Consider the following 52,290-nt stretch of genomic DNA (forward strand, 5'->3'; position numbering starts at 1 on the left):
ACCGCTTCGACGCACCTCCTGCAACAAACAGAAGCGGACATCTGATGTGCTACAAAAACCGGACAACTTGAAAAGCTACCGACAGTCAGTAGATAGCCAAAAGCGCATCTGGTCCAAGCAGTGAGACGATTTTGCAACAATCGCGGGTTGTGCGCTGCCTCTGTTCAGGTTGCCGGGATACGGTCGAAGCGCATATAGCGGCCGTCGGTGGAAGGCCTGAAGCCGAGCTTCTCGTAAACCGCATGGGCGTCGTTGGTCGACAGGCTCCAATGCGTGACCGTCTTGACGTCCGGGTGGTCGATAAGCGCCTGGACAAGCCGGGTTCCGATGCCTTGTCCGCGATACCCGGTCCAGACAATTATGTCGGCGAGATAGGCAAATACCGTACGGTCGGTGATCGCCCGGCCGAAGCCGACCTGATTGCCGCCGACATAGGCGCCGACGCACAGTGAGTTGGCAAAAGCGCGGCGGTGCAGTTCATCGCTGCGGCCGCTGCCCCAATAGCTCTCCTTCAAAATGTCGGACGTCGCCCGGAAGTCGATCCGCGACGGGTCGAAGCTGATTTCAAGGTTGGCCATGGCTAAACTGTTAAACAGGCCAATCGCCTACCCGCCATCCCTGAACCGGTTGGTGATGGGATAACGGCGGTCGCGGCCAAAGTTCTTCCTGGTGATCTTCACGCCGGGCGCCGCCTGCCGGCGCTTGTATTCTGCGACGTAAAGCAGGTGCTCGACGCGCGTCACCGTCGCCCGGTCATGGCCGCGCGCGACGATGTCGTCGACACCCATCTCGTTTTCGATCAGGCACTCCAATATGTCGTCGAGCACCGGATAGGGCGGCAGCGAATCCTGGTCCGTCTGGTTCTCTCGCAGTTCCGCCGAGGGCGCCTTGTCGATGATGTTGGTCGAGATCACCTCGCCGGACGGACCGAGCGCACCCGGCGGCACATGCGCGTTGCGCCAGCGCGACAGCGCATAGACCTGCATCTTGTAGAGGTCCTTGATCGGATTGAAGCCGCCATTCATGTCGCCATAGAGCGTCGCGTAGCCGACCGACATCTCGCTTTTGTTGCCGGTGGTGACCACCATCGAGCCGAACTTGTTGGAAATCGCCATCAGAATGGTGCCGCGGGCCCGGCTCTGCAGGTTTTCCTCGGTGATGCCTTCCTTGGTGCCCTCGAAAAGCTGTGTCAACGTGTGCAGGAAACCCTCGACCGGCTCGAAGATCGGCACGATGTCGTAGCGGCAGCCGAGCGCGCGGGCGCAGTCCTCGGCATCCTTGAGCGAGTCCTTCGAAGTGTAGCGGTAAGGCATCATCACGGCGCGCAGCCGTTCCTCGCCCAGCGCATCGACGGCAAGTGCCGCGCAGATCGCCGAATCGATGCCGCCGGAAAGGCCGAGCACGACATTCTTGAAGCCGTTCTTGTTGACGTAATCGCGCAGGCCCAACATGCAGGCGCGGTAGTCGGCCTCCTCCTTCTCCGGGATTTTCGACATCGGTCCGTCAGAGCAGACCCAGATGTCGTTCTTTCGCTTCCAGGTGGTGACGTTGACCGTCTCCTCGAACTGGCTCATCTGGAAGGCCAGCGTCTTGTCAGAACCTATGGCAAACGATGCGCCATCGAAAACCAGCTCGTCCTGGCCGCCAAGCTGGTTGGCATAGATAATCGGCAGTCCGCATTCGATGACCTGGCGGATGACGATCTGGTGGCGGACGTCGACCTTGCCGCGGTAATAGGGCGAGCCGTTCGGGACCAGCAGGATTTCCGCGCCGCTTTCGGCCAGCGTCTCGCAGACGGCAACCTCGCCCCAGATATCTTCGCAGATCGGCACTCCCACGCGCACGCCGCGGAAATTGACCGGCCCCTGGATCTCGGGGCCGGCCTGGAAGACGCGCTTCTCGTCGAACTCACCGTAATTCGGCAGATCGAGCTTGTAGCGTTCGGCAAGGATCTTGCCGCCATCGGCAAAGATGATCGAATTGTGCGTGCCGGTGTTGCGCTTCAACGGCGTGCCGATGACGAAACCCGGGCCGCCGTCGGCGGTATCGCCGGCGAAATCCTCCGCCGCCCGCTCGCAGGCCTTCAGGAATGCCGGCTTCAGCACCAGATCCTCAGGCGGATAGCCGGCAAGGAAAAGCTCGGTAAACAGCACGAGGTCGGCGCCTTGGCGGGCGGCATCCGCCCTCGCCTCGCGTGCCTTGGCAAGATTGCCGGCGACGTCGCCGACCGTCGGATTGAGCTGGGCGACGGCGATGCGCAATATGTCTGGAGCGGTCTTGTCTGTCATGCCCGTGGGTTTAGCGCGGCAAAATTCGTCGAGCAATGGCGTTCGTTTGGACCAAACAGTCGATCCTATTCGCCCATATATTCGCGCAAGGCTTCCGGCGGATGGTTCTCGCCGATCGACATTGCCAGAATGCGCGAAATGTGCCGGCGCGGCAGCCCGGTTTCCGCCGCCCAGGCGTTTATCTGCACTTGGATCCTGCCCAAATCCTTCTTCGACGTCGGGCTCTCCGCAATGTCGAGCCCCGCGTCGCGCAGTGCGGCCGCCATGTCGGCCGAGACAACAAAAGCGTCCCACTCCAGCCAGCGCAGAAAATACTGGCCGGTATTGCCGCCGAGCCGGCTGCCATGCTTGCCGAGATAGGCCATCAACCCGACCTGGTCATCCGCCGGCCAATTGGCGAGGAATGTGCCGAAGCTGCCATGCTCCTTCGACACGCGCTCGACGAAGGCTGCGTTGTCGCGTACGGATTTGATCTTCTGCGGATTGCGCACGATGCGCTTGTCGGCGGTGAGATCGTGCCAGAAATCGTCAGGTTGGAACAACAGCCGCCTCGGCTCGAAGCCGAGAAATGCCTCTTCGAAGCCCGGCCATTTCTGCTCGATGACACGCCAGACGAAACCGGCGGCAAAGACCCGCTCAGCCATAGTCGACAAGATGCGATCGTCCGCAATCTTTGCCACCGCGGCATTGTCAGGCATTGGACCCAGCAGCGACGTAAGGGCTGCCTCACCGCCTTTGCGTTTCGCTGCACGGGAGCGAATTTTCTGAAAATCCACCATTGTTTCCTGACCCCATCGCGTCAATCTACCACTTCCCGTATGAGCCGGCAGCTTCTACCTCATCGCTGACGATGGAGGCGACGATGAACAAAACGATCGAGGACCTGGCAAGCCGCTGGCTGAAGCGAAAGCCGGACGGCCTCAGCGCGCTCGAAAGCCGGGTACTGCAATCTACGCTCGAGCGCACCACGATCTCCAAGGACACCAACAAGGCCGTCGCCTTTCATCAGACGTTTGGAGATCGCCTTGCCGACACTATCGCCCGGATCGGCGGCTCGTGGTCCTTCATCCTGGCATTCATTGGCTTCCTGATCCTGTGGACGGCAGGCAATGTCTGGCTCTTGTCGCGCGCCGCCTTCGATCCCTATCCCTTCATCTTCCTCAATCTCGTGCTTTCCATGGTTGCCGCCCTGCAGGCGCCAGTGATCATGATGGCGCAGAACCGCCAGACGGAGCGCGATCGAATCGACGCCGCCCACGACTATGAGGTTAATCTCAAGGCCGAGATCGAGATCATGGCGTTACACGAAAAGCTCGACGAACTGCGCCACAGCCAGATCATCGGCATGCGAGACGAGATCGCCCGGCTGGCCGAGCAGGTGAAGCGCATCGACGACATTCTGTCGAAGCAGCGAACGTCTTCATGACGGAAGCCATCCATCGTCTCATTGAGCAATATGGGTTGGTCGCAGTTTTTCTGGGCTGCGTGGCCGAGGGCGAAAGCGCCGCCATCCTTGGCGGTTTCTTCGCGCATCAGCATGTTTTCGTCCTGTGGCAGGCGTTTCTCGCAGCCGCGCTCGGCGCCTTCGGTGGCGACACGTTCTTCTTCATCTTGGGGCGAGCTTCGCCGACCATAAATTCGTGATCAGGCTCCGTGCCCGGCCGGGCTTCAGCCACGCCTATCGCCTCGTCACCTCTCATCCCAACATCTTCGTGCTGTCGAACCGCTACATCTATAGCCTGCGCCTGGTCGGTGGTATCGCGGCCGGGCTGTCCGGCATCGCCGCGGCGCGTTTCGCCATCCTCAACGCCATCTCATCGGTGGTCTGGGCGGCGCTGTTCTGCACGGTCGGTTATGTGTTCGGGCTGGGCGCCGAGCGCATCGTCGGCCAGGCGCTGGCTCGCCACGAGCGGTTGCTGATCGCTCTGGCAATCGGCCTCGTTGTGGCTATCCTCGGCTGGCTGGCGTCGCACTTCCTCGCCAAGAAGGAGCTTCGCAAGGGAAGCTGATCGTCAATCTATGCCGAGCGCACGGTCACCCTTTTCCAGGATCAGCGGGATGATCAGGTCTTCCTCGTCGGCAAGATGCCTGGTCAGCATGGCGATCAGCCGGCTGTTCTCGTCGGCATAGGCATCGGCGGCGAAACGCTGTTTGTCTTCGCTCTCCTGAAGCGTGCGGATGAAGGCATTTGCCGCCTCGGCATTGCGCTCCAGTCCCTCATGGATTGTGTGGTGATCGGCATCGAGAATCTCGAAACCGCGCTTCAGACGGGTCTCGGCCCTGGCGAAGACCGGGAAATAATGATGGTCCTCGACATTGTGATGGCCGTCGAGATTGCCGAGGAAATGGTTGAGGCGCGGCGCGAACCAGCGCGCGAATTCCGGCGCGTTCAGCCTACCTTCTCGATAATCGCCGATACCATTGGTGAGCATGCCGCCAAGCTCGCGGAACATATCGTGCCGCTGCAGCCACATATTGGCCACGCCGTGGATGTTGGCATGCGCCTGCCAGATCTCGCGCGGATATTTTTCGGCCAGCCAGCGCAGATCGTCCGGCAGGCCCTCACGTTCGAGCAGCAGAAATCCGGCGGTATCGGTCATGTCGGTTCCCTCAATTGACCGGCATGTAGTGTTTGAAACGTCAGATCGGTACCCCGAGGATCCGCTCGACGATGGCGACGCCCCAGACGCCTGCAGCGATTACCACCGAAATAAGCACCGCCAGCGAACCGCAATCCTTGGCCAGTTGGATATCGATGTTGAATTCGCGGCTGAACGCGTCGCATGCCGCCTCGATGCCGGTGTTCAGCACCTCGATCATGATCATGAGCAGCACCGCGCCGATCAGCAACGCATAGCCGCGCCACGATTCCGAAAGGAACCAGCCGAGCGGCAAGGCAAGCACGAGCAGTGTCAGCTCCAGCTGGAAGGCCTCCTCGCTGGCCGCCAGTTTGCGAAACGCCCGCACCGAATTGTAAAAAGCGTCGATCAGCCGCTGCATGCCAAAACCCTTCGGAATCACCGGCAGGGGATTAGCGCAATGGCTGGACCAAGGGAATAAGGCGACCCCTTCAAAAATCAGTCGCCTGCCACCTTGATCGACGGTGTCGACTTCTCGAACTGCGGCAGCCCGTCATCGATGGCGTAATAATCGCCCTTGTCGCCGACGAAGATATGGCATTCTCCTTGAAGCCCGGTTGGCGCGTCGAACAGCCCTGCCATGACCGAAACATAGCCGCCATCGCTCGGCTTCCAGAACAGCAGAGAGCCGCATGTCTTGCAGAAGCCGCGCCTGGCGAACGAAGAGGCCTCGTACCAGGTGATGCTCTCCGCGCCGGTGATTGTGATGTCGCGGTCGGCAACGTTGGCCGCCGCATAAAAATGCCCGCTCTGCTTCCGGCACTGCGAGCAATGGCAGTAGATGACACCGCGTAGCGGTCCTCGTGTCTGGAACCGCACTGCCCCGCACAAGCATGATCCGCTGTGACTGTCAGCCATGTCGGCCTCCCGATGCAATTGCCATCGCCTGGCAGGATTCCAGTTTTGCGCGCGTTAGGCGCGAGCAAATGCGACACCGGCGGGATTGAATACAAAAAGCGCCGGTTTTCGCCCGGCGCTTCTTCAATGACATCAAAGTTCAGATCGTATCAGCCGTTGACGGCCTGCTTGTGCTGGACCGGATGGGTCTTCTTGAGCAGATCGGAGACCAGGAACGCCAACTCGATCGCCTGGTCAGCGTTGAGGCGCGGATCGCAATGGGTGTGGTAGCGATCCTGCAGCTCTTCGGCGGTGATGGCGCGGGCGCCACCGGTGCATTCCGTGACGTTCTTGCCGGTCATCTCGACATGGATGCCGCCCGGATGCGTGCCTTCGGCGCGATGCACCTCGAAGAAGGTCTGCACCTCCTTCAGGATGCGGTCGAACGGCCGTGTCTTGTAGCCGGCGGCCTCGATGGTGTTGCCATGCATCGGGTCGGACGACCACACCACGCTGCGGCCTTCCTTCTGCACCGCGCGCACCAGCTTCGGCAGGTGGTCAGCAACCTTGTCGGAACCGAAACGCGCGATCAGCGTCAGCCGGCCGGGCTCGTTCTCCGGATTGAGCAGATCGATGAGCTGCAAGAGGCCATCCGGCGTCAGCGACGGGCCACATTTCAGGCCGAGCGGGTTCTTGATGCCACGGCAGTATTCGACATGGGCATGGTCGGGCTGGCGCGTTCGATCGCCGATCCAGATCATGTGGCCGGAGGTGGCGTACCAGTCGCCGGAAGTCGAATCGACGCGAGTCAGCGCCTCTTCATAACCGAGCAGCAGCGCCTCATGACTGGTATAGAAGTCGGTCTCGCGCAGCGCGTAATTGGTCTCCGAGGTGATGCCGACGGCCTTCATGAAGTCCATCGTCTCGGTGATGCGGTTGGCGAGCGACTCGTATTTCTCCCCCTGCGGGCTGTCGGACACGAAGCCAAGCATCCATTGATGCACGTTCTCCAGGCTGGCATAGCCACCTTGGGCGAAGGCACGCAAAAGGTTGAGCGTCGCCGCCGACTGGCGGTACGCCATCTCCTGTCTTGCAGGATCGGGAATGCGCGACTTGGCGTCGAATTCGATGCCGTTAATGATGTCGCCGCGATAGCTCGGCAGCGTCACGCCGCCCTTGGTCTCATTGTCGGACGAGCGCGGCTTGGCGAACTGGCCGGCGACACGGCCGACCTTCACCACCGGCTGGGCGCCGGCGAAGGTCAGCACCACCGACATCTGCAAGAAGACGCGGAAGAAGTCGCGGATATTGTCGGCGCCATGCTCGGCGAAGCTCTCGGCGCAATCGCCGCCCTGCAGAAGGAATGCGTCACCGGCAGCGACGGCTGCAAGCTGCTTCTTCAGCTTGCGTGCCTCACCTGCAAAAACCAACGGCGGAAACGTGGCAAGCTGGGCTTCCGTGTTCCTCAGCGCGGCAAGGTCCGGATAGGCTGGAACCTGCTGGATCGGCTTAGCTCTCCACGAATTCGGCGACCATTTCGTCATCGAAGCACCTAACGCTCTTTCACACGGACGCCATCGCCCGCCAATCCGCCCCATATGGGGTCGCGGCTCCATACACGAAGCCGATTTCCTATTCTAGACCGGAAGTGGTCGCGTGGCGAATGAGCACGGCACTGCGAAAGTGCCGGTGCGGCTGTGCCCAGAGCACCAGCGACGCGCTGCTACGCCGCCTTCTCCACCAGCCGCGCCAGCTGCGTCATGACAACCGCTGAGCCAGCCAGCCGCTTCTCGGGCGTCGCCCAGTCACGGCTGAAGACGACGCTCTGGTCGGGTCGGATCTTGGCCAGCGAGCCCTGTTCGCCGATGAGCTTGACCAGCCCGACCGGATTGGGGAATTCCCGCTTGCGGAAATGGATGACGACGCCTTTCGGCCCGGCGTCGAGCTTCTCCACGTTGGCCTTGCGGCAAAGCGCCTTGATGAAGACGATCTTCAACAGATGCTTTACCTCTTCCGGCAGCGGCCCGAACCGGTCGATCAGCTCGGCGCCGAAAGCATCGATCTCTTCCGTATTTTCGAGATCGCCAAGACGGCGATAGAGCGCCAGCCTGAGCTGCAGATCCGGGACGTAGCTTTCCGGGATCATCACCGCCGTGCCGACGGCGATCTGCGGCGACCAGCCGCCGTCCTGCACCTCGCCGGAATCCTTCACTTCGGCCACCGCCTCCTCCAGCATCTGCTGGTAGAGCTCGAAGCCGACCTCCTTGATGTGGCCCGACTGCTCTTCGCCAAGCAGATTGCCGGCGCCGCGGATATCGAGGTCGTGGCTGGCCAGTTGGAAACCGGCGCCGAGCGTGTCGAGCGACTGCAGCACTTTCAGCCGACGCTCGGCTGTATCGGTGAGCTTGCGGTTGGCGGGCAGCGTGAACAGCGCATAGGCGCGCACCTTCGAACGGCCGACGCGGCCACGCAACTGATAGAGCTGCGACAGGCCGAACATGTCGGCGCGATGCACAATCAGCGTGTTGGCAGTCGGAATATCGAGGCCAGATTCGACGATGGTGGTCGACAAAAGCACATCGTACTGGCCGTCATAAAAGGCATTCATGATATCGTCGAGCTCGCCGGGCGGCATCTGGCCATGGGCCACCGCCACTTTCAGCTCAGGTACAGATTCGCGCAGAAAATCATGGATTTCCGCGAGATCGCTGATGCGCGGTACGACGTAGAAGGAATGGCCGCCGCGGTAGCGTTCTCTGAGCAGCGTCTCGCGGATGACCAGCGGATCGAAGGGCGAGATGAAGGTGCGCACCGCCAGGCGGTCGACCGGCGGCGTAGCGATCAGCGACAACTCGCGCACGCCGGTCAAGGCAAGCTGCAGAGTGCGTGGGATCGGCGTCGCCGACAAAGTCAGAACGTGGACGTCGGTCTTCAGATCCTTCAGCCGCTCCTTGTGCTTGACGCCGAAATGCTGCTCCTCGTCGATGATCAGCAGACCAAGATTCTTGAACGAGATCGAGGAGCCGAGCAGTGCATGCGTGCCGACGACGATGTCGATCTGGCCTTCGGCGATGCCCTTCTTGGTCTCCGCCAATTCCCTGGCGCCGACCAGCCGCGAGGCCTGTGCGACGCGGATCGGCAGGCCGGAGAAGCGCTGCGAGAAAGTCTTGAAATGCTGGCGCGACAACAATGTCGTCGGCACCACTATGGCCACCTGAAAGCCTTCCATCGCCCCAATGAAGGCGGCGCGAAGTGCAACTTCGGTCTTGCCGAAGCCGACGTCACCGCAGATCAGCCGGTCCATCGGCTTTCCGGCGCCTAGATCATCCATGACTGAATCGATCGCGGTCTGCTGATCATCGGTCTCCTCATAGGGAAAACGCGCTGCAAACTCGCCATAGAGGCCTTCCGCCGGCACCAGCGCCGGTGCTGCCCGCATTTGCCGCTCGGCGGCAATGCGGATCAGCTGCCCGGCCATGTCGAGCAGGCGTTTCTTCAGCCGCGCCTTGCGCGATTGCCAGGCGCCACCGCCAAGCTTGTCGAGCGTCGCCTCGGCCGAATCCGAGCCATAGCGCGACAGCAGCTCGATGTTTTCCACCGGCAAGAATAGCCGATCGTCGCCGGCATAGTGGATCTCAAGGCAATCGTGCGGCGCACCAACCGCCTCGATGGTACGCAACCCGATGAAACGGCCAATGCCATGGTCGGCATGGACGACGATATCGCCTGACGACAAGGCCGAAGCCTCGGCGATGAAGTCGGACGCACGCTTCTTGCGCTTCGAGCGCCGGATCAGCCGGTCGCCGAGAATGTCCTGCTCGGCGACGACGACCAGTTTCTCTGTCTCGAAGCCGGATTCGAGCGGCAGCACGGCCAGTCCCGCCTGCCCCGGCTCAAGCTTTTCGGCTTCGGCAAGCGTCGCCACCGGCTTCAGATTGCCAAGGTGATGCTCGACCAGGATCTGGCCGAGCCGGTCGAGCGAACCTTCAGTCCAGCCGGCGACGACGACACGGCGGCGTCCAGCGCGCTCGCCGGAAATGTGTTTGACGACGACGTCGAAAACGTTGGCGTTAGGATCGGCGCGTTCCTCGACGAAGCTGCGGCCGTGGCGCGAGCCGGCATGGAACACCTTTTTCGCGCCGGCATCGGGCGCGTCGAAGGCCGTGAAATCTATCGCCTCGCGCGGGCCAAGCGAGGCAATCAGGTTCTCGGGCGACAGATAGAGCAGATCCGGCGGCACCGGCTTGTAGGGCACCGCGTCCTTCAAGGCGCCGTCGGCCTGCTTCTTGCGCGCTTCGTAGTGGTCGAGGATCAGAGTGTGGCGCTCGGCCAGTGCCTCATGCGCCAGATGGTCGAAAACCACAGGCGCATCCGGCAGGTAATCGAAGACGGTTTCCAGCCGCTCATAGAAGAACGGCAGCCAGTGCTCCATGCCGGCAAACCGCCTGCCCTCGCTGACCGCCGCATAGAGCCCATCGTCGCGGGAGGGCGCGCCAAAGGCTTCGATGTAGGCGCGGCGGAAGCGGCTGATGGTTTCCGGCGTCAGCGCCACCTCGCTCATCGCCTGCAGCGCCATCGATTTGCGTTGGCCGATGGTGCGCTGGGTTGCGGTGTCGAAGACGCGGATCGATTCCAGCGTATCGCCGAAGAAATCGAGGCGCAGTGCCTCCGTCCAGCCGGGCGCGAAGAGATCGAGAATGCCGCCGCGCACCGCAAATTCGCCGATGCCGCGCACCGTCGGCACTCGCTCGAAGCCGGAATTCTCCAGCCGCGACACCAGCACGTTCATGTCTATCTGGTTGCCGGGTTTGGCGTGGAAGGTCTGCGCCTCGACGAGTTCAGCCGGCGGAATGCGTTGCAACAGCGCATTCGCAGTGGTGAGGACGACGGCGCGGTGCGGCTTCTTCGCCAGCGCAATCATTGCGGCCAGTGCATCGAGCCGCCTTGCGGCGGCATCGGCGCCGGGCGAGACGCGGTCGTAAGGCAGGCAGTCCCAGGCCGGCAGTTCCAGCACCGGCAGGCCCGGCGCCGCAAAGGCAAGCGCCTCGACGATCGCCGGCAGACGCTGGCCGTCGCGCGCCACGAACAGCACTGGCTTGTCAGGAGCGATCTCATGCGCAGCCTGCACCAGGGCAAAGGCTTCGTAGCCGTCGGCGACGCCATCGACGATGAACTGGCCGGCGCGGCCTTTCGGCAGACCGATCGTAGGGATAAGGCTCATGGCTACACGTTGTTCAGAAGGTCATCTCCCGGCGCGAAGCCAGGATTTTTTGCAGGACGGCACAGTCGATATCCGCCGGAACCGGGCGTTCGCCAGTGACGAGAGGCAGGAATTCGGTGTCGGGAATGTCGAGGAGCCTCTCATATTGGTCGATTTCGTCGCCGGTCAAGGCGCCGATCTCGGCGTCGGCGAAGCTGCCGAGTATAAGGTCCATCTCGCGCATGCCGCGGTGCCACGAACGAAACAGAAGCTTGCGGCGGCGGGCATCGAGCCCCTCGCTTGATCGTTTCGTTCCGGTCATCTTGCAACATCCTTGCCCAGGCGGCGCATATAGCGTGGATAGAAGGCGGTGTCAGCCTTGCGCTACAGTCGCCGCAACATAAGCTGACATCATGCGTCCCTCCCTCCTCGATCCGCTGTTTGTCCCGATCACCTCGCTTGCCGGGGTCGGGCCAAAAGTTGGCGCCCTGATCGAAAAAGTCGTAGCAGCCGACCTCGGCCACCGGGCCGCGCGCGCCGGGGATCTCTTGTTCGTGCTGCCGCATACCGTCATCGATCGCCGCAACCGGCCTGGCATCGCCGGCTCGGCGGAAGGCGCCATCGTTACGCTCGGCGTCCGCATCGACCGCCACCAGCCGCCGCCGCGCGGCAACAGGTCGGTACCCTACCGGGTCTACGCCCATGACGACACCGGCGAAATCGCGCTGACCTTCTTCCATGCCCATGCCGCCTATCTCGAAAAGGCGATGCCCGTAGGCGAGCATGTCGTCGTCTCCGGCCGCATGGAATGGTTCAACGGCCGCCCGACCATGGTTCACCCCGACCATATCGCACTTGCCGGCGACGCGGAAAACCTGCCGCTGGTCGAGCCGGTCTATCCGCTGACCGCCGGGCTCTCGGGCAAGGTGCTGCGCCGGGCCATCGGCCAGGCGCTGGCCCGCCTGCCGGTGCTGCCCGAATGGCAGGACGGTGAGTTCCGGCGCCGCCATGCCTTTCCTGCTTTCAGCGATGCGCTCAACCGCATCCACAATCCTGCCGACCCGATCGACGTCTCTGTCGACGGCGCAGCGTGGCGGCGCCTTGCCTATGACGAGTTCTTGGCCGGCCAGGTATCGCTGGCGCTGGTGCGGGCCAAGGTCCGCCGATTATCTGGCCGGCCACTCGTCGGCGACGGCCGCATAGTCGAACAACTGCGCGTGGCACTCCCCTATTCGCTGACCATGTCGCAGGAAATGGCGCTTGCCGAAATCAACGCCGATCTCGGTGACCCCGAACGCATGCTGCGCCTTTTGCAGGGCGATGTCGGCTCCGGCAAGACGGTGGTCGCGCTGCTTGCCATGGCGCGTGCCGTCGAAGCCGGCGGCCAGGCGGCATTGATGGCGCCGACCGAAATCCTGGCGCGCCAGCATCTGGCAACGATTGCGCCGTTGGCGGAACGGGCCGGCCTGCGTGTCGCCGTCCTCACAGGTCGCGAAAAGGGCCGCGAGCGTGCCGACACGCTGACCGGGCTGGCCAATGGTGACATCGACATCGTCGTCGGCACCCATGCGCTGTTCCAGGAAACGGTGACGTTCCGTGACCTCGTGTTCGCCGTCGTCGACGAGCAGCACCGTTTCGGTGTCCACCAGCGCCTTGCGATCACCGCCAAGGGCGACGCGCCCGACATGCTGGTGATGACGGCAACGCCGATACCGCGGACGCTGGTGCTGACTGCATTCGGCGACATGGATGTGTCGAAGCTGACGGAAAAGCCGGCCGGCCGCCAGCCGATCCGCACCGTCACCTTGCCGCTTGAACGGCTCGACGAACTGATCGGACGCATGCTCGACGCCGTCGCCGATGGCCAGAAAATCTACTGGATCTGTCCGCTGGTCGAGGAATCCGAGGAGATCAAGCTGATGTCGGCCGAGGACCGTTTTGCCTCGCTGGAGCCGCTGTTCGGCGACCGCATCGGCCTGGTGCACGGCCGCATGAAAGGCACCGACAAAGACGAGGCGATGCGCGCCTTCAAGCAGGGTGACACCCGTATCCTGATCGCCACCACAGTGATCGAGGTCGGCGTCGATGTGCCTGATGCGACAATCATGGTTATCGAGCATGCCGAGCGTTTTGGCCTTACCCAGTTGCACCAATTGCGCGGCCGGGTCGGGCGTGGCGACAAGCCTTCATCGTGCGTGCTGCTCTACAAGGATCCGCTCGGCGAGACGGCAAAACGCCGTTTGTCGGTAATGCGCGAGACCGAGGACGGCTTCCGTATCGCCGAAGAGGATCTGAAGCTGCGCGGCGAAGGCGAGTTGCTCGGCACCCGCCAGTCCGGCACGCCGGGCTTCCAGGTGGCGCGCATCGAGACGCATGCCGACCTGCTCGAGGCCGCTCGCGACGATGCGCGGCTGATCCTGTCGCGCGATCCGGAATTGCAGTCCGAACGCGGCACGGCGCTGCGCCTGTTGCTCTATCTGTTCGGCCGCGACGAGGCCGTGCGGCTCCTGCGTGCCGGCTGAGGCATCGTGTCGAGCGGAGGATTGGCAAGCGCGCCGTGGATCTGCTCGCCGTTCACCGTCACCATTTTGACCGCCGGCGCCACCAAGCCGGCGGACACGATCAGCTTGGCTCCGTCCTCGATTGTCATGTCGAGCAGCACAATGTCGGATTTCGGCACATACATCAGAAAGCCCGTCGTCGGGTTGGGCGTACATGGCATGAATACGGCAATCAGCGGATCGCCTTCCCGGTCGAGCTTCTGGTTGATCTCGGTTTCCTTCTCGCTGGCGACGAAGACCAGCGACCAGACCCCTTTGCGCGGATATTCGACCAACCCGACCTGGCGGAACATGTCGCCCTTGTTCGACAGCACGGTCTCGAAAATCTGCTTCAGCGAACGGTAGATGCCGCGCACCAGCGGCATGCGGCCAAGCAGGCGCTCGCCGAAGTTGACGATGGCGCGGCCAACGATATTGGCGGTCATAAAGCCGATGAAGGTGATGAGGATCAAGGCAACGATCAGCCCAAAACCCGGCACTGGAAACGGCAGGTAGGTGTCCGGATTGTAGCGTACCGGAATGTAGGGTTTCACCCAGGAATCGACCCAGCCGATCAGCGACCAGGCAATGTAGGCAGTAATCGCCAGCGGCGCGCAAACGACGAAGCCGGTCAGGAAATAGTTTCTCAGCCGGGTCATGCCTGAGGTCTTGAGAGCATCCGACATGGTTCACCGCAGCGTGTGTTTGCAGCGCGACACTACTGAACCCCAAGGCGCTTTGGAATGGCGAAGTTTTTAAAAGATCAACTATGCCGCGGCTTCCAGCGGTTCGATCTTCTCGAGCTCCGGCGCGAGTTTCTTCGCCTCGGTTTCAAGTTCATAAGCCTGCTGAAAATTCATCCAGAATTCCGGCGTGGTGTTGAAGAACCTGGCGAGGCGAAGCGCGGTATCAGGAGTCAGGCCGATCTCTTCCTTGGCAATGCGTTCGATACGGGTACGAGGAAGATTGAGCTTCTTCGCCAGCGCACCGGCACTCATACCGAGCGGGACGAGATATTCCTCGCGCAGGAACTCTCCGGGGTGAATTGGACGAACGAACTTGAGCATGGTTCAGAGACCTCAAGGGTTTAGGGCAAGTGCCCGCTCAATGGTAGTCGACGATCTCCACCTCTTCGGCGCCAGCGTTGGTCCATTTGAAGCAGATACGCCATTGGTCGTTGATACGAATTGAATGCTGCCCAGCTCTGCTCCCTTTCAGGGCTTCAAGGCGATTTCCGGGTGGCGATCGAAGGTCGTTCAATTGTGCGGCGTTTTCGATCGCTCGAAGACGACGTTCGCCACGGGCAACCAGATCCGGTGGAAAACCTTTCGGTGCCTTCCCCTCGGCAACCGCTTCCACCGCTTTGCCTTTGAACGAAACGATCAACTTCTGCCCTCGTCTTGTATCATACATTGATACAAGAGAGGGTGCAAGAAATATGTATCAATAACTGATACTAAATTGTCGTTTGGACCCTATCGGTAGCCGTTTGGAACCGATCATTCCACCGTTACCGATTTCGCCAGATTGCGCGGCTGGTCGACGTCCGTGCCCATGAACACGGCGGTGAAGTAGGCGAGCATCTGGATCGGCAGCGCGTAGATGATCGGCGAGATGATTTCCGGCACGTCCGGCAAAACGATCGTCTCCATCGTCTTCACCGTAGCGTGTGCGGCGCCCTTGCTGTCGGTGATCAGGATGATCTTGCCGCCGCGTGCCGCGACCTCCTGCATGTTCGACACGGTCTTTTCGAAGATGCGGTCATGCGGCGCGATGACGATGACGGGCATGTTCTCGTCGATCAGCGCGATCGGGCCGTGCTTCAACTCGCCGGCGGCATAGCCTTCGGCGTGGATATAGGAAATTTCCTTGAGCTTCAGCGCGCCTTCCATGGCCAGCGGAAAATTGGTGTCGCGGCCGAGATAAAGCACGTTTTTGTAGTGCGAAAGGTCGCGCGCGATCTTTTCGATCTGCCCGTCGAGCTTCAGCACCTGGTTCGCATAACGCGGCGCTTCCGACAGCTCGCGTATCAGCGTTTTCTCCTGCTCCTGCGAAATCGTTCCGCGCGCCACGCCAGCCCGGACCGCCAGCGAGGCCAGCACGGAAAGCTGGCAGGTGAACGCCTTGGTCGAAGCGACGCCGATCTCCGGGCCGGCCAATGTCGGCAGGATGACGTCGGATTCGCGCGCCATGGTCGATTCGCGCACATTGACGACCGCGCCGATCTTCATGCCGGCCTTGCGGCAGTAGCGCAGCGACGCCAGCGTGTCGGCGGTCTCACCCGATTGCGAGATGAAGAAAGCGGCATCGTTCTTCGACAGCGGCATCTCGCGATAGCGGAACTCCGAAGCGACATCGATGTCGACCGGCAGCCGCGCATAGCGCTCGAACCAGTATTTGCTGATCAGCCCGGCGAGATAGGCGGTGCCGCAGGCCGAGATCGCCAGCCGGTCGATCTTGGCGAAATCGAACGGCAGGTCGAGCGGCTTCGAGACGCCGCTGACGAAATCAACATAATGCGCCAGCGTGTGCGAGATCACTTCCGGCTGCTCATGGATTTCCTTTTCCATGAAATGGCGGCGGTTGCCTTTGTCGACCATGAAGCTCGTGCTGAGCGACTGTTGGCGTTTGCGGTCGACCTTGTTGCCGCCCATGTCGAAGATATCGACCTCGTTGCGGCGCACCACCGCCCAGTCGCCGTCTTCCAGATAGGTGATCGAATTGGTGAAAGGGGCAAGCGCAATGGCGTCGGAGCCAAGGAACATCTGGCCGTCGCCATGACCGACCGCGAGCGGCGGGCCGTTGCGCGCGCCGACGATCAGATCCTCGTCGCCCTTGAACATGATGGCGAGCGCAAAGGCGCCTTCCAGCCGCTTCAGCGCCTTGTGCGCCGCCTCAACCGGCTTCAGCCCCTTGGCCAGTTCGCGCGCCACCAGATGAGCGACGACTTCGGTATCGGTCTGCGAGGCGAAACTGTAGCCGTCGCGCATCAGCTCGTCGCGCAATTCGGCGAAATTCTCGATGATCCCGTTATGGACGATGGCGACGCCGTCGGAAAAATGCGGATGCGCATTGCTCTCGTTCGGAACGCCATGTGTGGCCCAGCGCGTGTGGCCGATGCCGATCATGCCGTCGAGCGGTTCGTCCTTCAGCCGGCGCTCGAGATTGACCAGCTTGCCCTCGGCGCGGCGGCGGTCAAGCCTGCCGTGCTCGATCGTGGCGACGCCGGCCGAGTCATAGCCGCGATATTCGAGCCTTTTCAGCGCATCGACGATAAGCGGCGCAACCGGCGAGTTACCGACAATTCCAACGATACCGCACATGGCGCTTGCCCCCGATTCCGACCTCAAACCCGGCGCTATTTAGAGACTGCCGGGCTGCCGCGAAAAATCACATTCCATTTCGTCCGGTATCAGCCGGACTATCCTGCACAGATGCACCATGACAGGGCGCACTTGCAATCCGGTTACTGCAATTGCTCAGTTTCTCCGCTTATGTATCCTATCTCGGCTCAACGGCTCCAGAAATCAGTCAAAGACATGATGCGGCTATGAACGAACGAATTGACACGGTGACGCTTTGGCGTCCGGTTGGGCCCCGCGAACTGGAGTTGATCCAGGGGGCAGGGATGCGCGCCTTTCCTCCTCGACTTGCCGATCAGCCGATCTTCTATCCGGTCACCAGCGAGGCCTATGCCACCCAGATCGCCCGAGACTGGAATGTGCCCGCGAGCGGATCAGGTTTCGTGACGCGTTTCGAGGTGCGTCGTAGCTTTCTGGACCGTTACAGCGTCCAGCATGCCGGCAGCCGGGCGCATCTGGAATACTGGATCCCGGCCGAAGACCTGTCGGCCTTCAACGATGCAATCGTCGGCGAAATCCAGCTTGTCGCCGAGTTCCGCTAGTCTACCCTTTTTTGCGGGCCGCCGCGGCCTGAGAAAAACGCTCTCGCAACTCCTTGCCCTTGCCGGATAGAGTCCGCTGGCGGGCGCGGCCGAAGGCCAGCGCATCGTCGGGTACGCTTTCGGTGATGACGCTGCCCGAGGCGATGTAGCCGCCCTTGCCGATCGACACCGGCGCCACCAGCGAGGAGTTCGAGCCGATGAAGGCACCTTCGCCGATATCGGTGAAGAATTTCGAATAGCCGTCATAATTGCAGGTGATGGTGCCGGCGCCGATATTGGCACCGGCGCCGATGCGGGCATCGCCGATATAGGTCAGATGGTTGACCTTCGCGCCCTCCTCGACGATCGCCTGCTTTACCTCGCAGAAATTGCCGACCTTGGCCTTGGTTCTCAGATCGGCCCCGGGCCGCAGCCGCGCGAACGGCCCGACATCGCAATTCGACGCGATGGTGGCGCCTTCGATATGGCTGAAGGCATGGATCTTGGCACCCGTCGCGATTTTCACGCCCGGTCCGAACCAGACATTGGGCTCGACGATCGTGTCGGCACCGATCTCGGTATCGTGCGAGAAGAACACGGTTTCGGGCGCGATCAGCGTAACGCCAGAAAGCATCGCCTCGCGCCGGCGGCGCTGCTGCCAGATACCTTCCGCCTGGGCAAGCTCGGCACGGTTGTTGATGCCGAGCGCGTTCTCGAAACTGGCTTCGGTGGCTACGACATCAAGTCCCTGCGCAGCGGCGATCTCGACGATGTCGGTGAGATAATACTCGCCCTTGGCGTTCTTGCTGCCGACTTGATCGAGCAGCTTCAGCGCGTGCCTGCCGGCGACCGCCATCAGCCCGCCATTGCAGAAGGTGATTTTCTTCTCCTCGTCCGAGCAGTCCTTCTCCTCGCGGATGGCCACGAGCTTGCCGGCCTTTTCGATAAGCCGGCCGTAGCCCGAAGGATTTTCCGTACGGAAGCCGACCACGACGACGGCCGCACCTTCCGCCAGCTTCAGCCGCGCCGCCGCGAGCGCTTCCGGATCGATCAACGGCGTGTCACCAAACATCACCAAGATGTCGTCATAACCTCTTGATATTGCTGCGCGTGCGGCAAGCACGGCGTGCGCGGTGCCGAGACGTTTTTCCTGAACGAAAGCCTCGGCCTTCGGCGCAAACTTGAGTGCGGCCTTGCGCATCTCATCGGCGCCGTGGCCGATCACCAGCGCCAACTCGCCGCTGCCGGCGGCTTCGGCCGCCTTGACGACATGGGCAACCATCGGCAGGCCGGCGATTGTGTGCAGCACTTTCGGCACTGCACTCTTCATGCGCGTGCCTTCGCCGGCGGCGAGGATGATGGACAGGCAGGATCTCTGGCTCATGGGGACAGCAACCGTTGAAAGGGGTCTGGAATCGAAGCGTTAGTAGCACCGGCGCCATGCTGCACCAATGCGGTTAAATTCCGGTGAGACGGTGGAACCTCCAACCCGCGACACGCTCAAGCCGATCGGCTCAGGCGGCTTCCGCCTCGTTGCGTGATGCGAAACTGGAGGCTCGGCCACGGCCGTATTGCCGTGGCGAACAGTTCATGACCCGCTTGAAGGCTGTGCTGAAGGCGCTTTCGGATTCGTAGCCGAGCGAAAGCGCTATGACGGCGACGGGATCGCTGGAATTCGTCAGCCGGTCGCCGGCCAGCAGCATTCGCCACCGCGTCAAATAGTCCATCGGCGACGCGCCAACCGTCTCCTTGAATCTGAGCGCAAAGGTCGATCGCGACATGCCGGCCCGTTCCGCCAGTTCCTGTAACGTCCAGCCATGCGCCGGATCGTCATGCATGGCGCTGATCGCCGCGCCGATCTGTTTGTCCGCGAGGGCAAAGAGCCAGCCGATGCCGCCTTTCAATCCTTCCGAAAGATGCAGCCGCAGCGCCTGAACCAGCATCATGTGGGCGAGGTGCTGGATCACCAGAAAGCCGCCCGGCTGTGACTCGCGCAGCTCCTGCATCATCCGCTCCACCGACCAGCGCAGCGCCGACTGGTCCGACTCTTTGCGGATATGCACAATGGCTGGCAGCATCCGCAACAGGATGCCGGCATGATTGCCGCCAAGCGCGAAGCGGCTGCTGACCAGAAAGAAATCACCGCCGCCATTGTGGGTCACGACACCGCCGGCCCGCGCTGGCGGAAAAATCTTGACGGCTTCAACAGGCGACAAGCTCATGTCGCTTGCAAGGCGGAAAGGCCGTCCACTCGGCAGCAGGAAGCAGTCGCCCGTCTCAAGGCGCACTGCGTCGGCAACGCCCTCCACTAATAGCCAGCACCGGCCGGAGATCACCGCTCCGGTCTTGATGCTTTGCTGCTGGTCGGGGAACTGGATCGACCATTCACCACCAGCATCGAAACCGGCCGACATATAGTTTCGCGGCTTCAGCAGCGAGAGCACATCTGAAAGGGGATCCACAGGTCATTCCGGACGATTGCGAAGATAATACGGACTTTACCGCATAGATCGTATTTTCTCAAGCGCCTATCACGACACAACTGTGCCGCGAAAATGGTCGTGGTCAGAAACGAACAAGGAGAAGTCGTGATGCGTGTTTTCGTTACCGGAGCGACCGGATTCGTCGGTTCTGCCGTCGTTCAAGAACTCATCGGCGCCGGCCATCAGGTGCTCGGCCTCGCCCGCTCGGCGGCGTCGGCCAAGTCGCTTGCAGCCACCGGAGCCGAGGTGCATCGAGGTGACCTCGAAGACCTCGAAAGCCTCAGCAGGGGCGCAGCGGCAGCTGATGGAGTGATCCATACCGGCTTCAACCACGACTTCTCGAAATTCGCGCAAAATTGCGAGATGGACCGGCGCGCCATCGAGGCCTTGGGCGGTGCACTCGAAGGCTCCGAGCGGCCCCTGCTCGTCACCTCCGGAACCGCGCTCCAGGCGCGGGGCCGTATCGCGACCGAGGAAGATGCGCCTGTCCCCTCTTCCGCTTCGTATCCCCGGGCCTCCGAAGCGACAGCCGCCGCGCTGGCGGCACGCGGCGTGCGCGCGTCGGTTGTGCGCCTTCCTCCGTCGGTCCATGGCCAAGGCGACCACGCCTTCGTTCCTATTCTCATCGACCTCGCTCGCAAGAAGGGCGTGTCGGCCTATATCGGCGAAGGGCTCAATCGCTGGCCTGCCGTGCATCGGTTCGATGCCGCCCGCGTTTACCGGCTTGCGCTCGAGCATGGAGCCGATGGCGGGCGATATCACGCGATCGCCGAAGAAGGCGTGCCGTTCAAGGACATCGCCGGCGTGATCGGCCGGCGCCTGAACGTGCCGGTCGTCGCCAAGTCCGCGGAAGAAGCCGCCGATCATTTTGGCTGGTTCGCGATGTTCGCGGCGATGGATGTCCCGACCTCGAGCGAGCGGACTCGCGCGCTGCTGGGGTGGGCGCCGAGCGGACCCGGGCTCATCGCCGATATCGACCAGCCGGGCTATTTCGAAGGTGAATGGACCGCGTAGCTGCGGTGCCCTGCGCCGCAGCTACGGCCTCGCGCTTCGGCCGGGCGGCAAACCTATCCCAATTGCCCCAGCACCGGAAAATTCTCGAGCAACCAATAGGACACCGCCTGCACGCCGCCGGTCAGGAAAAACACGCCGGCGACCACCAGCAACGCGCCGATGGCCTTTTCGACGCGGCCGAGATGGACGCGGAATTTCCCGAGAAAGCGCATGAAGGCGCCTGAAAACAGCGCCGCAACGAGGAAGGGAATACCGAGGCCGAGCGAATAGGCGGCAAGCAGCAGCGCGCCCTCGCCCACCGTCTCGCGGCCGCCGGCAAGCGTCAGGATCGGCCCCAGCACCGGGCCGATACAGGGCGTCCAGCCAAAGGCGAAGGCCAGGCCCATTACGTAAGCGGCGATCAGGCTGGCCGGCTTGCCTTGTGACTGGAAGCGCGCCTCGCGTGAAAGCAAAGGGATGCGCAGTACGCCGAGGAAATTCAGCCCCATCAGGATGATCAGCACGCCGGCCGCCATTGCCAGCGGCTCCTGCCAGACCCGCAGCAGATGGCCGATGGTCGAGGCACCGGCGCCGAGCGCGACGAAGACGGTCGAGAAGCCGAGCACGAAGGCGATGGAGGAATTAACCAGCGCGCCTCGCGCACCGGCCTTTGCCGTAATGCCGGCCTCGCCGCGAAAATCGTCGACCGACACGCCGGCCATATAGCACAGGTAAGGCGGCACCAGCGGCAGCACGCAGGGGGACAGGAAGGAAATCGCTCCCGCCCCGATCGCACTGACATAGCCGACGTCCAATGCCATTTCCGTCTCCCGATGACTGCGCAGCCATATAGCCGCGACGGCGGTCGTCCGCCAATCACCATCGCGTGGCCCCATCACATTGGGTAGCAAGTCGACGCCCGCCCGGGAAGAAAGGGCAGCCAGGCAGCGTTGATCAAACGAAGCTGCGTTGTTCCGCGCGCTTTTCGAATGATCCAGGGAGAAGTCCATGAAAACGATCCCAATTGGCATGGCCGCGCTTTTGCTCGGCACTGCCGCATCCTTCGCCGCCGAGGCGTGGAAGGAAGCGGAGGTCGGCGGCACCAAGATCTACACCGACGCCAGCGGCATGACGCTCTACACCTACGACAAGGACGAGGCGGGCAAGTCGAACTGCTACGACAAATGCGCCGCCAATTGGCCGCCGCTGAAGGCTGACGCCAACGCCAAGGCCGAGGGCGAGTGGACGATCGTCGACCGCACCGACGGCACCAGGATGTGGGCCTACGAAGGTAAGCCGCTCTACACGTTCATCAAGGACAAGAAGACCGGCGACGTGACCGGCGAGGGTGTCGGCGGCGTCTGGCACATCGCCAAGGCCGACTAGGCCTTGAGCTTCTGATCGGCTGTAACAGGCGGTAACACGGTTGGTCGCTGGGAACTCGACCCAACCGCCCTGGCGGCCAGCTTTTCAGCACGGTACTTCCTTGCGACTGTCCGAGCAAAATGCCGGGCTACCGATTGCGCGCTTCACAGCATCTGTTCAAGCAGGGCTGGCGCGTGCTCGATGTTTCTCTTATATCCGCGGGAGAGTTTGTCCCGTTCTCCAGGATCAATTGCCGGGCTTGTCCAGTGATAGGCTGGCCATTTCCCTTATCCAGGATTGCGGAAAATCGCATGGCGCCGTTAGGTTGCACATTCGGTACAGGGCCGCATTTTGACTGCTTGGCCTTGACCGGATGCAAAAGCGCGGCCATGTGAGCGACACATTGAACGAGATTTCGTCGCGCGCAGCGGAATTCTTCTGCCGCATCACAACTGATATGAGACCGTATGGACGTCGTCGTCGTCGAATCGCCGGCCAAGGCGAAGACAATCAACAAATATCTCGGCAAGAACTACAAGGTTCTGGCCTCGTTCGGCCATGTCCGCGATCTGCCGGCCAAGGATGGCTCGGTGCGTCCGGATGAGGACTTTGCCATGTCCTGGGCCGTCGACACCGCGTCTGGAAAGCGTCTCGCCGATATTGCCAAGGCGGTCAAGGACGCCGACGGGCTGATCCTCGCCACCGATCCGGACCGCGAGGGCGAAGCGATCTCCTGGCATGTCCTGGAAGTGCTGAAGCAAAAGCGCGCGTTGAAGGACAAGCCGGTCAGCCGCGTCGTCTTCAACGCCATCACCAAGGCGTCCGTGCTGGAGGCGATGGCCAATCCGCGCCAGATCGACGCGCCGCTGGTCGATGCCTATCTCGCCCGCCGCGCGCTCGACTATCTGGTCGGCTTCACGCTGTCGCCCGTGCTGTGGCGCAAGCTGCCCGGCGCCCGCTCCGCCGGCCGCGTCCAGTCGGTGGCGCTGCGTCTGGTCTGCGACCGCGAATCCGAGATCGAGCGCTTCATCCGCGAGGAATACTGGCAGGTCGCCGCCATTCTCGGTACGCCGCGCAAGGAAAATTTCGAGGCGCGGCTGACCGCCTTCGAGCGCAAGAAGCTGCAAAAGCTCGACATTTCCAACAAGGCGCAGGCCGACGACATCAAAGCGATGCTCGAAGGCGCCAGCTTCAAGGCGGCGTCTGTCGAAGCGAAGCCGACCAAGCGCAATCCCGGGCCGCCCTTCACCACCTCGACGCTGCAGCAGGCAGCCTCATCGGGTCTCGGCTTTTCGGCCAATCGCACCATGCAGGTGGCGCAGCGGCTCTATGAGGGCATGGAGATCGGCGGTGAGACCACCGGCCTGATCACCTATATGCGGACCGATGGCGTGCAGATGGCACCGGAGGCGATCTCTGCCGCACGCGATGCGATTGCCAAGGAATTCGGCCCTAAATACCTGCCTGAAAAGCCGCGCTACTATTCCGCCAAGGCCAAGAATGCCCAGGAGGCGCACGAAGCGATCCGTCCGACCGATTTCATGCGCACGGCGGCTTCCGTCAAGCAGTATCTCGACGCCGACCAGGCGCGGCTTTACGAGATGATCTGGAAACGCGCCATCGCCAGCCAGATGCAGCCGGCCGAGATAGAGCGCACCACGGTCGAGATAGAGGCAGTCAACGGCCCGCGCACCGCCGAGCTTCGCGCTGTAGGCTCGGTTGTTCGCTTCGACGGCTTCCTTGCCGCTTACATCGAGCAGAAGGAAGAAGATTCGGAAGACGAGGAAAGCCGCCGCCTGCCCGAGATCCGTGCCGGCGAGCAGCTCACACGCGAGGCGATCAACGCCACCCAGCACACCACCGAGCCGCCGCCGCGTTATTCGGAAGCTTCGCTGATCAAGAAGCTGGAAGAGTTGGGCATCGGCCGGCCGTCGACTTATACGGCGATCCTGAAGACGCTCGAGGATCGTGACTATGTCACCATCGACAAGCGCAAGCTGGTGCCGCAGGCAAAGGGCCGGCTATTGTCGGCCTTCCTCGAAAGCTTCTTCGAGCGTTATGTCGAGTACGACTTCACCGCTTCGCTGGAGGAAAAGCTCGACGAGATTTCCGACGGCAAGCTCGCATGGAAGGACGTGCTGCGCGATTTCTGGAAGGATTTTTCCGGCGCCGTCGCCGACATCAAGGAGTTGCGCGTCACCGACGTCCTCGATGCATTGAACGAGGAACTGGCGCCGCTGGTCTTTCCCGCGCGCGAAGACGGTTCGAACCCGCGTATCTGTCCGAAATGCGGCACCGGCAACCTGTCGCTGAAGCTCGGCAAGTTTGGCGCCTTCGTCGGCTGTTCGAACTATCCCGAATGCTCCTTCACCCGCCAGCTCGGCGACGCCGCCAATCCCAATGGCGAGAACGGCGGTGGTGAAGACGGCACCAAAGTGCTCGGCAAGGACCCCTATACCGCCGAGGAGATCACGCTGCGCAATGGCCGGTTCGGCCCCTATATCCAGCGCGGCGACGGCAAGGATGCCAAGCGTTCCAGTCTGCCCAAGGGCTGGACGGTCGATTCGATCGATCACGAAAAGGCGCTCGCCTTGTTGTCGCTGCCGCGCGACGTCGGCAAGCATCCGGAATCCGGCAAGATGATTTCGGCCGGGCTGGGGCGCTACGGGCCGTTCGTGCTGCATGACGGCACCTACGCCAATCTCGACAGCATCGAGGACGTGTTCTCGATCGGCCTCAATCGCGCCGTCTCGGTGATCGCCGAGAAGCAATTGAAGGGCAAAGGCGGCCGCAATGGCGGCACAGCCGCTGCGCTCAAGGAACTGGGCGAGCATCCTGCCGGCGGCGGCAAGATAGTCGTGCGCGACGGCAAATACGGGCCTTATGTGAATTTCGGCAAGGTCAATGCGACGCTGCCGAAGGGCAAGGATCCGCAATCGGTGACGATCGAGGATGCGGTGGCGCTCATTGCGGAAAAGGAAGCCAAGGGCGGCAACGGCGCCAGGAAGCCCTTCCGCAAAGCGGCCGCGCCTGCGAAGAAACCGGCTGCGGCCAAAAAACCGGCGGCCAGGAAAAAGGGATAGGACGGATTGGCGCGCAAAGTCTCCGGAAGAAGCCACGGCGATCTGCGCACCGCCGATACCCGTGCCAAGGTCAGGGACAATTACCGGCCTTCACGCGACGAGATACTGCGTTACATCGCCGAAAATCCGGACCGCGCCGGAAAACGCGACATCGCCAAGGCGTTTGCGCTACGCGGCGAAGACCGTATCTGGCTGAAGGACGTCTTGCGCGACCTGCAGGATGAAGGCCTGCTGACCAAGGAGCGCAAGCGGCTTGCCCGTGTCGGCGCCCTGCCCCACGTCGCGGTGCTCGACATCTTCGGCCGTGACGCCGACGGTGTGCTGCTGGCGCACCCGACCGAAGCGATCGGCAATGGCGAACCTCCGGTCATAGCGATCCGCGTGTCGCGCGGCGGCAATGGCCCGACGCCGGGCATCGGCGACCGCGTGCTGGCCAAGACCTTTCCGACCGACGATCCGGCAGGCCCGGCCTATACCGGCCGGGTGATGAAGATATTCGAGAAGCGCACCGATGCGGTTCTCGGCGTTTTCCGTGTGCTGAAGGACGGCACGTTCCGCATCGAGCCGGTGGAAAGGCGTCAGCCGGAGCTGGTCGTCGACAAGGAATTCCAGAACGGCGCCAAGAACGGCGACCTGGTCGAGGTCGAGCCGGCGCGGGCCTCGCGCTACGGGCTGCCGCGAGCCAAGGTTCTGGCGGTGTTGGGGTCGCTGACCAGCGAAAAGGCGGTCTCGATGATCGCCATCCACGCACACGACATTCCGCATATTTTCCCCGCCGACGTTATCGCCGAGGCGGAGGCGGTCAAGCCGGCGACGCTTGCCGACCGCGAGGATTGGCGCGAGCTGCCGCTGCTCACCATCGATCCGGCCGACGCCAAGGATCATGACGACGCGGTGTTCGCTATGCCCGACACCGACGAGAAGAACGCCGGCGGCGTGGTTGTCACCGTCGCCATTGCGGATGTCGCTGCATACGTGCGCTATGCCACGGCGCTCGATCGCGAAGCGCTGAAGCGCGGCAATTCGGTCTATTTCCCCGACCGCGTCGTGCCGATGCTGCCGGAGCGCATCTCGAACGACCTCTGTTCACTGCGCGAAGGCCAGGATCGTCCGGCGATAGCGGTGCGGATGACTTTCTCGGCCGATGGCCACAAACTCAGACACTCCTTCCATCGCGTCATGATGAAGTCGGCGGCGAAACTCGCCTATCAGCAGGCGCAAGCGGCGATCGACGGCGCACCGGATGACACGACTGGCCCGATCCTCGATACGGTGCTGAAGCCGCTATGGGACGCCTACGCGATCCTGAAGCGCGGCCGCGACACGCGCCAGCCGCTTGAGCTCGATCTGCCCGAGCGCAAGATCCTGCTCAAGCAGGACGGCACCGTCGACAAGGTCGTCGTGCCGGAGCGGCTCGACGCGCACAAGCTGATCGAAGAGTTCATGATCCAGGCCAATGTCGCCGCCGCCGAGACACTCGAGGCGAAGCGCCAGGCGCTGGTCTACCGCATCCACGATGCGCCCTCGCTCGCCAAGCAGGAATCGTTGCGTGAATTCCTGCAGACGCTCGGCATGTCGCTGGCGCGCGGCGCGCAAATGCGGCCGAACCAGTTCAACGGCATCCTCGCTCGCGTGCGCGGCGCCGACAATGAGGGGCTGGTCAACGAAGTGGTGCTGCGCTCGCAGAGCCAGGCCGAATATTCGCCCGCCAATATCGGCCATTTCGGCCTCAACCTGAAGCGCTACGCGCATTTCACCTCGCCGATCCGCAGATATGCCGACCTGATCGTGCATCGCGGGCTGATTGCCGCACTCGGCCTTGGTCCGGGGGGCCTGACGCAGGACGAGGCGGAGCGGCTGGAAGAGGTCTCGGCGCTGATTTCGGCGACCGAGCGGCGCGCGATGGCCGCCGAGCGCGACACGGTCGACCGGCTGATCGCCGCCTATCTCGCCGAGCGCATCGACGACCGTTTCGACGCCCGCATCTCAGGCGTCACCAAATCGGGCCTGTTTGTCCAATTGCCGCAGTATGGCGCGGATGGCTTCATTCCGGTTTCAACCCTGGGCGGCGACTACTATATATACGACGAAACTGCTCGATCGCTTTTCGGAGAACGCACCGGCAAGGGCTATCAGCTTGCTGATCGCGTCGAGGTTCGCCTGATCGAGGTGGCGCCGATGGCCGGCGCGATGCGTTTCGAGATGCTGACCGAGCCAAAGCCGCTGCCCGGCTCCAAACGGTCGTTCCACAAGGCCAAAGGCCGCGCCCGGGCGTCGCAATCGCGTCCAGGCTCGCGCGGCAGGAGACGGTAATGCCAACAGAACTGCAGGTGGAAGAACGGATTTTCGGCGGCGAACATCACTCGGGCCGGACCGCCCGGCCGCTATGGACGGCAATGAAGCGCGGCATGCTCGGCCGCTGCCCGCATTGCGGCGAGGGCAAGCTGTTTCGCGCCTTCGTCAAGACCGTCGACAAATGCGATCATTGCGGCGAGGAACTTCACCACCATCGCGCCGACGACCTGCCGGCCTATCTTGTGGTGGTCATTGTCGGCCACATCGTGCTCGGCGCCTTCATGGGTGTCGAAGCGACCTCGACGCTGTCGACCTGGCAGCACATCGCCATCTGGGTGCCATTGACCATCATTCTCGCCGTCGTCCTGCTGCAGCCAGTCAAGGGCGCTGTCATCGGCCTGCAATGGGCATTTCATATGCACGGCTTTGGCGGTGAAGAAGATCTGATCGAGTCGCATCCCGAGGCTTGAAACCGAGGCTGGCGCAATCGGCATGGCTGGACGCCACTTCCGCATCGGAGAAGATTCCGCTAGGTCGAGCGCATGGACGTTATGACCAAGGCGGAAATCGACAAGGTTGAGCGGATCGCGCTCGATGCCAAGCCTATACGCCCGCGCGACGCCGCGACGCTGATCCTGCTCGACCGCAAGGGCGACGAATTCCTGGTGCTGATGGGCCGGCGCCACGCCCGTCATGCCTTCATGCCGGGAAAATTCGTGTTTCCCGGCGGCCGCACAGATCCGGCCGACAGCCGCATCCCGATAGCCACCGCACTTCATCCCGAGGAAGAAGCGAGATTGACCGCTGGCATCGGCCGCACCAGCCCGGCTCGCGCCCGCGCCATTGCCTTGTCGGCAATCCGCGAAGCCTATGAGGAGGCCGGCCTGCTGATCGGTCAAAAAGGCGTGTTCGCAACCGCCAGGCGCGACTGGCAGGGCTTTGTCGAACACGGCGTCATCCCATCACTGCAAGCGCTGCGCTTCGTCGCACGCGCCATCACCCCGCCCAACCGGGTGCGCCGCTTCGATACGCGCTTTCTCGCCGCATGGCGCGACGATGTCGCCGTGCAACTGCCGGATGGCGGTCCGACCGACGAGTTGGAAGACGTCGTTTGGCTGCCGCTGGCCAAGGCCCGGCAAGCCGATATTCCAGACATCACGCGCACGGTCCTGGAGGAGCTGGAAACCCGGCTCGCCCGGGATCCGCTGCTGAGCCCCGGCGGTCCCGTGCCGTTCTACCGGCTTGTCCGCAATCGCTTCGTCCGCGAAATTCTCTAGAGCAGCCAGGCATTCCATGACAGTCGATATCCAGCCGCAGGGCAAGGAACGCGTACACTGGCTGCCGATGGTCGCGGCGATCTCGTCGATCAGCGTCGTCGGCATTGCCATCGGCCTTGGCATGCCGCTGCTCAGCGTGATCCTGGAAACGCGTGGCCATTCCGCGTCGATGATCGGTCTCAACACCGCGGTCGCCGGCCTCGCCTCTATCGCCGGCGCGCCGCTCGCCACTCCGCTTGCCATGCGGTTCGGGGTCGCCTGGACGATGCTTGCCATGATTGCGGCCGGAGCGCTGGCCTTTGTCGGTTTCCATTTCGCGCCAGCTTTCTGGATGTGGTTTCCGCTGCGCGTGCTGCTGCATATCGCGCTGACGGTGCTGTTCATCCTGTCGGAATTCTGGATCAGCACCTCGGCGCCGCCACACCGGCGCGGACTGGTCCTCGGCATCTATGCCACCGTGCTGTCTCTCGGCTTTGCCGCCGGGCCTTGGCTGTTCGCCCATCTCGGCAGCAGTGGCTTCCTGCCCTTCGGCGTTACCATCGCCTTGGTTACGCTCGCTGCCATACCGGTCCTGGCGGCACGCAACGAGAGCCCGACGATCGTCTCGGACGGCGAAACCAGCAATTTCCTGCGTTACATCTGGCTGGTGCCGACGGCAACCGCCGCCGTGCTGGTGTTCGGCGCGGTCGAGACCGGCGGCTTTGCACTGTTCCCGGTCTACGGTAGCCGCATCGGCTACTCAGAGGCGGACGCCGCCCTTTTGCTCACCATGATCGGGCTTGGCAATGTGCTGTTGCAGATCCCGATCGGCATGATCAGCGACCGCGTCAGCGACCGCCGCTATCTGCTGATGGCCTGTGCCACTGTCGGGCTTGCCGGCACGGTCTTCATGCCGTTCTTCGCGCATAACTGGCATTTGATGGCAGCGCTTCTGTTCATCTGGGGCGGTGTGGTCGCCGCTATGTATACAATCGGTCTTGCTCACCTCGGCTCCCAGCTTTCCGGCCACGAACTGGCCTCCGCCAACGCCGCCTTCGTTCTCTGCTACGGCGTCGGCATGGTGCTTGGCCCGCAGGCAATCGGCATCGGCATGGACGCTTTCGGGCCGTCGGGCTTCGGTTGGGCGCTCGGCCTGTTCTTCGCCTGCTATATCGTGCTGGTCGGCACCAGGCTGCTCCGCAAAATCCTCTGAGTCGGCCCAGCTGCCGACATCGCTCCCACTGCTGACCAACTCCTGACACAACCATGTCAGGAGGGCTCGAGTATATGCTCCCCCAAAATGCATAGCAGGGAGACCTCGGATGATCGATAGTGGCTTTGAAACGAAATCGCTGCGGATGGAATTGCTGCTGCTGGTGACCTTTCAGGCACCGGCAGCCGATGTCGACCGCATCATGGAGGCGGTGGTCGCGATCGTACCGCTCGGAATGGGCAAATATGACAGCAATGCTTTCCAGTCGGCGGACGGCATCGAACGCTACCGGCCGCTTGAAGGTGCCGCCGCCGGCGCCGAGACGGAATTGCGCAGGCGGCCAGGGACTGTCGAGGTGTCGTTCGAACTGCCTGACGACCAGAAGCTCGCCGCTCGCGTCGTCGAAGCGATTTACCAGGTTCACAGCTATCAGGAGCCGGTGATCCGCATTCAGCCACTGCTTGCCAGCCGCTCCAAGGGTCTCGACGACCGCGCCAACCCGAACCGCTGGTGGAACACGACGGGAGACTGGAAGAAGGCGTTGCAACGGGAAACCGTCGCGGCGGAGTGACCGGAACCTGGTCGTGTCTCGGTTTGAATTTGGCTGTCAGGAAGCCTGCCGATGAATGATGAAGCAAACCGCAAACCGGCAAGCGATCCCCAGGACCTGGCGCGGCTATTGGTTTCTCGCGAGCAAGCGGGAGACGCGGAAGGAATGGCTGCTCTTTACGAACCCGGTGCCATCCTCGCTACCGGCAACGGACAGTTGGCCTGCGGCAGAGATGCCATCCGCCGATTTTACGCCAAGTTGGTGGCAGCGGGACGAAAGTTTGATCTCGGAGATCAGCGTCCGGCTATCATCAACAGGGATTTGGCGCTCACTTCCACGCGCCTTGCCGATGGCACCGTTACTGCGGAAATCGCTCGCCGGCAAGGTGACGGGAACTGGCTTTGGGTGATCGATCAGCCGTCCATCGCTCGATACTCATAGCTAGCATTCAAACTGAGACGCCACCCGGAGGACGGCCGGAGGCACACAGGAGCCTCCCGCGGCTGTCGGCACCCAATCAAATTGTCGGGTTTTGGTAGCACATCAATGTCCGCTTCGTCCCCAGCCTCCATCGGCTGGCAATAAACCCGGACAACTCATGTGCCACCTAATCCGGACAACTCATCTGCTTACGACACAGAACCTGGACAAGGGTTGACTTTCCGGGCGCGTTCTTTATGTGTCGCGGCAAGTTTCCCGCGTCCGGGTGTTTCCCGTGCTCCAGCGGCCAAAACTCCACGAACATTAACGGACGAACATCATGGCCAAAGCCGCAAACATCAAGATCAAGCTTCTGTCGACCGCCGACACCGGTTTCTTCTACGTGACCAGCAAGAACAGCCGCACCAAGACGGACAAGCTGTCGTTCCGCAAATACGACCCGGTCGCCAAGAAGCACGTCGAATTCAAGGAAACCAAGATCAAGTAATCGGGGTTTTCTCTCGCGGTACCGAAACGCCGCCTTCCGGGCGGCGTTTTTCATTTCGGGATGCAGGATTAGCCGATGCGATCGCCGCTTGCCGGATCGAACAGATGGAGCGATGCCGGATCAGCCGATAGGCGCACGGCCTCACCCGGCTTCACGCTGGCCCGGCCCATGGCAAACACGCAGACCTGCTGGCCGGCAAGCCCGGCATAGAACTGGGTGGACAGGCCGAGCGGCTCCACGACACCCACCTCGCCCTTCAGCGCGCCATTGTCGGCGAGCCGGATATGCTCGGGCCGCAAGCCGACGGTGATCGCATCGCCATCCCTGAGCGGCATGCCGTCCGGCAGCCTCAGCTTCTGGCCGTCGGCCAGGATGGCATCCGGCTTGGCGCCCTTTTCAACCACGGCAGGCAGAAAATTCATGCCGGGCGAGCCGATGAACCCGGCGACGAACATGTTGACCGGCCGGTCGTACAGATCGAGCGGCACACCGACCTGCTGGACGAGGCCGTCATGCATGACGACGATGCGGTCGGCCATTGTCATCGCTTCGGTCTGGTCGTGGGTGACATAGACCGAAGTGGTCTTCAATTGCTGGTGCAGCGCCTTGATCTCGGCACGCATGTGAACGCGCAGCTTGGCATCGAGGTTCGAAAGCGGCTCGTCGAAGAGAAAGACCTTCGGGTCGCGCACGATGGCACGGCCCATGGCGACGCGCTGACGCTGGCCGCCAGACAATTGCCGCGGCAGGCGCTGCAGAAACGCACCGAGCCCGAGCCGCTTGGCGGCACTGTCCACCCTTACATCGATCGCCGGCTTGCCGGCCTTTCTCAGCATCAGGCTGAAACCCATGTTCTTCGACACGTCCATGTGCGGATAGAGCGCGTAGGACTGGAACACCATGGCAATGTCGCGGTCCTTTGGCGCAATGTCGTTGACCAGGCGCTCACCAATATGGATTTCGCCGTCGGAGACTTCCTCCAGCCCGGCGATCATACGCAGCAGTGTCGATTTCCCGCAGCCGGACGGGCCGACCAGAACGACGAACTCGCCGTCGGCGATTTCGAGATCGACCGCGTGCAGAACGCGCACGGCTCCATAGTCTTTGCGGACTTTGTCGAGTGTAACGGAGGCCATCGATCTATCCCTTGACGGCACCGGCGGTAAGGCCGGTGACGAGGTAGCGTTGCAGGAAGGCAAAGAAGACGCAGACCGGGATCAGCGCCAGGATGGAAGCAGCCATCATCTGTCCCCAGTCGACCGCGAATTTGCCGATATAGGTGAGCAGGCCGACCGCGAAGGTCTTCTGGTCGTCGCTGGAAATCAGCATCAGCGCAAACAGCAACTCGCTCCAGGCGGCGGTAAAGACGAAGCCGAGCGTCGCGCCCATGCCGGGTAGCGTCAGCGGCACGATCACCTTGCGCATCGCCTGCAGGCGCGTGCAGCCGTCGATCATGGCTGCCTCTTCCAGGTCTCGCGGGATGCCGTCGAAGAAAGATTGCATCAGGAAGGTCGCAAAGGCCGTATTGAACGCGGTGTAGATGATGACGAGGCCGGTCAGGCTGTTGATGAGGCCGATCTGTCCCATGATGCGGTAGATCGGCGGAATGACCATCACCAGCGGAAAAGTCTGGGTGAGCAAAAGCAGGATGGCCAGGGTCGCCTTGCCGCGGAAGGAAAATCGCGACATGGCGTAGCCGGCCAGCGTGGCAATGACCGTTACGAAGGCTGCCGTCGACACCGAAACGATAACGCTGTTCAGGAAATAGCGCGGAAAATCGGTGGCTTCGAGCACGGTGACGAAGTTCTGCAGCGTCGTTTGCGACGGCCAGAAAGTGATGCCTTCGGAATAGAGCAGCCGCTCCGGCGTGACCGAGATCTTCAACGTCCAGAAGATCGGGAACAGCGCGAAGGCCATATAGGCGGCGATGGCGCCGTAAAGGCCGATGCCGCCGAGAATGCGCGAGGAGACGGAGCGTCCGGCAATCATCAGACGTGCCTCACCAGCGAGCGGCGGATGCCTATCAGCGCAATCGCATAGACGATGAGCAGCACAAGCAGCAGCACCGCCACCGCCGAGGCATAGCCCTTATCCAGTGACTTGAACGCGCTGACATAGATATAGACCGGCACCGTGGCGGTCGAACCGGCAGGCCCGCCTTCGGTCATGACGAAGATCAGGTCGGCGAATGTGGCGATCCATATCGTGCGCAGCATGACGGTAATGACGATGGTCGGCGCCAGGAACGGCAGCGTCACCTTGGTGAAGCGCTGCCACGGCGAGGCGCCGTCGATCGCCGCCGCCTCATGCAGTTCTGACGGGATCGACTTCAACGCCGCCAAAAGCGTGACGGCAAAAAAGGGAATGCCGAACCAGACATTGGCGACGATCGGCCCCCACATGGCTGTCGAGGGATCGGAGAGCACGTTGGTTGGCTCGGCTTTCAGCCCCAAGGCGTAGAGCCAATGCGGCAGCGGCCCGATGATCGGGTTGAACAGCCAGGCCCAGGTCAGGCCCGAGAGGAAGGACGGTACCGCCCAAGGCAGGAACACCACGGCCTGCACGATCTTTCTGCCCCGGAACGGCGTATCGAGCAGCAGCGCCAGGCCAAGTCCAAGGAAAAATTGGAAGAACAGGCTGGCTGCCGTCCACCATAGCGTGTTGACGAGCGCCTGCCCGAGCACAGGATCCGACAGCATCGCCTGATACTGCCCAAGCCCGACATATTCGGATTTGAAAGCGGAGAATTTGCGGAACGAGTAGCCGACACCGATAACCAGCGGCACCAGGAGCACGACGACCAGCAGCGCGATCGCCGGGCTGAGATAGAGCCAAGGCTCGATCGCGGCATGGGATAGCCGCTTCTTTCGCGGCCTGCCGGCGGATCGGATTTCGGACACGGCATAGGTCATTGGTACTTGATCGTCTCCTGGGTAAGCACGGGCTGGCGACAGCGCCTTCCCCGTTTACGGGGAGATGCCGGTCCACCCTCCGCAGCTGCAGCGCAGCTGCTGCGGAGGACGGGCAGGCAGATGAGAAGCAGCGCGAGCCAAGTCGGGTTGGCGCCGCCCCTCATCCGTCACGTCGTGACACCCCCTCCCCGTGAACGGGGAGAAGGAACAAAAGCTATTTCTTGTTCTTGGCCAGCCAGTCCTGCTGTTCCTTGGTCAGGAACTTGGCCCATTCGTCGGCCACGTCCTTGGCCGCCTTCTGGCCAAGAAGCACTTCCTGAAAATTCTTGATCGCCACCTGGTCTACGAAATTGCCAAGGTTTTCCAGATGCGTCGGAGGCGTCACCATCTCGTATTTGTCGCCGTTGTTCAGTTCCTCGAACCAGCCTTTGAACTGCTCGGTCCTGAAGTGGGCGTCCTGGTCGGCGCCGTTGTGGATTGGAATGACACCGACTTCCTTTGCCCATTCCAGATTGTCCTTGGGCGACAACAGCGTCGCCATCAGCTTCCAGGCATCGTCCTTGTGCTGGGAATTGGCGAACATCGCCCAGCCGGCATAACCGAGCGTCGGATAGGATTTGCCGCTCGGCCCGACCGGCATCGGTGCCACGGCGAAGTCGTCGGCGCTCATCTTGTCGGCGATGCCGAGCAGCGCGTCGGGATCCTGGTTCAGCATGGCGCAGGTGCCGCTGTAGAAGCCGGTGACGGTCTCGTTAAAACCCCAGCTCACCGCATCTTTCGGCGCCAGGCCGTTCTTGTACATGTCGGCGAGCATCTGCAGGCCCTTGACCGAGCCTTCCTCGTTGATGGTCGAGGTGCCGTCCTCGTTGAAATAGCCGCCCTTGCCGGCTGCGATGTTCATGAACATATGCATGCCGTTGAAGGCGCCCGGGCCGCCGCGCAGGCAGTAGCCGTATTTGCCCGGTATCGCCGAGATTTTTTTGGAGTCCTCGACGAATTCATCGAGCGTCGCCGGCGGACCGTCCAGACCGGCCTCCTTGAACAGCTTCTTGTTCCAGAACAGCGCGTTCAGGTAATAGCCGTAAGGGATCATGTACTGCTTGTTATCGACCGTCGAGCCGAACTGCTTGGCACGCTCGCCCAGCGTTTTGGCATCGTCCCATTTGGCCATGTATGGCCCGAGATCCTCGAGCTGGCCGTTGGTCGCATAGAGACCCATCCAGCGTTCCGGCATCTCGACGATGTCGGGCGTGTCGCCGGCCTGCACCATGGTGAGGAACTTCTCGAACGCCTGGCCCCAGGGCAGCGATACCAGCTCGACCTTGACACCCGGATTGGCCGCCTCGAATTCGGCGATCTGCTTCTTGAGGAATTCGGTACGCGGCGGGCTGGTGATGACCTCGACCATCTTGACCGTGGAATCGGCCAGCACGCTGCCAGCGGAAATCGCCAGACCCGCGACGGCACCAAGAAGGATGCTCAGTTTTTTCATGTTCAGCACTCCCATTTTGAACGGCTCCTTTATCTTTTTGCTCTGTCGAAGGCCCGGGCAACATCCGCCCACAGGTCTTCGACACTTTCCAATCCGACACTGAAGCGGATGGTTCGTGGGCTGACGCCGAAGCGCGCCATCGAATTCAGGCCCGGCGTCTGCTCGAGCGAGGCCTTTGCCGGAACGACCAGGCTCTCATGGCCGCCCCAGCTGACGCCGATGCGAAAGAGTTTCAGCGCATCGACGAAAGCCGGGATGTCGACGTCTTCCGTCACTTCGAACGAGAACAGCCCGGCATAGCCGGCAAGCGTCGCCTTGCCTGGATGGTTGGAATAGGCCGGGTGGTTGACCCGCTCGACATGGTCATGCGCTTTCAGCCGTTCGGCGATGGTCAGCCCGCTCTTCATGTGATGCGGCAACCGCAGCGGCAATGTGCGCAGGCCACGCAGCAACAGCCAGGCCTCGAAAGGCGAAAGTTTGCCGCCGAGATAGGAATAGGTCTGCTCGTTGATATGTCGGATATGGGGGGCCGAACCGGCCACCACACCGGCGACGGTGTCGCTGTGGCCGCCGAGATATTTCGAGGCCGAATGCAGCACCAGATCGACACCGTGCGAAATCGGCTTCTGGAACACCGGCGTAGCCCAGGAATTGTCGATCGAGGTGATGATGCCCTGCTCTTTGGCCAGCCGCGCCAGGTGGGTTATGTCCTGGAGTTCGAACATCATCGACGTCGGGCTTTCCAGGTAGAGCAGCTTGGCGCCGGGAAGTGCTGCCGCGACCGCGTCCGGATCGGAACCGTCGACATAGTCGACCTTGATGTTGAGCCGTGGCAAAAGCCGTTCGAACAGCCGGTAGGCATCGCCGTAGCAATTGCGCACGACAACCATGCGCTCACCGGCACCGACGAAAGCAAGCACCGTGGCGCTGATCGCCGCCATGCCGCTGGAAAAGCCGCGCGCGGCCTCCGCGCCTTCGAGAGCGGCGACACGCGCCTCGAACTCCATGACCGTCGGGTTGTCGCCGCGCGAATAGATCGGCTGACGTCGCCTGCCGGCGAATGTGTCGGCCATCTCGGCATAGTCGGCGAAGGTGAAGAGCGAAGTCTGGTAGATCGGCGGGACCACCGCGCCGCCGGGGAAAGGCTCGTCATGGGCGAGAAGCGTCGCTGCCTCGGCGAGATAGTCGTTTTCGAAACCGGCGGGATGATCGCTCATTTCTGGCCTGAAAGTTCGAGTTTGGCCGCGCCGCGCTTCAGATCGTCCTCGACGGTGGCGATCAGCTTGAGCGCCTCGGCCCGGGCCCCCTCCGGATCGTGCGCGGCGATGCGTTCGTAGATGGTGCGGTGGTAAGGAAAGCTGGCGTGGCCGAAATCACGCACGCCGAGCGGATGCTCCCAGAAACGATGGAACAGTTCGTGCATGGCGGCGATGATCTGCTCGAACAGCGGATTGCCGGAACTGCGGTAGATCGACTGGTGGAATTCCCAGTCCTCCTCCGCCGACATCCCGGCGCGGGTGTGGAAGGCCTGCTCCATAATGTCGAGCTTGCGCCCGATCTCGACGAGATCTGCCTGGCCCGCGCGGACGGCGCACAGGGCGGCGGCTTCCGCTTCCAGTGCCCGGCGGATTTCCAGCGTCTGCATCAGGCTGGTGAAATCATTGCCGCCGGCCAGCGTCAGCGGCATGTGCAGCATGTCCAGCGAGACCACTCCCTTGAGATAGGTGCCGCTGCCTTGCCGCCGTTCGACCAGGCCGAGCCCTTCCCAGCGCGTCAGCGCCTCGCGCACGGTGTTGCGGCTCACCTTGAGGCGCTCGGCAAGGATGCGTTCGGTCGGCAGTCTCTGGCCGGGCCCGAGAGCTTCCCGCATCACAAAGCCGGCCAGCGCCTTGAGCACCGCGTCGTCGCGAGCAGTTGCCTGTATGGGGGAAAGGCCGAATTCGGTCATGCCAACGGGTCACCAAATGGCTCAATGGTCCAACCAATTTCTGCATAGAAGACAGGCCCTGTCAACCGACTGCGGGCGCATACGCTCTGCCTAGCCGGCTATTTCAAAAGGCGCTGTCGCTGCCGCAACAAAAACCAAGCGTTTTCCGGGTCTTGGCGTAGAATCCTGATGTGTTTTGAAAATTGGGGGCCGGCCGGCGTTTGGCAGCGGTACGAGGAGGCCACTATGTGCCAGCGCCGGCCGGCCGACCCCACGGACCCAGGAGATGCGGCGGACCTGAGCATCATGGGGTATTCTTCCGGTCGAACCGGCGATCTAGCCTCGTGCCGGTTACGTCTAAGGGCTGCACATTTGCGCAACAACTTATGGAAATCAACCGTTTCTTAACCAAGCCTCGCAAATCGCTTGGATTAAGGTAAATTCGTAACCTTGTCGCGTTGACCCGGCAATTGGTGTTCGGTGCTAAGCCGCCTTGGCGACGACGCGATTGCGGCCGCCGCTCTTGGCTTCGTAGAGCGCGAGGTCGGCGCGTTTCATCAGCGCGGAGACCGTGTCTACCCCCTTCAGCACCGACGACACGCCGACGCTGACGGTGACTTCAACGGCCTTGCCTTCGGTGCCGACGGCAAACGGCAGCTGGGCGATTTCGGCGCGAATGCGCTCGGCGACCTTTTCGGCTACCGCGCCGTCGGTGTCCGGCATCACCACGACGAACTCCTCACCGCCGAAGCGGCAGGCTAGATCGATGCCGCGCACATTCTTGCGCAGCCGCCGCGCGAATTCGCGCAGCACGTCGTCGCCGCCGTCATGGCCATGCGCGTCGTTGATGCTCTTGAAGCGGTCCAGATCGGTGATCATCACCGACAGCGGCCGGCGCCGTGCCACGGCGCGGTCGAACAGCGTCTGCAGATGGCTGTCGAGATAGCGGCGGTTGTGCAGGCCGGTCAGGGCATCGGTCACCGCCATCTCGATGGTCTGGGTGACGCTGGCGCGAAGCTGGTCGTTGTAGCGCTTGCGGCGCACCTGCGTGCGCAGCCGCGCGGTCAGCTCCTGCTGGTCGATCGGCCGCATCAGATAATCGTTGATGCCGAGTTCGAGCCCGCGGATGATACGCCCCTCCTCGCCCTCGTCCGCCAGAAGGATGATCGGCAGGAAACGGGTGCGATCGAGCGAGCGCAATTGCGAGCAGAGCCTCAGCGGGTCGAAATCGGCGAAGGCTGTCGAGATCATCACGCATTCATACGGCTGCTCGGCGGCCTGGAAGAAGCCTGCATGCGGATCGTTGGCGACGTCGAGATCGGCACTGCCGCGCAGCATCTTCTGGATGCGCTCGAACGAGGATTTGCGCTCGTCGACCAGCAGCACCTTCGGCACCGCATCGTCGGTAGCGAAGTTGCGGCTCAAAAGCTCCTCGATGCCGATATTGCGTGTCGTCGAGGCGCGCAGCCGCAGCTCGTCGGTCAGCGATTTCAGCCTGACCAGGCTCTTGACGCGCGTCATCAACTGCAGATCGTTGACCGGCTTGGTCAAAAAATCGTCGGCGCCGGCCTCGAGGCCGCGCACCCGGTCCGAAACCTGGTCGAGCGCGGTGATCATCACGACAGGGATGTGCGATGTCGCCGGGTCGCCCTTCAGCCGCCGGCAGACCTCGAACCCGTCCATGTCGGGCATCATCACGTCGAGCAGCACGACGTCGACCTTGCCGTTCTCGCAGATCTCGATCGCGTCCGGCCCGTTGGTGGCGGTCAGGACCTCGAAATATTCGGCGAGCAGCCGAACCTCCAGCAGCCTGACATTTGCTGGGATGTCGTCGACGACGAGGATCCGCGCGGTCATTTCACAAAGCTCCGGCTCGGCTGGAAAGATACATCAGGCATCGCCCAGGTAGGATTTGATGGTTTCGATGAAACGCGGCACCGAGATCGGCTTGGAGATATATGCCTCGCAGCCGCCCTGGCGAATGCGCTCCTCGTCCCCCTTCATCGCGAAGGCGGTGACGGCGATGACCGGGATGACGTGGAGATCATCGTCCTCCTTCAGCCATTTGGTGACCTCGAGGCCCGACACTTCCGGCAGCTGGATGTCCATCAGGATGAGGTCCGGCCTGTGCTGCCGCGCCAGATCCAGCGCTTCCAGGCCGTTGCGTGTGCGCACCGTCTCGTAGCCGCTCGCTTCGATGAGGTCGCGAAAGAGCTTCATGTTGAGCTCGTTGTCTTCGACGATCATAACCTTCTTTGGCATCGATTTCCCGTCCCGGCTGGCCTTCCACTCGAAGGGTGCCGTCATGCGCCCCTTGTCGGCACGCACCAAACCTGTTCCCACTATACGGCAATATGATTGACGAAACGGAAACCGGCCGCCCTAAAAGCGTTCGGATTCCAGGTCGGCGAGCTTGCTGCCGGCGACACTTGCCACTACTGCGAAAACAGAACGATTCCGCCCATGAAGGAAGGTAGCAATGGCAAACGCAGCGTCAATGCGCGAGGAAGCGGAAACGGTTGCCGTAAAGGCGTTGGGCTTCGTCGCCGCCGATCCGGAACTTCTGCCCCGCTTCCTGGCGATCACCGGCATCGAAGCCCATTCCATCCGCCGGGCGGCGGGCGAGCCGGGATTCCTGGCCGGCGTGCTGCAGTTCATCCTTGCCCACGAGCCGACGCTGATGCGTTTTTCCGAGGAGACCGGAACGCCGCCCGCCGCAGTCGGCAAGGCATTGCGGGCGCTGCCGCTCGGCGACGACAATCATGAGCATTCGATATAAGCGGCGATCCCGAGACTGCGGGCAGATCGAAGAACCTGCCGCCGGCGATGGGCCGCTGCTGGTGCTTTATGGCGTTGCCTCTTCCCCACTGTTGTCCGTCCCAACGGGGTCGGCCGGCTTCAGCATGGCGCCGTTGACCGTCACCGAACCGTCGGCTTTGGTGTTGATCACCCATTCAAGCCGGCCGTCCGGCAGCGTCTTGCCAAACCCTTTGATCGCCAGCGCGCCGGTAAAATACTGCGCGGCCGCCGGATCGGTTTTTGCCGCGGTCTGCAGACTCTCGACAATTCTGTCGTAGCCGGTGACGTCGAGGGTTACATTTGCCACGGGCTTCGCCCCTGGAAACATCATCTCGCCTTCCAGCGCGATCTCGATGCCGCCGTTTTTCACCGTGCTGTGTCCGATGACGAATTTCGGCGTCTTGGCCATGAAATCGGCCTTGATCTGATCGCCAAAGTCGGCCGGCAGCGGCGGATTCTTATTCAGATCAAAGGCTTCGATCGTTTTCTTAGTCACGCTGTCGAGATCGATGTTGGCGCCGCCGAAATTCAGGTCGATTTCGGTGGGCAGCAGCGCGGCACTCCAGGCGGGCACCACGTTTCGAGGGATCGTCAGCCCTGCCGCTGTGATCGAATAATTAATCGTCCCATTCTGCGCGATGCCGTCGCTCCCGAAGCTCGTGCCCAGTTCCGTCGCGCCGAAATACCCGACGGGGCTTTCCACCGCTAGATCCTTGAACCCGTAGGTTCCGTCGATCCGCTCCCATAGTGGCAATGCGGCGAGCAAGAGCGATTTGAGTTGCGCCTGGTTGGCTTTGAGTGTGGCCTCGTCCTCATTAGCCACCGCAAATGCCAAAAGGTCGAGGAGCGGCTTTGTCTTCAGTCCTTTTCCTGTTGCATTCACCGAAAGTGCGGGAGACTTGACCGTGTACGAAAATTTGAGTGCGTGCTTAGGATCGTCAAATCTGACAGCCTCGGCAAAGTCAGCCATCGTCTGCGAATAAGTAAAATCAATCCCGCCATTCGCGGATTTGGTCGCATTCATGCTGCCAGCCCCGGCACCGATCGTTGCTTCCACGCTCTGCATGGGATTTCGCGAAATCATCGTCATGCCTGCCGTAGAACCAGCAGCGCTCGAGAATGCGGCTAGGCCAGGATCATAAACGCCAGAGAACTTGTTGTTCGCGATTGAAATGCTGAAGTGCTGCGGAATTTGGGGGCCAGCCAGGTCAAACGATCCCTTCGGCGAAGTGTCCAGCGAGACGTCCCACAAACGGTCTTTGCGCGGCTTAGCCAGCAGAACGTAGGGGGTGAAGTCGAACCTGAAGGAGGGCTGCTGCTTAGCAAGCAAGTCGACGACAGGTTTGAAGTCGACGGCGATCTTGTAGGCACCGCCTTCAACCGAAACCTTCATCATTCCGATATCGACCGCCTTTTTGCCGACATAGCGAGACAAATCTTGGGACAGCTGCTTCGCGCCCTGCTCATCAACGGTTTGGCCGAAGGCAGGCGCGCTGAGCGCGAGAACAAAGACGACTGGCAGGACACGGTTCACGCTTGTTCTCCGTTGGGCCATGGGAATTTTCTGCCCTTTCTCATTTCGTAGGGAATTACTATCACAACCGCAAGGCGAGCCGGACGGATCGATGTCGACCGCGGCATTGCCTAAAGCACCAGCCGCATCAGCGGTCGGCCTGGCTTACGTTCGACCAACCGCTGGAACCCGGCCTTTTCGAAGACCCGCGACGAGCCGACGAACAGCCCGATCGAGCGCGAATCCTTCGATAGATCGATCGGGCAGGCTTCGATCAGCCGCGCTCCGTTCTGGCGGGCGAACTCGATGCCGCCTTGGACCAGGCGGTGCGACAGGCCCTTGCCGCGTGCTTTGGTGCGGATGAAGAAGCAGGAGATCGCCCAGACGCCCGGATCGCTGGCGTCGGCGGGGTCGATCGGCGCCGACCCCCTGCCCTGGTTGTTCCATTCGGGCACGTCGGCACGCGGGCCGATCTGCATCCAGCCGACCGCCTGGCCACCCTCGAAGGCCAACAGGCCGGGCGGCGGCCCGGCCTCGATCCGCGCCTTGATGTGGTCCTTGTTGCGCTCCCGGTTGCTCGCGCGGCGCGCTGCGGGCGACAGCCGGAAATGTGTGCACCAGCAGCCGTAGCAGGCGCCTTGCCTACCGAAAAGATCTTCGAAATCCGCCCAAAGCTCGGGCACCAGCGGCGCTATGGTCGTATTCATGAGCTCTCTCCCGGCCCACCGCCTTGTCGTGGCGTCCGTCCTGACGTACCATTGCATTTGTTCTCTTTATGTTCGCAGCGATGGCGGCCCCTGTCAACAATCCCGAACACGGTTTTTGCCGCGACTGCCTGAGTTTTCAGCGCAGCGAGGCAGGCCGTTGCGAGCGCTGCGGCAGTCCACGGCTCGCCCGCCATCCGGAGCTCTACCGGCTGCGCCTTGCCCATATCGATTGCGACGCGTTCTACGCGGCGGTCGAAAAGCGCGACAACCCGGCGTTGAAGGACCGGCCATTGATCATCGGCGGCGGCAAGCGCGGCGTCGTCTCCACCGCATGCTACATTGCCCGCATCCACGGCGTGCGCTCGGCAATGCCGATGTTCAAGGCGCTCGAAGCCTGCCCGGAAGCGGTGGTCCTGCCGCCGGACATGGAAAAATACGTGCGCGTCGGCCGCGAGGTGCGCGCCATGATGCAGGCGCTGACGCCGCTGGTCGAGCCGCTCTCGATCGACGAGGCCTTTCTCGACCTCGCCGGCACCGAGCACCTGCATGGCCTGCCGCCTGCGGTGGTGCTGGCGCGCTTCGCACTCGGCGTGGAAAAGGAGATCGGCATCACCGTTTCGGCCGGCCTTTCCTACTGCAAGTTCCTGGCCAAGGTGGCGTCGGACTTCCGCAAGCCGCGCGGCTTTTCGGTGATCGGCGAGGCCGAGGCTATCGGCTTCCTGGCCGAGCAGCCGGTGACGCTGATCTGGGGGGTCGGCAAGGCCTTTGCCGCCACGCTCGAGCGCGACGGCATCCGCACCATCGGCCAGTTGCAGCGCATGGAACGTGGCGATCTGATGCGCCGCTACGGCGTCATGGGCGACCGGCTCTACCGGCTTTCGCGCGGCGAGGACGACCGTCGCGTCGTTCCCGACCAGGACGCGAAAAGTGTGTCGGCAGAAACCACTTTCGATACCGACATCGCCTCCGTCGACGAACTGGTTTCGGTGCTGAGGGCGCTGTCGGAAAAAGTCTCGGCCCGGCTGAAGAAATCCGGCATTGCCGGACGCACCGTCGTCCTCAAGCTGAAGACCCAGGATTTCAAGATCCGCACGCGCAATCGCCAGCTCGGCGATCCGACCCGGCTGGCCGACCGCATCTTTCAGACCGGGCTCGAGCTGCTGCGCAAGGAAGCGGATGGCACGAAATACCGGCTGCTCGGCATTGGCGTCAGCGATCTCTCCGACGATGACCGGGCGGACCCGCCCGACCTGGTCGACGTCCAGTCACGCAAGCGCGCCATGGCCGAAGGCGCCATCGACACGCTGCGCGGCAAGTTCGGCCGCAGGGCGGTGGAAACCGGCTATACCTTCGGCAAGGGCCGCGATGCCCATCCGCCCGAACCGGTCGAGGAGTGAGCCCGTCAGGTGCGCCGCAGATCGATCCTGCTGGTCACCACCCTTTTTCCAGTTTTCGGATCGGTATCGATAACGGTCAGCCGCATGCCGTCCTCGCCGGTTTTCTCAACAGTCATTTGCGCCCTGCGATCGCCATTGACCTCCTTGGCCCAACGGATGCCGAGATTGATTGCGTTGCCGGAGCGGCTGCCGCTCAATTGCGCCGGCCCGGTGCGCGATCCGACATAGGTGCCGGTGTATTTCGTCCCGCTCGATTTGAGATCGGCGCTGATGGCGCGCGTTACCACGATAAGACCGCGGCAGCTGCCGTCGAGCGATAGCGAGCTCGACGTTGCGTCGGAATTGAAATGACAGGAGACATTCACCGTCGGCGCATCGGTGGTCACCTTGACGATGCCTTTGCCGGCGAAATTCCCCTGGAATGAGCGAAGAAAATCCGGATCGTCGGCATGCGCTGCGCCGGCCCCGGCCGTCAGGCAGCCGGCAAGTACAAATCGTGCGAATGATTTCATCGGACCGCTCCTCGTTGGTATCCAAAACACAGAACGCAAGCAGTGACAGACCAACGCTTCCCTCAGTCGCGAGTTCCGGCTTCAACATCACTGCGTGAAGCGCTGCACGGCTGGCCCAGCCGAATGCGTCGGCTAGCGGTTGCGATGAGCGCTCCGGCTTGCGACATAGCCGCATGGCACCCGCACCCTCGATCCCCAAGGCCGCGTTCTGGATGGCGCTGTCGATCGCCTCGTTCCTGGCGATGTCGGTGGCTGGCCGCGCCACGACGGCCGAACTAAACGTCTTCCAGGTGCTCGAGCTGCGCTCGGTGATCGGCTTTTTCATCCTGTTGCCGCTGGTCATGATGTCAGGCGGTTTTGCGGCGATGCGCACCGGACGCCCGCTGGCTCATATCGCCCGCAACGTCGTCCACTATACCGGCCAGGCTGCCTGGCTCTACGCCCTGACGCTGATCCCGCTTGCGGTACTGATCTCGATCGAATTCACGACGCCGATCTGGACTGCTTTGCTGGCCGTCGGTTTCCTCGGCGAAAGGCTCTCCCGGCCACGGCTCGCAGCGATCGTGCTCGGGCTGATCGGCGTTGTGATCATCGTGCGTCCGGGCGTCGGCGCGGTCAATCCGGGACATGTAATCGTGCTGGGAGCCGCGGTCTGCTTCGGCGTCTCGGTGGTCCTCGTCAAGTCGCTGACGCGGACGGACAGCGTCGTGCGCATCATCTTCTGGATGCTGATCATCCAGTCGCTGCTTGGCCTGGTCCCGGCGCTTTACGAATGGCAAAACCCGCCGCTTGAGCTCTGGCCGTGGATCCTGCTCATCGCCTTCACCGGCATGTCGTCGCATTTCTGCATGGCCCGCGCACTTGTCTATGCCGATGCGACGGTCATCTCGCCAATGGACTTTTTGCGCGTGCCGCTGTCGGCGGTGATCGGATGGCTGCTCTATCACGAGCAGATCGACGCCTTCACCGCCGGTGGCGCCCTGCTGATCCTCATGGGAAATCTGCTCAACCTGCAGCGGAGAGCACCGCAACCGGCGGAGATCGCCGCTTCATAAGCGTGCGCTAACTCTTAGACCAGTTCCACCTCGACCACGCCCGGCACCGCCCGCATCGCCGACGCGATCTGAGGCGATACGCGGTAGCGGTTGGGCAACTCGATCTCGACCTCGCCCTCGCCGCCTTCCTTGATGACGATGATGCTCACCTGACTGTCGCCACGCTGGCCAAGCTGCGATTGGATTGTCGATGCCGGTGCGTCATTTCTGACGAAGATGCGCAACGCTTTCTGGATACGGCTTGCCTCTTCCTCCAACGACTGCACGGTCTGGATGCGCAGATTGACGCCTTCAGGCCTGTCCTCGGCCGAAACGGTGATCACCACCGAGCGGCCGGGTTCGAGCAAGTCGCGGTATTGCGCCAGCCCCTCGGAAAACAGCACCGCTTCATACTGGCCGGACGTGTCGGAGAATTGCACGACGCCCATCTTGTTGCCGGTGCGCGTCTTGCGCTCCTGCTTGGTGGTCACCGTGCCGGCGAGCCGGCCGGCGGCAGCACCGCGTTTGACGGCGGCCGAAAACTCGCCCCAGGTCTGCACCCGCATTTTCTGCAGCGCCGCCTTGTATTCGTCGAGCGGATGCGCCGAGAGATAGAACCCGACCACCTGGAATTCACGGTGCAGGCGGTCGGCGGCGAGCCAGGGATCGGTCGCCGGCAAGTTGAGCGCCTGCGACTGTGCGCCGAGCGAGGCGCCAAAGATGTCATGCTGGCCGGTGACGGCATTCTGCTGCGCCAGCGACGCCAGCCCCATCATCCGCTCGACGCCGGCCATCATCGCCGCACGGTCATGACCGAAGCAGTCGAGCGCGCCGGCCATGATCAGGCTTTCGAAGACGCGCTTGCCGACGATCTTCGGATCGACCCTATCACAGAAATCGGCGAGGCTCTTGAAGGGTTTTTCGCCGCGCGTAGCGACGATGTGCTCGACCGCCGCGTCGCCGACGCCCTTGAGCGCGGCCAGCGAATAGAAGATGCGGTTCTCGCCGACCTCGAAATCCCGGAACGACGTCATGACCGACGGCGCCACCACCTCGATGCCGAGGCGCAGCGCATCCTGGCGGAAATCGGCGAGCTTGTCCGTATTGCCCATGTCGAGCGTCATCGATGCCGCCAGGAATTCGACAGGGTAATGCGCCTTCAGATAGGCGGTCTGGTAGGAGACGACGGCATAGGCGGCGGCATGCGATTTGTTGAAACCGTAGTCGGCAAACTTTGCCAGCAGGTCGAAGATGAAGTCGGCTTGCGGCTTGCCGACGCCGCGCTCGACCGCGCCCGAAACAAAGCGCTCGCGCTGCTTGTCCATCTCGGCGCGGATCTTCTTGCCCATGGCGCGGCGCAGCAGATCGGCTTCGCCCAGCGAATAGCCGGAGAGCTCCTGCGCGATCTGCATCACCTGTTCCTGGTAGACGATGACGCCTTGCGTCTCCTTGACGAGATGGTCGATCTTCGGGTGGATCGACGCCATCTCCTCCTCGCCGTGCTTTCTGGCGTTGTAGGTCGGTATGTTCTCCATCGGCCCCGGCCGGTAGAGCGCGACCAGCGCGATAATGTCCTCGATACAGTCGGGCCGCATGCCGATCAGCGCCTTGCGCATGCCGGCACTTTCCACCTGGAACACGCCGACCACCTCGCCGCGCGACAGCATGGCGTAGGTTTCGGGGTCGTCGAGCGGAATGTGGGCAAGATCGATCTCGATGCCGCGGCGGCGGATCAGCTTGACGGCCCTGTCCAGCACCGTCAGCGTCTTCAGGCCAAGGAAGTCGAATTTCACCAGCCCGGCCTGCTCGACATATTTCATGTTGAACTGCGTGACCGGCATGTCCGAGCGCGGATCGCGGTACATCGGCACCAGCTCCGACAGCGGCCGGTCGCCGATGACGATGCCGGCGGCGTGCGTCGAGGCGTGCCGATAAAGACCTTCCAGTTTCTGCGCCGTATCGAGCAGCGTCTGCACGATCGGCTCACGCTCCGCCTCTTCGGCAAAGCGCGGCTCGTTGGCGATGGCGTCGGCGAGCTTGACCGGATTGGCCGGGTTCGACGGCACCATCTTGCTCAGCTTGTCGACCTGCCCGTAAGGCATCTGCAGCACGCGGCCGACGTCGCGCAGCACCGCGCGCGCCTGCAGCGTGCCGAAGGTGATGATCTGGCCAACCTGGTCGCGGCCGTATTTCCGTTGGACGTAGCGGATGACTTCCTCGCGCCGGTCCTGGCAGAAGTCGATGTCGAAGTCGGGCATCGACACGCGGTCGGGATTGAGGAAGCGCTCGAACAGCAACGAAAAACGCAGTGGGTCGATGTCGGTGATGGTCGTGGCATAGGCGACCAGCGAGCCGGCGCCCGAACCGCGGCCCGGGCCGACCGGAATCCCTTGTGCCTTGGCCCATTTGATGAAGTCGGCAACGATCAGGAAATAGCCCGGATATTTCATCTTCTCGATGACGCCGAGCTCGAAATCCAGCCTTTCGCGATATTGCTCGACGGTATAGCCGGGCGTCGGCCCGTGCGCCGCCAGCCGCGCCTCTAGCCCTTCATGCGCCTGCCTGGCAAGCTCCTGCGCCTCCGCCTTGACCGCAGCATCGGCGTCGGCGACATCGCGGCCGGCAAAGCGCGGCAGAATCGGATTGCGGGTCTTCGGGTAATACGAGCAGCGCAGCGCGATCTCGACGGTGTTGTCGATTGCTTCCGGCAGGTCGGCGAACAGCCTCGCCATATCGGCCTGGCTTCTCAGGAAGTGGTCGGGCGACAGGCGGCGGCGATTGTCGGCCGCAACCACGGAACCTTCGGCGATGGCGATCAGGGCGTCATGCGCCTCATAGTCTTCACGAGAGAAGAAAAACGCCTCGTTGGTGGCAACCAGCGGCAGATCGTGGCGGTAGGCGAGATCGACCGACGACTGCTCGATGGCGCGGTCGTAGCTCGACACGCGCTCAAGCTCGACATAGAGCCGGTCGCCGAACAGGCTCTTGAGCGCCGAGAGCCGGGTCTCGGCGAGTTCGCGGCGATCCTGTTTCAAGGCAGTGCCGATCGGACCGCGCGGCCCGCCCGTAAGGCAGATCAGACCGTCGGAATGGCCCTGCAGCATCTCGCTCGTCAGATGCACCGCTTCGCCGGGCGGTGTCTCGAGGTAGACGCGGCTGACCAGCCTGACCAGATTGCCGTAGCCGGCCTCGGTTGCGGCGATCAGGACGACCGGCCGCATCTCCGGTCCTTGCCGCCTGCGGTCGCGCTGGCTGTCGCTCGCCTCGCCGGAAAAGGCGAGGTCGATCTGGCAGCCGATGATCGGCTGGATGCCGTCCTTTGCCGCCTTCTGGGCGAATTCCAGCGCGCCGAACAGATTGTTGGTGTCGGTGACGGCGATTGCCGGGCATTCGTCCTGCACCGCATGGCCGACGATCTTGCCGAGCTGCAAGGCACCTTCGAGCAGCGAATAGGCCGAATGCACGCGCAGATGAATGAACCGACGCGCCGCCGCCTCCGCCCGCGACGCCTTTGCATAGGCCTCGCGCAGCAAGGGATCGCGTGGAAGTCTCTCATCCGCCATGGTTTTTTCGCGCCGCCTCACAAGGACTCAGTCGATGAAGATGTATTGTCCGGCACCGGGTAACACGAGTCCAGCGGTGGTGATTGGAGCTTTGGAAGTTTAGAGCAACCACCGAAGCTGCCAATCTCCCCCTCGTGGGGGAGATGTCCGGCAGGACAGAGAGGGCGCTGTCCCGCCGACGTCAGGCTGCAAATAAAAACCCGCCACTGCGGGCGGGTCGCTGGAGCCAATTAGCACCATGCGCAAATTAATAGCATAGCTGCCGGCACAAAGCAAGAACAAAATACGTTGTGACGGCAAAAAAGTGCGAATTCCTCACGGCCTCGCCTTGTCCCTCCTCCACTGAGCGTGCCCAACCAATTGCAAGGTCGCGTTCCTTCGCGCCCCCCTCTGTCCTGCCGGACATCTCCCCCACGAGGGGGGAGATTGGCCATCATCTCGGCTTTCGCCAATTTCCAACGTTGCAGGAGCGAGCGAGGCGCCGAGGCTGCCAATCTCCCCCCTGGAGGGGGAGATGTCCGGCAGGACAGAGGGGGGCGCTGTCCCGCCAACTTCTGACGGGCGTCGAGGGCGGGGGTTTCGGCCTCACGCGAATTCCATGATCACCGCATCGACGGCAAGGCTGTCGCCTGGCCTGGCGTTGAGCTTCGAGACGATGAGATCGCGCTCGGCGCGCAGCACGTTTTCCATCTTCATCGCCTCGACCACGGCCAGCGTCTCGCCGGCCTTGACCTCCTGCCCCTCGGCAACGGCGATCGAGACGACGAGGCCGGGCATCGGGCAGAGCAGCATCTTGGAGGTGTCCGGCGCCACTTTTTCCGGCATCAGCCGTTCGAGCTCGGCGGTGCGCGGCAGCATGGCGCGGACTGTCACCGACATGCCTTTCCAGGCGACGCGGAACCCGTTCAGCACCGGCCTGACCTGCGCCGCAACCTTGCGGCCGCCGACCGCGCCGCGCCAGATGAGATCGCCCGGCCGCCAGTCGGAGGTCACCGTCAGCGGTTTGCCGCCGTCGATTGTGAGGTCGAGCTCCATCGGAATGGAAATCATGCCTTCGACGATGGCAACCGAAAGATAATCCCGGCCGATCTTCACCACCCAATCGCGTTTCAAGGCGCCCGAATGCGGCGCCAGCCGCCCGCCCAGCCGGTCGAGCCGGTCGCGGCGCAGCAGTTCGATCGCGGTTGCGATCGCGGCCAACACCGCGTTTTCTTCGCTGTTCGGCACAATGGGCGCGAAGCCGTCGGGATATTCCTCGGCGATGAACGCCGTCGATAGCCGCCCTTCCCGCCAGCGCGGATGCTGCATCAGCGCCGCCAGGAACGGTATGTTGTGCTCGATGCCGTCGACGACGAAACTGTCCAGCGCTTCCGACATCGCGTCGATCGCCGCCAGCCGTGTCGGCGCCCAGGTGCACAGCTTGGCGACCATCGGGTCGTAGAACATCGAGATTTCCGAGCCTTCGGTAACGCCGGTATCGTTGCGGATGACGATTTCGCCGAATTTTCCCTCTTCCGGCGGCCGGTATTTCGTCAGCCTGCCGATCGACGGCAGAAAGTTGCGATACGGATCTTCGGCATAGAGGCGGCTTTCCACCGCCCAGCCGTTCAGCTTGACGTCGCTCTGCTTGATGGCGAGCTTTTCGCCGGCCGCCACGCGGATCATCTGCTCGACCAGGTCGATGCCGGTGACGAGCTCCGTCACCGGATGCTCGACCTGCAGCCGCGTGTTCATTTCCAGGAAATAGAAGTTTTTGTCGCTGTCGACGATGAACTCGACCGTGCCGGCGCTCTGGTAGTCGACGGCCTTGGCCAGCGCCACCGACTGCTCGCCCATGGCTTTGCGGGTCTTTGCGTCGAGGAACGGCGACGGCGCCTCCTCCACGACCTTCTGGTTGCGGCGCTGGATCGAGCATTCGCGCTCGCCGAGATAGAGCGTGTTGCCATGCGCGTCGGCGAGCACCTGGATTTCGATATGGCGCGGATCGACGATGAATTTTTCGATGAAGACGCGGTCATCGCCGAACGAGCTTTTGGCCTCCGACCGCGCCCGGTCGAAGCCGTCGCGCACCTCTGCCTTGCTCCAGGCGATGCGCATGCCCTTGCCGCCGCCGCCGGCCGAAGCCTTGATCATCACGGGATAGCCGATTTCGCCGGCTATTCTTTCGGCATGGGCGGCGCTTTCGACGACGCCGAGCCAGCCGGGCACCGTCGACACCTTGGCCGCGTTGGCGAACTTCTTCGATTCGATCTTGTCGCCCATCGCCTTGATGGCCTTGGGCTTCGGGCCGATGAAGACGATGCCTTCCTGCTCCAGCGCTTCGCAGAAGGATGCCTGCTCGGACAGGAAACCGTAGCCGGGATGCACGGCCTCTGCTCCTGTCGCCTTGCAGGCGGCGATGATCTTTTCCGCGACCAGATAACTTTGCGCAGCCGGCGAAGGCCCGATATGCACCGCCTCGTCGGCCATTTCGACATGCACGGCGTCGCGGTCGGCGTCGGAATAGACCGCAACGGTGGCGATGCCCATCTTGCGCGCCGTCTTGATCACGCGGCAGGCGATCTCGCCACGGTTGGCGACCAGGATCTTTGTGAACATGCAGGCCTCGTCCCTCGGCTGCCCTTCTTTTACGGGCTTCCCGTTTTATGGGCTTCAGGGGGCCGGTCAAGGCAAAGTCGGAGCCTATCCCGCATGCAAATCGGCGGGCGCTGACGAAAATCCGGGGGCAGAACGTCGCTTCGTGCATAGCGCAGAGCTGAATGGTAAGTTAAATCTAACCTGGATTGCAGACTGCCTTGGGAGGATTGCCTGATGAAAACGCGCGCCGCTGTCGCCGTCGCCGCCGGAAAGCCGCTGGAGATCATGGAGGTCGACCTCGAAG

General features: G+C 62.5%; 46 protein-coding genes and 1 pseudogene. 17 read left to right on the plus strand and 30 right to left on the minus strand.

Going from position 1 to position 52,290, the window contains the following annotated elements; genetic code table 11:
• Positions 1-164: 164 nt before the first annotated feature.
• The 3 genes from NKI58_RS29285 to NKI58_RS29295 form a co-directional block, all read right to left on the minus strand.
• Positions 165-578 (minus strand): GNAT family N-acetyltransferase, encoded by a 414-nt coding sequence (locus NKI58_RS29285; RefSeq protein WP_352786521.1) that lies wholly within the window; start codon positions 576-578, stop codon positions 165-167.
• A gap of 27 nt (positions 579-605) precedes the next feature.
• Positions 606-2,288 (minus strand): NAD+ synthase, encoded by a 1,683-nt coding sequence (locus NKI58_RS29290; protein WP_352786520.1) that lies wholly within the window; start codon positions 2,286-2,288, stop codon positions 606-608.
• 65 nt (positions 2,289-2,353) lie between these two features.
• Entirely contained in the window at positions 2,354-3,067 is a 714-nt protein-coding gene (locus NKI58_RS29295) for a DNA-3-methyladenine glycosylase I (RefSeq protein WP_352786519.1), read from the minus strand.
• 83 nt (positions 3,068-3,150) lie between these two features.
• Between NKI58_RS29295 and NKI58_RS29300 the strand changes: the two genes are divergently transcribed.
• The gene (locus NKI58_RS29300; RefSeq protein WP_023680015.1) at positions 3,151-3,714 is read left to right on the plus strand and encodes a DUF1003 domain-containing protein; all 564 of its coding nucleotides are present in this window, start codon (positions 3,151-3,153) and stop codon (positions 3,712-3,714) included.
• Positions 3,711-4,297: pseudogene (locus tag NKI58_RS29305) on the plus strand (DedA family protein). Before NKI58_RS29300 ends, NKI58_RS29305 begins: the two are co-directional and overlap by 4 nt.
• 3 nt (positions 4,298-4,300) lie before the next feature.
• On the opposite strand, the gene NKI58_RS29310 reads toward NKI58_RS29305, so the two are convergent.
• From NKI58_RS29310 to NKI58_RS29335, 6 genes are all read right to left on the minus strand, one after another.
• A complete protein-coding gene (locus NKI58_RS29310) occupies positions 4,301-4,888 on the minus strand; it encodes a hemerythrin domain-containing protein (RefSeq protein WP_352574952.1) in 588 nt (195 codons plus the stop codon).
• Between the two features lie 40 nt (positions 4,889-4,928).
• Entirely contained in the window at positions 4,929-5,288 is a 360-nt protein-coding gene (locus NKI58_RS29315; protein WP_254820160.1) for a diacylglycerol kinase, read from the minus strand.
• Positions 5,289-5,365: 77 nt separating this feature from the next.
• Entirely contained in the window at positions 5,366-5,785 is a 420-nt protein-coding gene (locus tag NKI58_RS29320; protein ID WP_352786518.1) for a GFA family protein, read from the minus strand.
• Positions 5,786-5,934: 149 nt separating this feature from the next.
• Complete coding sequence (locus NKI58_RS29325) at positions 5,935-7,308, minus strand: class II 3-deoxy-7-phosphoheptulonate synthase (protein WP_352448710.1); 1,374 nt, start codon at positions 7,306-7,308, stop codon at positions 5,935-5,937.
• Between the two features lie 179 nt (positions 7,309-7,487).
• The gene (gene mfd, locus NKI58_RS29330) at positions 7,488-10,985 is read right to left on the minus strand and encodes a transcription-repair coupling factor (RefSeq protein ID WP_352786517.1); all 3,498 of its coding nucleotides are present in this window, start codon (positions 10,983-10,985) and stop codon (positions 7,488-7,490) included.
• Between the two features lie 13 nt (positions 10,986-10,998).
• Positions 10,999-11,286, minus strand: coding sequence for an FAD assembly factor SdhE (locus NKI58_RS29335; RefSeq protein WP_023680023.1), 288 nt, complete (start codon positions 11,284-11,286; stop codon positions 10,999-11,001).
• Between the two features lie 91 nt (positions 11,287-11,377).
• Here NKI58_RS29335 and recG point away from each other — a divergent pair, with 91 nt between their 5' ends.
• Entirely contained in the window at positions 11,378-13,486 is a 2,109-nt protein-coding gene (gene recG / locus NKI58_RS29340; RefSeq protein ID WP_352786516.1) for an ATP-dependent DNA helicase RecG, read from the plus strand.
• Here the strand turns inward: recG and NKI58_RS29345 are convergent.
• The 4 genes from NKI58_RS29345 to glmS all read right to left on the minus strand — a co-directional run bounded on the left by NKI58_RS29345 (position 13,438) and on the right by glmS (position 16,827).
• Entirely contained in the window at positions 13,438-14,190 is a 753-nt protein-coding gene (locus NKI58_RS29345; RefSeq protein WP_023680026.1) for a DUF502 domain-containing protein, read from the minus strand. The genes recG and NKI58_RS29345 overlap by 49 nt on opposite strands.
• 81 nt (positions 14,191-14,271) lie before the next feature.
• Positions 14,272-14,571: a HigA family addiction module antitoxin gene (locus NKI58_RS29350; RefSeq protein ID WP_031212869.1), complete on the minus strand. Its 300-nt coding sequence runs from the start codon at positions 14,569-14,571 to the stop codon at positions 14,272-14,274.
• A gap of 37 nt (positions 14,572-14,608) precedes the next feature.
• Complete coding sequence (locus NKI58_RS29355) at positions 14,609-14,890, minus strand: type II toxin-antitoxin system RelE/ParE family toxin (RefSeq protein WP_352622664.1); 282 nt, start codon at positions 14,888-14,890, stop codon at positions 14,609-14,611.
• Positions 14,891-15,003: 113 nt separating this feature from the next.
• Positions 15,004-16,827, minus strand: coding sequence for a glutamine--fructose-6-phosphate transaminase (isomerizing) (glmS, locus tag NKI58_RS29360; protein ID WP_352786515.1), 1,824 nt, complete (start codon positions 16,825-16,827; stop codon positions 15,004-15,006).
• Positions 16,828-17,054: 227 nt separating this feature from the next.
• On the opposite strand from glmS, the gene NKI58_RS29365 reads away from it, so the two are divergent.
• Entirely contained in the window at positions 17,055-17,408 is a 354-nt protein-coding gene (locus tag NKI58_RS29365) for an ADP-ribosylation/crystallin J1 (protein WP_352622636.1), read from the plus strand.
• Position 17,409: 1 nt separating this feature from the next.
• Here NKI58_RS29365 and glmU read toward each other — a convergent pair whose 3' ends face one another.
• The 3 genes from glmU to NKI58_RS29380 all read right to left on the minus strand — a co-directional run bounded on the left by glmU (position 17,410) and on the right by NKI58_RS29380 (position 20,053).
• Positions 17,410-18,771: a bifunctional UDP-N-acetylglucosamine diphosphorylase/glucosamine-1-phosphate N-acetyltransferase GlmU gene (gene glmU, locus NKI58_RS29370; protein WP_352786514.1), complete on the minus strand. Its 1,362-nt coding sequence runs from the start codon at positions 18,769-18,771 to the stop codon at positions 17,410-17,412.
• A 130-nt stretch (positions 18,772-18,901) separates the two neighbouring features.
• Positions 18,902-19,849: an AraC family transcriptional regulator gene (locus NKI58_RS29375; RefSeq protein WP_352455653.1), complete on the minus strand. Its 948-nt coding sequence runs from the start codon at positions 19,847-19,849 to the stop codon at positions 18,902-18,904.
• A gap of 69 nt (positions 19,850-19,918) precedes the next feature.
• Positions 19,919-20,053 (minus strand): hypothetical protein, encoded by a 135-nt coding sequence (locus NKI58_RS29380; RefSeq protein WP_352854112.1) that lies wholly within the window; start codon positions 20,051-20,053, stop codon positions 19,919-19,921.
• Between NKI58_RS29380 and NKI58_RS29385 the strand changes: the two genes are divergently transcribed.
• Entirely contained in the window at positions 20,039-20,884 is an 846-nt protein-coding gene (locus NKI58_RS29385; RefSeq protein WP_352854111.1) for an SDR family oxidoreductase, read from the plus strand. The genes NKI58_RS29380 and NKI58_RS29385 overlap by 15 nt on opposite strands.
• A 53-nt stretch (positions 20,885-20,937) precedes the next feature.
• Here the strand turns inward: NKI58_RS29385 and NKI58_RS29390 are convergent, their stop codons facing one another.
• Positions 20,938-21,684 (minus strand): cytochrome c biogenesis CcdA family protein, encoded by a 747-nt coding sequence (locus NKI58_RS29390; protein WP_031212847.1) that lies wholly within the window; start codon positions 21,682-21,684, stop codon positions 20,938-20,940.
• 187 nt (positions 21,685-21,871) lie between these two features.
• Between NKI58_RS29390 and NKI58_RS29395 the strand changes: the two genes are divergently transcribed.
• From NKI58_RS29395 to rpmG, 9 genes are all read left to right on the plus strand, one after another.
• Complete coding sequence (locus NKI58_RS29395) at positions 21,872-22,249, plus strand: COG4315 family predicted lipoprotein (RefSeq protein WP_352455652.1); 378 nt, start codon at positions 21,872-21,874, stop codon at positions 22,247-22,249.
• Positions 22,250-22,695: 446 nt separating this feature from the next.
• On the plus strand, positions 22,696-25,311 hold the full coding sequence (gene topA, locus NKI58_RS29400; RefSeq protein WP_352786513.1) for a type I DNA topoisomerase: 2,616 nt from the start codon (positions 22,696-22,698) through the stop codon (positions 25,309-25,311).
• A 6-nt stretch (positions 25,312-25,317) separates the two neighbouring features.
• Complete coding sequence (gene rnr, locus NKI58_RS29405) at positions 25,318-27,624, plus strand: ribonuclease R (RefSeq protein WP_502897044.1); 2,307 nt, start codon at positions 25,318-25,320, stop codon at positions 27,622-27,624.
• Positions 27,624-28,076 carry a DUF983 domain-containing protein gene (locus NKI58_RS29410; protein ID WP_352786512.1) on the plus strand — a complete coding sequence of 151 codons (453 nt, stop codon included), beginning with the start codon at positions 27,624-27,626 and terminating at the stop codon, positions 28,074-28,076. The genes rnr and NKI58_RS29410 overlap by 1 nt, the downstream gene beginning before the upstream one ends.
• A gap of 72 nt (positions 28,077-28,148) precedes the next feature.
• Positions 28,149-28,883, plus strand: a complete 735-nt coding sequence (locus NKI58_RS29415; RefSeq protein WP_352455650.1) for an NUDIX hydrolase — start codon at positions 28,149-28,151, stop codon at positions 28,881-28,883.
• Between the two features lie 16 nt (positions 28,884-28,899).
• Entirely contained in the window at positions 28,900-30,075 is a 1,176-nt protein-coding gene (locus NKI58_RS29420; RefSeq protein WP_023679978.1) for an MFS transporter, read from the plus strand.
• 109 nt (positions 30,076-30,184) lie between these two features.
• The gene (locus NKI58_RS29425; RefSeq protein WP_352455649.1) at positions 30,185-30,646 is read left to right on the plus strand and encodes a YqfO family protein; all 462 of its coding nucleotides are present in this window, start codon (positions 30,185-30,187) and stop codon (positions 30,644-30,646) included.
• A 51-nt stretch (positions 30,647-30,697) separates the two neighbouring features.
• Positions 30,698-31,066, plus strand: a complete 369-nt coding sequence (locus NKI58_RS29430; protein ID WP_352455648.1) for a YybH family protein — start codon at positions 30,698-30,700, stop codon at positions 31,064-31,066.
• A gap of 319 nt (positions 31,067-31,385) precedes the next feature.
• Positions 31,386-31,553 carry a 50S ribosomal protein L33 gene (gene rpmG, locus NKI58_RS29435; RefSeq protein ID WP_006201775.1) on the plus strand — a complete coding sequence of 56 codons (168 nt, stop codon included), beginning with the start codon at positions 31,386-31,388 and terminating at the stop codon, positions 31,551-31,553.
• Positions 31,554-31,621: 68 nt separating this feature from the next.
• On the opposite strand, the gene NKI58_RS29440 is transcribed toward rpmG, so the two are convergent.
• From NKI58_RS29440 to NKI58_RS29475, 8 genes are all read right to left on the minus strand, one after another.
• Positions 31,622-32,689 carry an ABC transporter ATP-binding protein gene (locus NKI58_RS29440; protein ID WP_352786510.1) on the minus strand — a complete coding sequence of 356 codons (1,068 nt, stop codon included), beginning with the start codon at positions 32,687-32,689 and terminating at the stop codon, positions 31,622-31,624.
• A 4-nt stretch (positions 32,690-32,693) separates the two neighbouring features.
• Entirely contained in the window at positions 32,694-33,542 is an 849-nt protein-coding gene (locus tag NKI58_RS29445; protein ID WP_352455646.1) for a carbohydrate ABC transporter permease, read from the minus strand.
• A complete protein-coding gene (locus NKI58_RS29450) occupies positions 33,542-34,465 on the minus strand; it encodes a carbohydrate ABC transporter permease (protein ID WP_352455645.1) in 924 nt (307 codons plus the stop codon). Before NKI58_RS29450 ends, NKI58_RS29445 begins: the two co-directional genes overlap by 1 nt.
• 214 nt (positions 34,466-34,679) lie before the next feature.
• On the minus strand, positions 34,680-35,957 hold the full coding sequence (locus NKI58_RS29455) for an ABC transporter substrate-binding protein (protein WP_031212851.1): 1,278 nt from the start codon (positions 35,955-35,957) through the stop codon (positions 34,680-34,682).
• A gap of 29 nt (positions 35,958-35,986) precedes the next feature.
• On the minus strand, positions 35,987-37,174 hold the full coding sequence (locus NKI58_RS29460) for a PLP-dependent transferase (protein WP_352786509.1): 1,188 nt from the start codon (positions 37,172-37,174) through the stop codon (positions 35,987-35,989).
• Entirely contained in the window at positions 37,171-37,905 is a 735-nt protein-coding gene (locus tag NKI58_RS29465; protein ID WP_023679986.1) for a FadR/GntR family transcriptional regulator, read from the minus strand. The genes NKI58_RS29460 and NKI58_RS29465 overlap by 4 nt, the downstream gene beginning before the upstream one ends.
• Before the next feature lie 462 nt (positions 37,906-38,367).
• A complete protein-coding gene (locus tag NKI58_RS29470) occupies positions 38,368-39,741 on the minus strand; it encodes a PleD family two-component system response regulator (RefSeq protein ID WP_352692320.1) in 1,374 nt (457 codons plus the stop codon).
• 33 nt (positions 39,742-39,774) lie between these two features.
• Entirely contained in the window at positions 39,775-40,191 is a 417-nt protein-coding gene (locus NKI58_RS29475) for a response regulator (RefSeq protein ID WP_348625950.1), read from the minus strand.
• A gap of 172 nt (positions 40,192-40,363) precedes the next feature.
• Between NKI58_RS29475 and NKI58_RS29480 the strand changes: the two genes are divergently transcribed.
• Positions 40,364-40,663 carry a DUF3572 domain-containing protein gene (locus tag NKI58_RS29480; RefSeq protein ID WP_352455643.1) on the plus strand — a complete coding sequence of 100 codons (300 nt, stop codon included), beginning with the start codon at positions 40,364-40,366 and terminating at the stop codon, positions 40,661-40,663.
• Positions 40,664-40,729: 66 nt separating this feature from the next.
• Here the strand turns inward: NKI58_RS29480 and NKI58_RS29485 are convergent, their stop codons facing one another.
• Together NKI58_RS29485 and NKI58_RS29490 are read right to left on the minus strand one after the other, a co-directional pair.
• Entirely contained in the window at positions 40,730-42,217 is a 1,488-nt protein-coding gene (locus NKI58_RS29485; protein ID WP_352786508.1) for a hypothetical protein, read from the minus strand.
• Between the two features lie 110 nt (positions 42,218-42,327).
• On the minus strand, positions 42,328-42,903 hold the full coding sequence (locus NKI58_RS29490; protein ID WP_023679991.1) for a GNAT family N-acetyltransferase: 576 nt from the start codon (positions 42,901-42,903) through the stop codon (positions 42,328-42,330).
• A 68-nt stretch (positions 42,904-42,971) separates the two neighbouring features.
• Here NKI58_RS29490 and NKI58_RS29495 point away from each other — a divergent pair, with 68 nt between their 5' ends.
• Complete coding sequence (locus NKI58_RS29495) at positions 42,972-44,300, plus strand: DNA polymerase IV (protein WP_352854109.1); 1,329 nt, start codon at positions 42,972-42,974, stop codon at positions 44,298-44,300.
• Positions 44,301-44,305: 5 nt separating this feature from the next.
• On the opposite strand, the gene NKI58_RS29500 is transcribed toward NKI58_RS29495, so the two are convergent.
• The gene (locus tag NKI58_RS29500; protein ID WP_352594501.1) at positions 44,306-44,812 is read right to left on the minus strand and encodes a hypothetical protein; all 507 of its coding nucleotides are present in this window, start codon (positions 44,810-44,812) and stop codon (positions 44,306-44,308) included.
• A 173-nt stretch (positions 44,813-44,985) separates the two neighbouring features.
• On the opposite strand from NKI58_RS29500, the gene NKI58_RS29505 reads away from it, so the two are divergent.
• Entirely contained in the window at positions 44,986-45,867 is an 882-nt protein-coding gene (locus NKI58_RS29505; protein WP_023679994.1) for a DMT family transporter, read from the plus strand.
• A 14-nt stretch (positions 45,868-45,881) separates the two neighbouring features.
• Here the strand turns inward: NKI58_RS29505 and dnaE are convergent, their stop codons facing one another.
• Positions 45,882-49,409, minus strand: a complete 3,528-nt coding sequence (dnaE, locus tag NKI58_RS29510) for a DNA polymerase III subunit alpha (RefSeq protein ID WP_036239474.1) — start codon at positions 49,407-49,409, stop codon at positions 45,882-45,884.
• 585 nt (positions 49,410-49,994) lie between these two features.
• Positions 49,995-52,007 (minus strand): acetyl-CoA carboxylase biotin carboxylase subunit, encoded by a 2,013-nt coding sequence (locus tag NKI58_RS29515; protein ID WP_352786507.1) that lies wholly within the window; start codon positions 52,005-52,007, stop codon positions 49,995-49,997.
• Positions 52,008-52,290: the final 283 nt, after the last annotated feature.

The organism is Mesorhizobium sp. M0522 (assembly GCF_040321085.1).
Taxonomy (GTDB): Bacteria; Pseudomonadota; Alphaproteobacteria; order Rhizobiales; family Rhizobiaceae; genus Mesorhizobium.

Bases quoted from the DNA above. Each gene is read 5' to 3' on its own strand.
- topA (WP_352786513.1), top strand. From the start codon at position 22,696: ATGGACGTCGTCGTCGTCGAATCGCCGGCCAAGGCGAAGACAATCAAC.
- NKI58_RS29410 (WP_352786512.1), top strand. From the start codon at position 27,624: ATGCCAACAGAACTGCAGGTGGAAGAACGGATTTTCGGCGGCGAACAT.
- NKI58_RS29515 (WP_352786507.1), bottom strand. From the start codon at position 52,007: ATGTTCACAAAGATCCTGGTCGCCAACCGTGGCGAGATCGCCTGCCGC.
- NKI58_RS29440 (WP_352786510.1), bottom strand. From the start codon at position 32,689: ATGGCCTCCGTTACACTCGACAAAGTCCGCAAAGACTATGGAGCCGTG.
- NKI58_RS29465 (WP_023679986.1), bottom strand. From the start codon at position 37,905: ATGACCGAATTCGGCCTTTCCCCCATACAGGCAACTGCTCGCGACGAC.
- NKI58_RS29380 (WP_352854112.1), bottom strand. From the start codon at position 20,053: ATGGCCGGCGCCGATGAGTTCTTGAACGACGGCAGAACCGACGAATCC.
- NKI58_RS29295 (WP_352786519.1), bottom strand. From the start codon at position 3,067: ATGGTGGATTTTCAGAAAATTCGCTCCCGTGCAGCGAAACGCAAAGGC.
- NKI58_RS29285 (WP_352786521.1), bottom strand. From the start codon at position 578: ATGGCCAACCTTGAAATCAGCTTCGACCCGTCGCGGATCGACTTCCGG.
- NKI58_RS29490 (WP_023679991.1), bottom strand. From the start codon at position 42,903: ATGAATACGACCATAGCGCCGCTGGTGCCCGAGCTTTGGGCGGATTTC.
- NKI58_RS29290 (WP_352786520.1), bottom strand. From the start codon at position 2,288: ATGACAGACAAGACCGCTCCAGACATATTGCGCATCGCCGTCGCCCAG.
- recG (WP_352786516.1), top strand. From the start codon at position 11,378: ATGCGTCCCTCCCTCCTCGATCCGCTGTTTGTCCCGATCACCTCGCTT.
- NKI58_RS29395 (WP_352455652.1), top strand. From the start codon at position 21,872: ATGAAAACGATCCCAATTGGCATGGCCGCGCTTTTGCTCGGCACTGCC.
- NKI58_RS29365 (WP_352622636.1), top strand. From the start codon at position 17,055: ATGAACGAACGAATTGACACGGTGACGCTTTGGCGTCCGGTTGGGCCC.
- NKI58_RS29345 (WP_023680026.1), bottom strand. From the start codon at position 14,190: ATGTCGGATGCTCTCAAGACCTCAGGCATGACCCGGCTGAGAAACTAT.
- NKI58_RS29505 (WP_023679994.1), top strand. From the start codon at position 44,986: ATGGCACCCGCACCCTCGATCCCCAAGGCCGCGTTCTGGATGGCGCTG.
- NKI58_RS29495 (WP_352854109.1), top strand. From the start codon at position 42,972: ATGTTCGCAGCGATGGCGGCCCCTGTCAACAATCCCGAACACGGTTTT.
- glmU (WP_352786514.1), bottom strand. From the start codon at position 18,771: ATGAGCCAGAGATCCTGCCTGTCCATCATCCTCGCCGCCGGCGAAGGC.
- NKI58_RS29460 (WP_352786509.1), bottom strand. From the start codon at position 37,174: ATGAGCGATCATCCCGCCGGTTTCGAAAACGACTATCTCGCCGAGGCA.
- mfd (WP_352786517.1), bottom strand. From the start codon at position 10,985: ATGAGCCTTATCCCTACGATCGGTCTGCCGAAAGGCCGCGCCGGCCAG.
- NKI58_RS29480 (WP_352455643.1), top strand. From the start codon at position 40,364: ATGGCAAACGCAGCGTCAATGCGCGAGGAAGCGGAAACGGTTGCCGTA.
- NKI58_RS29315 (WP_254820160.1), bottom strand. From the start codon at position 5,288: ATGCAGCGGCTGATCGACGCTTTTTACAATTCGGTGCGGGCGTTTCGC.
- NKI58_RS29415 (WP_352455650.1), top strand. From the start codon at position 28,149: ATGGACGTTATGACCAAGGCGGAAATCGACAAGGTTGAGCGGATCGCG.
- NKI58_RS29335 (WP_023680023.1), bottom strand. From the start codon at position 11,286: ATGACCGGAACGAAACGATCAAGCGAGGGGCTCGATGCCCGCCGCCGC.
- NKI58_RS29390 (WP_031212847.1), bottom strand. From the start codon at position 21,684: ATGGCATTGGACGTCGGCTATGTCAGTGCGATCGGGGCGGGAGCGATT.
- NKI58_RS29430 (WP_352455648.1), top strand. From the start codon at position 30,698: ATGAATGATGAAGCAAACCGCAAACCGGCAAGCGATCCCCAGGACCTG.
- NKI58_RS29425 (WP_352455649.1), top strand. From the start codon at position 30,185: ATGATCGATAGTGGCTTTGAAACGAAATCGCTGCGGATGGAATTGCTG.
- NKI58_RS29320 (WP_352786518.1), bottom strand. From the start codon at position 5,785: ATGGCTGACAGTCACAGCGGATCATGCTTGTGCGGGGCAGTGCGGTTC.
- NKI58_RS29420 (WP_023679978.1), top strand. From the start codon at position 28,900: ATGACAGTCGATATCCAGCCGCAGGGCAAGGAACGCGTACACTGGCTG.
- NKI58_RS29310 (WP_352574952.1), bottom strand. From the start codon at position 4,888: ATGACCGATACCGCCGGATTTCTGCTGCTCGAACGTGAGGGCCTGCCG.
- rpmG (WP_006201775.1), top strand. From the start codon at position 31,386: ATGGCCAAAGCCGCAAACATCAAGATCAAGCTTCTGTCGACCGCCGAC.
- NKI58_RS29300 (WP_023680015.1), top strand. From the start codon at position 3,151: ATGAACAAAACGATCGAGGACCTGGCAAGCCGCTGGCTGAAGCGAAAG.
- NKI58_RS29475 (WP_348625950.1), bottom strand. From the start codon at position 40,191: ATGACGGCACCCTTCGAGTGGAAGGCCAGCCGGGACGGGAAATCGATG.
- NKI58_RS29325 (WP_352448710.1), bottom strand. From the start codon at position 7,308: ATGACGAAATGGTCGCCGAATTCGTGGAGAGCTAAGCCGATCCAGCAG.
- NKI58_RS29445 (WP_352455646.1), bottom strand. From the start codon at position 33,542: ATGATTGCCGGACGCTCCGTCTCCTCGCGCATTCTCGGCGGCATCGGC.
- NKI58_RS29455 (WP_031212851.1), bottom strand. From the start codon at position 35,957: ATGAAAAAACTGAGCATCCTTCTTGGTGCCGTCGCGGGTCTGGCGATT.
- NKI58_RS29500 (WP_352594501.1), bottom strand. From the start codon at position 44,812: ATGAAATCATTCGCACGATTTGTACTTGCCGGCTGCCTGACGGCCGGG.
- glmS (WP_352786515.1), bottom strand. From the start codon at position 16,827: ATGTGCGGTATCGTTGGAATTGTCGGTAACTCGCCGGTTGCGCCGCTT.
- NKI58_RS29450 (WP_352455645.1), bottom strand. From the start codon at position 34,465: ATGACCTATGCCGTGTCCGAAATCCGATCCGCCGGCAGGCCGCGAAAG.
- NKI58_RS29470 (WP_352692320.1), bottom strand. From the start codon at position 39,741: ATGACCGCGCGGATCCTCGTCGTCGACGACATCCCAGCAAATGTCAGG.
- dnaE (WP_036239474.1), bottom strand. From the start codon at position 49,409: ATGGCGGATGAGAGACTTCCACGCGATCCCTTGCTGCGCGAGGCCTAT.
- NKI58_RS29350 (WP_031212869.1), bottom strand. From the start codon at position 14,571: ATGCTCAAGTTCGTTCGTCCAATTCACCCCGGAGAGTTCCTGCGCGAG.